This window comes from Paraburkholderia oxyphila NBRC 105797 (assembly GCF_000685075.1).
Lineage (GTDB): Bacteria > Pseudomonadota > Gammaproteobacteria > Burkholderiales > Burkholderiaceae > Paraburkholderia > Paraburkholderia oxyphila.
Genome location: NZ_BAYD01000039.1, coordinates 1 through 57,511, shown reverse-complemented (window position 1 = coordinate 57,511; position 57,511 = coordinate 1). Strand labels below are relative to the sequence as shown.

Annotated in this window: 56 protein-coding genes (1 of these 56 cut by a window edge); 9 read left to right on the top strand and 47 right to left on the bottom strand. The window is 62.3% G+C overall.

The window, feature by feature from the left end; genetic code table 11:
* Positions 1–714, bottom strand: the 5' portion of a protein-coding gene (locus tag BO1_RS23435) for an MFS transporter (protein ID WP_028219638.1). Its footprint begins 612 nt before the window's first position; only the first 714 of its 1,326 coding nucleotides appear in the window; its start codon is at positions 712–714; the stop codon falls past the left edge of the window.
* Between the two features lie 385 nt (positions 715–1,099).
* On the opposite strand from BO1_RS23435, the gene BO1_RS23430 reads away from it, so the two are divergent.
* Entirely contained in the window at positions 1,100–1,600 is a 501-nt protein-coding gene (locus BO1_RS23430; protein ID WP_197732961.1) for a MarR family winged helix-turn-helix transcriptional regulator, read from the top strand.
* 20 nt (positions 1,601–1,620) lie between these two features.
* On the opposite strand, the gene BO1_RS23425 is transcribed toward BO1_RS23430, so the two are convergent.
* The 22 genes from BO1_RS23425 to BO1_RS23320 form a co-directional block, all read right to left on the bottom strand.
* On the bottom strand, positions 1,621–2,712 hold the full coding sequence (locus tag BO1_RS23425) for a porin (protein ID WP_052409566.1): 1,092 nt from the start codon (positions 2,710–2,712) through the stop codon (positions 1,621–1,623).
* 87 nt (positions 2,713–2,799) lie between these two features.
* The gene (locus BO1_RS23420) at positions 2,800–4,395 is read right to left on the bottom strand and encodes an MFS transporter (protein ID WP_028219635.1); all 1,596 of its coding nucleotides are present in this window, start codon (positions 4,393–4,395) and stop codon (positions 2,800–2,802) included.
* 142 nt (positions 4,396–4,537) lie between these two features.
* Entirely contained in the window at positions 4,538–5,161 is a 624-nt protein-coding gene (locus tag BO1_RS23415) for an N-carbamoylsarcosine amidohydrolase (protein ID WP_028219634.1), read from the bottom strand.
* Positions 5,162–5,170: 9 nt separating this feature from the next.
* Entirely contained in the window at positions 5,171–6,205 is a 1,035-nt protein-coding gene (locus BO1_RS23410) for a M29 family metallopeptidase (protein WP_028219633.1), read from the bottom strand.
* 22 nt (positions 6,206–6,227) lie between these two features.
* Positions 6,228–7,082: an alpha/beta fold hydrolase gene (locus tag BO1_RS23405; protein WP_043286078.1), complete on the bottom strand. Its 855-nt coding sequence runs from the start codon at positions 7,080–7,082 to the stop codon at positions 6,228–6,230.
* Positions 7,083–7,117: 35 nt separating this feature from the next.
* A complete protein-coding gene (locus tag BO1_RS23400) occupies positions 7,118–7,870 on the bottom strand; it encodes a maleate cis-trans isomerase family protein (protein WP_028219631.1) in 753 nt (250 codons plus the stop codon).
* Positions 7,871–7,918: 48 nt separating this feature from the next.
* Positions 7,919–8,884, bottom strand: a complete 966-nt coding sequence (locus BO1_RS23395) for an amidohydrolase family protein (RefSeq protein ID WP_028219630.1) — start codon at positions 8,882–8,884, stop codon at positions 7,919–7,921.
* Between the two features lie 76 nt (positions 8,885–8,960).
* Entirely contained in the window at positions 8,961–10,163 is a 1,203-nt protein-coding gene (locus BO1_RS23390; protein ID WP_028219629.1) for a xanthine dehydrogenase family Fe-S subunit, read from the bottom strand.
* 12 nt (positions 10,164–10,175) lie between these two features.
* A complete protein-coding gene (locus BO1_RS23385) occupies positions 10,176–11,015 on the bottom strand; it encodes an FAD binding domain-containing protein (RefSeq protein WP_028219628.1) in 840 nt (279 codons plus the stop codon).
* Entirely contained in the window at positions 11,012–13,420 is a 2,409-nt protein-coding gene (locus BO1_RS23380; RefSeq protein WP_028219627.1) for a xanthine dehydrogenase family protein molybdopterin-binding subunit, read from the bottom strand. Before BO1_RS23380 ends, BO1_RS23385 begins: the two co-directional genes overlap by 4 nt.
* A gap of 30 nt (positions 13,421–13,450) precedes the next feature.
* Positions 13,451–13,960 carry an aromatic-ring-hydroxylating dioxygenase subunit beta gene (locus BO1_RS23375; protein ID WP_043286074.1) on the bottom strand — a complete coding sequence of 170 codons (510 nt, stop codon included), beginning with the start codon at positions 13,958–13,960 and terminating at the stop codon, positions 13,451–13,453.
* The gene (locus BO1_RS23370; RefSeq protein WP_028219625.1) at positions 13,961–15,253 is read right to left on the bottom strand and encodes an aromatic ring-hydroxylating dioxygenase subunit alpha; all 1,293 of its coding nucleotides are present in this window, start codon (positions 15,251–15,253) and stop codon (positions 13,961–13,963) included.
* 16 nt (positions 15,254–15,269) lie between these two features.
* On the bottom strand, positions 15,270–16,493 hold the full coding sequence (locus BO1_RS23365) for an NAD(P)/FAD-dependent oxidoreductase (protein ID WP_028219624.1): 1,224 nt from the start codon (positions 16,491–16,493) through the stop codon (positions 15,270–15,272).
* Between the two features lie 14 nt (positions 16,494–16,507).
* Positions 16,508–16,813: a non-heme iron oxygenase ferredoxin subunit gene (locus BO1_RS23360; RefSeq protein ID WP_028219623.1), complete on the bottom strand. Its 306-nt coding sequence runs from the start codon at positions 16,811–16,813 to the stop codon at positions 16,508–16,510.
* Positions 16,814–17,236: 423 nt separating this feature from the next.
* A complete protein-coding gene (locus tag BO1_RS23355) occupies positions 17,237–18,001 on the bottom strand; it encodes an SDR family NAD(P)-dependent oxidoreductase (RefSeq protein WP_028219622.1) in 765 nt (254 codons plus the stop codon).
* Positions 18,002–18,089: 88 nt separating this feature from the next.
* Positions 18,090–18,254: a hypothetical protein gene (locus BO1_RS60265; RefSeq protein ID WP_165976722.1), complete on the bottom strand. Its 165-nt coding sequence runs from the start codon at positions 18,252–18,254 to the stop codon at positions 18,090–18,092.
* 150 nt (positions 18,255–18,404) lie between these two features.
* Positions 18,405–19,706, bottom strand: a complete 1,302-nt coding sequence (locus BO1_RS23345) for an Nramp family divalent metal transporter (RefSeq protein ID WP_028219621.1) — start codon at positions 19,704–19,706, stop codon at positions 18,405–18,407.
* 225 nt (positions 19,707–19,931) lie between these two features.
* Positions 19,932–20,456: a DUF302 domain-containing protein gene (locus BO1_RS23340; RefSeq protein ID WP_043286115.1), complete on the bottom strand. Its 525-nt coding sequence runs from the start codon at positions 20,454–20,456 to the stop codon at positions 19,932–19,934.
* A 102-nt stretch (positions 20,457–20,558) separates the two neighbouring features.
* On the bottom strand, positions 20,559–21,416 hold the full coding sequence (locus tag BO1_RS23335) for an FAD binding domain-containing protein (protein WP_028219619.1): 858 nt from the start codon (positions 21,414–21,416) through the stop codon (positions 20,559–20,561).
* Positions 21,413–23,785 (bottom strand): xanthine dehydrogenase family protein molybdopterin-binding subunit, encoded by a 2,373-nt coding sequence (locus BO1_RS23330; RefSeq protein WP_028219618.1) that lies wholly within the window; start codon positions 23,783–23,785, stop codon positions 21,413–21,415. Before BO1_RS23330 ends, BO1_RS23335 begins: the two co-directional genes overlap by 4 nt.
* Entirely contained in the window at positions 23,778–24,278 is a 501-nt protein-coding gene (locus BO1_RS52360; protein ID WP_043286071.1) for a (2Fe-2S)-binding protein, read from the bottom strand. The genes BO1_RS23330 and BO1_RS52360 overlap by 8 nt, the downstream gene beginning before the upstream one ends.
* 93 nt (positions 24,279–24,371) lie before the next feature.
* Positions 24,372–24,887: an SRPBCC family protein gene (locus BO1_RS23320; protein ID WP_322788538.1), complete on the bottom strand. Its 516-nt coding sequence runs from the start codon at positions 24,885–24,887 to the stop codon at positions 24,372–24,374.
* Between the two features lie 154 nt (positions 24,888–25,041).
* Here BO1_RS23320 and BO1_RS23315 point away from each other — a divergent pair, with 154 nt between their 5' ends.
* Positions 25,042–25,599 carry a TetR/AcrR family transcriptional regulator gene (locus BO1_RS23315; protein ID WP_245643884.1) on the top strand — a complete coding sequence of 186 codons (558 nt, stop codon included), beginning with the start codon at positions 25,042–25,044 and terminating at the stop codon, positions 25,597–25,599.
* Positions 25,600–25,657: 58 nt separating this feature from the next.
* On the opposite strand, the gene BO1_RS23310 is transcribed toward BO1_RS23315, so the two are convergent.
* Both BO1_RS23310 and BO1_RS52355 read right to left on the bottom strand, forming a co-directional pair.
* Entirely contained in the window at positions 25,658–26,794 is a 1,137-nt protein-coding gene (locus BO1_RS23310) for a thiolase family protein (RefSeq protein ID WP_043286067.1), read from the bottom strand.
* Positions 26,795–26,911: 117 nt separating this feature from the next.
* A complete protein-coding gene (locus BO1_RS52355; RefSeq protein ID WP_043286064.1) occupies positions 26,912–27,436 on the bottom strand; it encodes a GNAT family N-acetyltransferase in 525 nt (174 codons plus the stop codon).
* 421 nt (positions 27,437–27,857) lie between these two features.
* Here BO1_RS52355 and BO1_RS23300 point away from each other — a divergent pair, with 421 nt between their 5' ends.
* The 4 genes from BO1_RS23300 to BO1_RS23285 all read left to right on the top strand — a co-directional run bounded on the left by BO1_RS23300 (position 27,858) and on the right by BO1_RS23285 (position 31,637).
* Positions 27,858–28,751, top strand: a complete 894-nt coding sequence (locus tag BO1_RS23300; RefSeq protein ID WP_028219614.1) for an alpha/beta hydrolase — start codon at positions 27,858–27,860, stop codon at positions 28,749–28,751.
* 28 nt (positions 28,752–28,779) lie between these two features.
* Positions 28,780–29,568: an enoyl-CoA hydratase/isomerase family protein gene (locus BO1_RS23295; RefSeq protein WP_028219613.1), complete on the top strand. Its 789-nt coding sequence runs from the start codon at positions 28,780–28,782 to the stop codon at positions 29,566–29,568.
* A gap of 55 nt (positions 29,569–29,623) precedes the next feature.
* Positions 29,624–30,535: a LysR family transcriptional regulator gene (locus BO1_RS23290; protein WP_028219612.1), complete on the top strand. Its 912-nt coding sequence runs from the start codon at positions 29,624–29,626 to the stop codon at positions 30,533–30,535.
* A 145-nt stretch (positions 30,536–30,680) separates the two neighbouring features.
* Positions 30,681–31,637 carry a helix-turn-helix domain-containing protein gene (locus BO1_RS23285; RefSeq protein ID WP_028219611.1) on the top strand — a complete coding sequence of 319 codons (957 nt, stop codon included), beginning with the start codon at positions 30,681–30,683 and terminating at the stop codon, positions 31,635–31,637.
* Positions 31,638–31,657: 20 nt separating this feature from the next.
* Here the strand turns inward: BO1_RS23285 and BO1_RS23280 are convergent, their stop codons facing one another.
* The 18 genes from BO1_RS23280 to BO1_RS23195 all read right to left on the bottom strand — a co-directional run bounded on the left by BO1_RS23280 (position 31,658) and on the right by BO1_RS23195 (position 49,270).
* A complete protein-coding gene (locus BO1_RS23280; RefSeq protein ID WP_028219610.1) occupies positions 31,658–32,095 on the bottom strand; it encodes a MarR family winged helix-turn-helix transcriptional regulator in 438 nt (145 codons plus the stop codon).
* 177 nt (positions 32,096–32,272) lie between these two features.
* Complete coding sequence (locus BO1_RS23275; protein WP_028219609.1) at positions 32,273–33,457, bottom strand: thiolase family protein; 1,185 nt, start codon at positions 33,455–33,457, stop codon at positions 32,273–32,275.
* A gap of 134 nt (positions 33,458–33,591) precedes the next feature.
* The gene (locus BO1_RS23270) at positions 33,592–35,151 is read right to left on the bottom strand and encodes a DHA2 family efflux MFS transporter permease subunit (protein WP_028219608.1); all 1,560 of its coding nucleotides are present in this window, start codon (positions 35,149–35,151) and stop codon (positions 33,592–33,594) included.
* 72 nt (positions 35,152–35,223) lie between these two features.
* Positions 35,224–36,402: an HlyD family efflux transporter periplasmic adaptor subunit gene (locus BO1_RS23265; protein WP_028219607.1), complete on the bottom strand. Its 1,179-nt coding sequence runs from the start codon at positions 36,400–36,402 to the stop codon at positions 35,224–35,226.
* 69 nt (positions 36,403–36,471) lie between these two features.
* Positions 36,472–37,989 carry an efflux transporter outer membrane subunit gene (locus BO1_RS23260; RefSeq protein ID WP_084688135.1) on the bottom strand — a complete coding sequence of 506 codons (1,518 nt, stop codon included), beginning with the start codon at positions 37,987–37,989 and terminating at the stop codon, positions 36,472–36,474.
* Between the two features lie 380 nt (positions 37,990–38,369).
* Positions 38,370–38,804 carry a MarR family winged helix-turn-helix transcriptional regulator gene (locus BO1_RS23255; RefSeq protein ID WP_028219605.1) on the bottom strand — a complete coding sequence of 145 codons (435 nt, stop codon included), beginning with the start codon at positions 38,802–38,804 and terminating at the stop codon, positions 38,370–38,372.
* Positions 38,805–39,027: 223 nt separating this feature from the next.
* Positions 39,028–39,423 carry a VOC family protein gene (locus BO1_RS23250; protein WP_028219604.1) on the bottom strand — a complete coding sequence of 132 codons (396 nt, stop codon included), beginning with the start codon at positions 39,421–39,423 and terminating at the stop codon, positions 39,028–39,030.
* Between the two features lie 54 nt (positions 39,424–39,477).
* Complete coding sequence (locus BO1_RS23245; RefSeq protein ID WP_043286056.1) at positions 39,478–39,834, bottom strand: nuclear transport factor 2 family protein; 357 nt, start codon at positions 39,832–39,834, stop codon at positions 39,478–39,480.
* Between the two features lie 65 nt (positions 39,835–39,899).
* On the bottom strand, positions 39,900–40,337 hold the full coding sequence (locus BO1_RS23240; protein WP_028219602.1) for a cupin domain-containing protein: 438 nt from the start codon (positions 40,335–40,337) through the stop codon (positions 39,900–39,902).
* 272 nt (positions 40,338–40,609) lie between these two features.
* The gene (locus BO1_RS56485) at positions 40,610–41,227 is read right to left on the bottom strand and encodes a TetR/AcrR family transcriptional regulator (RefSeq protein ID WP_167338377.1); all 618 of its coding nucleotides are present in this window, start codon (positions 41,225–41,227) and stop codon (positions 40,610–40,612) included.
* A 128-nt stretch (positions 41,228–41,355) separates the two neighbouring features.
* Positions 41,356–41,646, bottom strand: coding sequence for a hypothetical protein (locus tag BO1_RS23230; RefSeq protein ID WP_156992367.1), 291 nt, complete (start codon positions 41,644–41,646; stop codon positions 41,356–41,358).
* A gap of 137 nt (positions 41,647–41,783) precedes the next feature.
* On the bottom strand, positions 41,784–42,683 hold the full coding sequence (locus BO1_RS23225) for a LysR family transcriptional regulator (RefSeq protein WP_028219599.1): 900 nt from the start codon (positions 42,681–42,683) through the stop codon (positions 41,784–41,786).
* A gap of 106 nt (positions 42,684–42,789) precedes the next feature.
* Entirely contained in the window at positions 42,790–43,056 is a 267-nt protein-coding gene (locus tag BO1_RS23220; RefSeq protein WP_028219598.1) for a superinfection immunity protein, read from the bottom strand.
* Between the two features lie 130 nt (positions 43,057–43,186).
* On the bottom strand, positions 43,187–44,383 hold the full coding sequence (locus tag BO1_RS23215) for a porin (RefSeq protein ID WP_043286107.1): 1,197 nt from the start codon (positions 44,381–44,383) through the stop codon (positions 43,187–43,189).
* A gap of 85 nt (positions 44,384–44,468) precedes the next feature.
* The gene (locus BO1_RS23210) at positions 44,469–45,707 is read right to left on the bottom strand and encodes an MFS transporter (RefSeq protein ID WP_245643885.1); all 1,239 of its coding nucleotides are present in this window, start codon (positions 45,705–45,707) and stop codon (positions 44,469–44,471) included.
* 206 nt (positions 45,708–45,913) lie between these two features.
* Complete coding sequence (fahA, locus tag BO1_RS23205; RefSeq protein ID WP_028219595.1) at positions 45,914–47,248, bottom strand: fumarylacetoacetase; 1,335 nt, start codon at positions 47,246–47,248, stop codon at positions 45,914–45,916.
* Positions 47,238–48,473, bottom strand: coding sequence for a CaiB/BaiF CoA transferase family protein (locus BO1_RS23200; protein ID WP_028219594.1), 1,236 nt, complete (start codon positions 48,471–48,473; stop codon positions 47,238–47,240). The genes fahA and BO1_RS23200 overlap by 11 nt, the downstream gene beginning before the upstream one ends.
* Positions 48,474–48,475: 2 nt before the next feature.
* A complete protein-coding gene (locus tag BO1_RS23195; RefSeq protein WP_245643883.1) occupies positions 48,476–49,270 on the bottom strand; it encodes an enoyl-CoA hydratase/isomerase family protein in 795 nt (264 codons plus the stop codon).
* 292 nt (positions 49,271–49,562) lie between these two features.
* On the opposite strand from BO1_RS23195, the gene BO1_RS52345 reads away from it, so the two are divergent.
* Positions 49,563–50,249 (top strand): TetR/AcrR family transcriptional regulator, encoded by a 687-nt coding sequence (locus BO1_RS52345; protein WP_043286051.1) that lies wholly within the window; start codon positions 49,563–49,565, stop codon positions 50,247–50,249.
* Here the strand turns inward: BO1_RS52345 and BO1_RS23185 are convergent.
* Both BO1_RS23185 and BO1_RS23180 read right to left on the bottom strand, forming a co-directional pair.
* A complete protein-coding gene (locus BO1_RS23185) occupies positions 50,246–51,163 on the bottom strand; it encodes a LysR family transcriptional regulator (protein WP_028219592.1) in 918 nt (305 codons plus the stop codon). The genes BO1_RS52345 and BO1_RS23185 overlap by 4 nt on opposite strands.
* 97 nt (positions 51,164–51,260) lie before the next feature.
* On the bottom strand, positions 51,261–51,782 hold the full coding sequence (locus tag BO1_RS23180; protein WP_043286048.1) for a DUF302 domain-containing protein: 522 nt from the start codon (positions 51,780–51,782) through the stop codon (positions 51,261–51,263).
* A 394-nt stretch (positions 51,783–52,176) separates the two neighbouring features.
* Here BO1_RS23180 and BO1_RS52340 point away from each other — a divergent pair, with 394 nt between their 5' ends.
* Positions 52,177–52,914 (top strand): response regulator transcription factor, encoded by a 738-nt coding sequence (locus BO1_RS52340; protein WP_052409563.1) that lies wholly within the window; start codon positions 52,177–52,179, stop codon positions 52,912–52,914.
* A 19-nt stretch (positions 52,915–52,933) separates the two neighbouring features.
* Here the strand turns inward: BO1_RS52340 and BO1_RS52335 are convergent, their stop codons facing one another.
* Positions 52,934–55,819 carry an ATP-binding protein gene (locus tag BO1_RS52335; protein ID WP_052409562.1) on the bottom strand — a complete coding sequence of 962 codons (2,886 nt, stop codon included), beginning with the start codon at positions 55,817–55,819 and terminating at the stop codon, positions 52,934–52,936.
* 215 nt (positions 55,820–56,034) lie between these two features.
* Here BO1_RS52335 and BO1_RS23165 point away from each other — a divergent pair, with 215 nt between their 5' ends.
* Positions 56,035–56,937, top strand: coding sequence for a LysR family transcriptional regulator (locus BO1_RS23165; RefSeq protein ID WP_028219590.1), 903 nt, complete (start codon positions 56,035–56,037; stop codon positions 56,935–56,937).
* Positions 56,938–56,974: 37 nt separating this feature from the next.
* Here the strand turns inward: BO1_RS23165 and BO1_RS52330 are convergent, their stop codons facing one another.
* Complete coding sequence (locus BO1_RS52330; protein WP_043286045.1) at positions 56,975–57,391, bottom strand: nuclear transport factor 2 family protein; 417 nt, start codon at positions 57,389–57,391, stop codon at positions 56,975–56,977.
* Positions 57,392–57,511: the final 120 nt, after the last annotated feature.

The window sequence follows — 57,511 nt, the reverse complement described above, 5'->3', positions numbered from 1 at the left end:
CGAGTCGGCTTGACGCTTCACACGAAGGGCCTCGAACACCGGCGTTTCCTGCAAGTAGCGGCGCAGATAAACCGAGATCAACCCGAACAGACCGCCGGCAATGAAAGGAACACGCCATCCCCATGTCGTGAGGCTGTCTGCGTCGAGATTGCCGATGAGAAACTTCGCGCTCAATGCGCCAAGCAGGATGCCCGTGCACAAGCCCGACATCAGCAGGCCGCATGCGAGACCGACCCGGTCACGCCGGACATGTTCCGCACAGAAGATCCATGCCCCCGGCACCTCACCGCCGACCGACAAACCCTGGAGCACGCGGCATAGCAGGAACAGCAAGGGCGCACCGAGGCCGAACGTGGCATAGCTGGGCAAGAGTCCGATTAGCAGCGTGGGAGCGGCCATCAGGAACAGGCTCAGTGCAAACATCTTCTTGCGGCCTATTCTGTCGCCGAAGTGCGCAAAGAAGATCCCGCCGATGGGGCGCACCAGATACCCGGCCGCGAAAATGCAGAACACCTCCAGTTGCGCGAGCCACGGCGGCGTGTGGGGCGGGAAAAATACCGTTGCAAGCAGCTTGGTAAAGAACACGGCAACGATGAAGTCGTAGTACTCGAGCGCGCCGCCCAGCGACGCAAGCGAGAGGGTCTTGATGTCGTTGCGGCTCATTGAGCGCCCTTCCAGGGCAGCCTGATCCGTACGGATAGGGGTAGAACTCATCGCTGATCTCCAAACACAGATTGAATCCGAGGCCGACGCACGCCTCACATAATCAGTACACTGATCATATGGGTGGAACATGAGGACAAAAGTCCCAAGGTTCCCGATCTTGTTGCGAAGTGCCGTTTTCTTGTTAGCGGCGGCTACTCGGACCGTGGGGTGGAAAAGATTTGCTCCGTCATCAATTATTCAGTACGCTGACGGTTTACGTTGTATCCGGAAAAAATGCCGTGCGCAACATCCTTTGTCGAGTGTTCAAGGGAGGGTTTGTCCTGATTCGTTCGTCGTCCCGATACAGGCCGGCCTCCTGTTCGAACCGACGTTTGTGACAGGTGAGCAGGACGCCGTTAAACTTGCATAGTTAGTGCTTTTCAAAAGGTCGAACATGGGCACCGTTGCCGATACGAAAGCTGCCAGCGCCACCATCGAAACCGGGCATTTGTGGCAGCGCCCTGGCTTTCTCATCCGCCGTCTCAATCAGATTCATATCGCGCTGTTCTTCGAGTGCTGCAAGGGCTTCGAAATCACACCGGTTCAATACGGCCTGTTGACCACCCTGAGTGAGCGGCCGGGACTCGACCAGACCTCCCTGTGCGCCGAAGTCGGTGTCGACCGCACAACGATGGCCGATGTGTTGCGCCGGCTCGAGGAACGTGGGCTCGTCAAGCGCGAGCCGAGTCCCGCCGACGGGCGCCAGAAGATCGCCAATATCACCACCAAAGGACGTCGTGTCATGAACGAGATGTACGAGAGCATGCGCGAAGCCCAAGTCCGGTTTCTTGCCCCGCTGGATCCAAAAGAGCGCGCCGAGTTCGTTCGCATGATGATGCTGCTGGTCGAAGGCAATAACCAGTACGGACGTACATCGCTGAAACATTTCGACTGAAAGTCCACTGGCGTGCGCCATCAGAAGCGATGCAGGATTCCCACCCGCGCGAGCAGTTGCTTGTCGTTGCTCGATGCGCTCGATACCGCCATGATCCACGCCTGGGGATCGTGCTCCCCGCTCACCTTCTGGTACACCGCTTCCGTGTACAGCAAGGTAGCTTTCGACAGCGCGTAACGCAGGCCCAGTGCAAACTGGTTGGCCTTGTTGCCGGCGAGCACCGCATTGCCTTTCATCAGTTCGTAGTCGCCACCCACCGATAAAGCCGGCGTCGCCTGATAGTGCGCGCCGATCAGGTACACGTTGATCGTCGCGTTGTTTGCCGTGTTTTTCGTGTTCGTGTACAGCACGTTAATGCCGGACAGACCGAACCGGTACTCCGCACCGGCGCCGAAGTTGCGTATCCCGCCTATACCGTCCGAGAGTTGCGCGTAGCGCTGATACGTGTACGCCGCGCCGACGGAAACCGGGCCATTGGAATAATTGACGCCGAAGCTGTTGCCGTCATTGCGCGCCACCGAGCCCGCGGCGCCACCAAAGCCGTATTGCGCCCCGGCCGACAGTCCGTACCAGGTGGGCGTCGTGTATTTGACCGAGTTCGGCATGGCGGTGCCGGACATGCGATCGAAGTTCGAGCTCCCGGTTGAGTTGCCAGGAATGCCAAGCGCGGAAAACGGCCCCTGTCTGAAACCATAGAGTCCCGCGATGGAGATCGAATTGTCGAAGCGCAGCAACGAGTCGATCATGAAATCGTACTGCTCGCCGAGCGTCAGCTTCCCGTAGCGGTCATTCGCAAGCCCCACATAAGCATTTCGACCAAAAAGTCCGCCGCCATTGGTCGGAAAAATGGCGCCCGTACCGAGATTGAACTGGTCGATCAGTTCGAATATCGCCTTATTGCCGCCACCGAGGTCTTCTGTGCCCCGCAGGCCCCACAGGTTGGGCGTCGCGATGCCGTTGTCCATCGTGTAGGCGTGGCCACCTTTCGCATTGGTCACCATCGTAATGCCCGCGTCCAGCGCCCCCCAGAGTTGCACGGAAGACTGCGCATGCACGGATGCGGCGGCCACGAAAGTCCATGCCGTCGCAGCTGCGGCCCATGACATTTTCATTTCGAATCCCTGTTCGAGAGGTCGCAAGAAGGCCTCCCTGTGCGAACGCACAGGGAGAAACTTCCTGATTGAAGTGAGCGCTTTCAGTTACTTCGATATGTCCCGGTGGCAGGTTTCCGGGACAAAAGCGACACCGACGATCAGCGAGATACCCGCGACGACTACGGGGTACCAAAGGCCGAAGTAGACGTTCCCCTTCGCCACCGCCATCGCCGAAACCACAAACGGCAGCATCCCGCCAAACCATCCGGATCCGACATGGAACGGGAGTGACAGCGACGTATAGCGGATCCTCGCGGGGAACAGTTCGACCATGAACGCGGCCATGGGTCCGTAGATCATCGCCAGATACATGATCAGCACCCACATGAGGAACACGACCATGGGGGCGTTGATCCGCTCGGGATCGGCGTGTTGCACCCAGCCGGCCGCCAGCAGCGCATGCTCCAGGGCTTGCTGGTCGGCCCCATGCACAGTCAAACCGCCGATGGTGGTTGCGGTGGTTTGACCCGCTTGCAGCGGGACCCGCTGGTACGAAACCCCCGATGCAGTCAGCAATGCGCGAATACGGTCGCACTCGGACTTCGGCGCGCCAAACAGCGAAAAGCGGCAATCATCGGCATGGACAACCACGGGCGAGCGTTGCTGGAACGCTTCCAGTTCGGGATTCGCGTAATGGGTCAGCGCGTGAAAGATCGGCTGCGTCGTGAGCATCAGCAACAGACAGGCGCTCATCATGATCCACTTGCGGCCGATACGGTCGGAAAGCCATCCGAAGAGCAGATAGAACGGGAAGACACCGATCAGCGCAATGGAGAGGTAAAGATTGACGGTGTTGGGCGCGACCTTCAACGTATTCTGCAGAAAATACATCGTGTAGAAGTGGCCGGTCCCAAACACGACCCCGACACCCGACGCGGTGCTAAACAGCATGATGAGCACATACTTGAGGTTCTCCCACTTGCCAAAGCTCTCGCTAATCGGAGACTTCGACAACGTGCCCGCGTGTTTCATTGCCTGAAATGTCGGCGATTCGGCCAGCCTGGTGCGAAGATAGACCGAGATCAGAAGCAAGATCAGCGATACCAGGAACGGCACGCGCCAGCCCCACTCCTGAAACGCAGCGCTGTCCATCAACGCCCGACTGGCGCTCACTACGGCGATCGAGGTCAGCAGACCCAGGGTTGCCGTAGTCTGCAAAGAACTGGTGTAAAAGCCGCGGCGGTGCGCAGGTGAGTGTTCGGCCAGGTAAGTCGCCGCGCCGCCCGTTTCCCCTCCCAGCGCGAAGCCTTGCATCAGTCGCAGCACGACGAGCAATAGCGGCGCGAGCATGCCGATTTTCGTGAAAGGCGGCAGCAGCCCGACACCGACGGTCGCCATGCCCATCAGAACGATGGTGGCCATGAAGGTGTATTTGCGGCCAATCCTGTCGCCGAGCCGGCCGAAAAACAACGCACCGAGCGGACGAACAAGAAACCCGGCGCCGAACGTGGCGAGACTGGCCAGAAATGCCGTGGTTTCATTGCCGCTGGGGAAAAACAACGTACTGAACGTGCCAGCTAGCGCGGCGTAGATATAAAAGTCGTACCATTCGAGCAGTGCGCCAAACGAGGACGCGACGATCAGCGTCAACTCGTGCCGGGTGACAGGGCGCGCCGAGGACGCCGACCTGGGGATATCCATTGTCTCTCCATGCAGGCACGATGGCCTTATATTTAATAGTTATACTGATTAATAGCGGCGAGTCCATATCGCCGGAAATCGCCTCACGACATGACACTGGAGCGAACGCGCGACGTTTCACGCGCCCGCTCCTTGTTACCTGCTATCGCGCCGCGAGCATGTCGAGCGCTTCGTCGCACGGCATCACGGCAGCATACTTCTGCGCCATATCGAACAGATTGGCATCGTGCGGCGCGATGGCGCGATCGCCGACACAATCCGACAACACGAAAGGCCGAAAGCCATACTGCATGGCATCCACGACGCTCGAGCGCACGCAACCGCTTGTCACCGCCCCCGCCACCACCAGCGTTTGCACGCCACGCTGCGCGAGCCACGCGGCCAACGAGGTCCCGAAGAACGCCGAAGGCACCGTTTTTCGCACCACGAGTTCCCCTTCGCGAGGCGTCAATTGCGGCACGATCGCGCTGTTGTGTGCGTGCTCCTTCAACGTGAGCAAGCCAGGAACCTTCAGTGTGAATATGTTTTCGTCCGAGTCGTCGTCGGCAAAGACGATGCGCGTATGCGCGATCGGCCAGCCCTGTTCTCGGGCATGCGCGAGGAGCGGCACCGTATTGGCAATCGCCTGCGCAATGTTGCCGCCGCCAAACACGGCCGGATCGGCGAAGCCGTTGACGAAGTCGATGATGAGCAGCCCTGCCTGCCCCTTCGGCTGTAATGGCGTCCCGAAGCTTTGGCGCTGGTAGGTGTCGATATCGCTGGGCATAGGTTGCTCCTATCGGTCGAGTACCACGCCATTGCGCACGACTGCCTCGCCGTCGAGGTAGACGTCGCAGTGCCGCAGAGGAATGTCGATGTGGCAGGTGGTCGTGCGTTTTCCGCCGGCCTCGTTGTTGGGCCCGAGAGAGAACAGAAAATTGCCCTCGAAGGCACGCGCATCCATCCCGATGGTCGCCTCGCGGTCGTAGAGCCCGAGCGTCGACCAGTGGGCACGCGGTTGCAGCCCCCAGCCAATATGCGAGATCGCGTAGGCCTCGGGATCGTTGAAGCTGGCCATGTATTCGGACAGTAACTGCGCGTCGATCGCGCCTTCGATGCGCGTGGCGAAGCCCTGCTCGACGGTCAATGCGATCGGGGCGTTCACGTAACACTTTTGCGGCAGCAGAATATCCCCGCGATCGATCACGATACGCCCGTGTGCGCCGCCCTCGTTCGGGAACGTCAATGCGAAACCGCTTGGCCAGTGGTCCCACCGTCCGGGCTCATCCACATAACCATATTCCGCGATCGGCTCGAATTCACCGAGCGGGCAGCGAAAATCCGTGCCTGCCCCGGAAACGATGCGCATCTCTTTCGCCCGCGCAATGCGCGCTCGCGCGGCCAGTACGCGCTCGCGATCCGCCTCGGTGGGCACGAGCCGCGTCAGCACTTCGGGGGGCTCGACGGCGAGCAGAATCTTCGTTCCGGTCTTCAGGATATCGAGTTGCTCCGGCGAAAACAGCAACGTCATCAGGTCGAGCACGAGGTCGCTTTCCTTGAGCGCCGCAATGGCGGCCCGGTTTCCGGTCAGCGGCGTCGTGCCCAAATAAGCCAGCGAATCGCGGCTCAGGGCCTTCTCGCCATTGACGGGCGGCAGATCGAGCCGGTTCACGACCGCGCCCATCGACTGGGTTGCAATCAGCGCGGTCGCGAGCGTCTGCGGATGTGTGGCCGAGCTGGTCAAAATCGTGACGTTCTGCCGGGGTTCGAGCCGCGATAGCTTGAGGACCTTCGTCCACGCTTCGACCATCTGGAAGTCACTAACAGGCATCTCGCCTCCTTGATTGTGTGAATCAGCAAACAATGGCTGACGAAGACGGAAGCGCCACGCCAAGAAAATCGCCGAATGCGCGATAGAATCCGGGCGCGTTGTCCCACGGAATCATGTGGCCGGCATCCGGCACTCGCGTGTCCTGCAGTTGCGGGGCGAGCGCGCGCATCGCTTCCACGTCCGCGTCGCGAACGACGTCGCCGCGGGCGGCCGTGATCAGCAGCAGAGGAATGGCCAGCTGCGCGAGGTCCGCGTGCACGTCGTCTGTATGGAAGCCTTCGAAGCTGGTACGGACCGCACGCTCATTGCAGGTATGCAGCCACTCGGCGCGCAGTTTCAATTGTTCGTCGGTCCAGGTTGGGCAGTACGCGCGCATGGCCTCGGCGTCCATGCCGCCGCTCGCTTGCCGGATCGAATCGATGTACCAGGGAAGCTGCGCCGGATAGGCGCGCCGCCCGGGCCCGGACACCGGGGGATCGATCATCGCCAGCCGCGCGAGTCCAGCCGGCTTTGCGCGCGCCGCACGCATGCCGATGCGTCCGCCCATTGAATGACCCGCCACGCTATAGCGCTCCAGATTCAGCGCTTGCGCGAAGGCGATGAGGTCTGCCGCCTGTGCATCGAGGCTGTAATCGAGGTCGTTGGAGGACGACGACAGGCCACGCCCGCGCACGTCGAGCACGTAGGTGTCGAACGCCTGGCCGAAGTGCTCGCCGACGAAGCCCCATGTCACAGCGGGGCTGGTGATGCCCGGCACGATGATCACGGGATCGCGCCCGCTTCGCCCGGCCTCTGTCCCGCCGAAGCGCAGATAGTGTTGACGGATCCCGTTCGCATGAACGTTGCCGCCATACAGGAAAGTTGAACGCAGGCTCATAGGGTTCTCCGCTCCGGTATCAATCGATGGCGTGTTCAGTAAGCGCCCGAAAGCAGCGCACCCGCACCCGGCACCACCGCTTCCAGCCCCAGTTGCTTGAGCATCGCGTAGGTCGTGGCGATCGAGGCGGTGATCACCGGCTTGCCCGTCATCGCCTCCACCTTCGCAACAGCAGGCAGTGACGGCATCTGTACACACGCCGAAAGAACGATGGCGTCGGCGTGTTGCGTGTCCATCTGCGCCACGATGCCCGGCAGCAGGCCCGGGTCATGACGCCCCACCTCCAGGTTGTCCGGGATCTCGAGCGCGCGATAGTCCAGCACCTCGTAGCCTTCGTTGCGGATGTAGTCGACCACCAGCTCCGTGAGCGGCTTCATGTACGGCGCGACCACCACGATGCGCCGGGCGCCGATCACCTTGAGTGCATCGACAAGCGCGCCCGCACTGGTGATGACCGGTGCGGCCCCGCCGTTTTCTACGGTGCGCCCGCGCAGACGCTCCTGCGACACGCGGTGATAGCCGTGCCCCATGGCCATGATCGCAACGAGACACGCGTAGCCCAGCACGTCGACGCGCGCATCGCTGAGTTCCATGGCGCAGCGGTCCGACTCGGCATCCATCGCGGCGAGTTCTTCCTTGACCACTTTCTTCATGCGCATCCGGCTCGAATGGAACGTGAACCGCTCGGGACGAATGGACTGGCGCGCCATCAGCATCGCCGGGATTTCCGTTTCCATCGTCGTATTCGAGCTCGGCACGATCTGGCCAATCCGAAAAGTCTTGTACATATCAACCTGCTTCAGTGAGGTTAGAAAGAAGGCTCGTGCACCGGCGCGTCAAAGCCTGAACAGGCGCTCTGCGTTGCGATAGCAGACGAGCTCGCGGACCGCCTCGTCGAGCGGCGCCTGTTCGATGAAATCCGCTGCAATCGCCGTCGATTCGTACGGGTAGTCAACGGAGAACAACACGGCTTGCGGGCCCATCTCACCGATCGCGCCGAGCAGCGCCGGCGCAGAGCACACACCCGACGTCGTGATCACGATATTGGTGCCGATGTAGGCCGACGGCGCGCGCGCCAGCACCACGCCATACGGGTAGGCCGCAAAGCGGCTATCGAAGCGCCAGCGCAGGAACGGCAGCCCTTCGCCCATGTGGCCCAGAATCAGCTTCACGTTCGGGAAGCGGTCGAAAACGCCCCCGAATAACAGACGCAGCGCATGGCTTGCTGTTTCGACGCCCCAGCCCCATGTCGCCCCCGTGAGTTCCGGGTGGCCGTCGAGCACGCGCGGGTTCACGCATGCGTCTGCCGGGTGCAGGTAGAACGGCACGTCGAGTTCCTGCAGCGTCGCCCAGAACGCGTCGTAGGCAGGGTCGTCGTAATACGTGCCGAATGTATGGCCGTTGACGAGCGCGCCCTTGAAGCCGAGTTCACGCACGGCGCGCGTCAACTCTACCGACGCCGCCTCCGGGCTGTGCATCGGCAACGTGGCGAATCCGCCGAAGCGCGCGGGATGGCGCGCAATCTGCCGGGCAAGGAAATCGTTGTTCTCTCTCGCACGCGCAATCGCCACCGCGGGATCGGGTTCGCCCTGAACGCTCGGCCCCGTCTGCGAGAGGATCGTATAGGCGATGCCCGCGCGATCCATTTCATCGAGGCGCTGTTCGTTGAAGTCAGTTAGACGCGCAGCAAGGTCGCGCAAGACCTCGGGCGCAATATGCTGCGTGAAACTCTTCGAGTAGCTCTGGAATCCTGGCGCCGAAAAATGTTCTTCCAGCGCGATCTTGCGAATCCGGTGGGTCATGTCACGTTCCATATAATCAGCGTACTGACGAAATAGGTTTGCGAAATCCGGGAGTAAACCCGGTGTGCGCTATCGGCTAACCCCGCTTGCCAAACAGCCGCGCAATACGGCCCCAGACCACACTCCAGATCAGACTGCCCATGTTGAACTTCTGGGACGCCGGGCTCGCCTGCGGCGCGTCGCTGCCGCCAAGTTGTGCCGTAATGCGTGAGCCAAAGTCGGCGATCATCCGCCGCACAAAGTCCTTGACGAGCCCCGAACGCGAGAACTGCGCGAGGGGTCCCTGTAGCATGTATTCGAGCGTGACGGCCACGCGCGTGCTGGTGCCGCTGGCTTCGGGGCTCAACGCATACGTGACATCGCCATTCGCGCGGGAGCGGCTGATGTTGTCCTGCCCTGCCCCGCGCATGACGGCACGATGCGCGGCATCGTCACGTTCGAGACGCGCCGCGCCCGCGAAATTAGCCGACATCGGGCCGAACTTGATCGCGATTTTCCCCTTCACCGCTTCGTCGTCGTGCTCCGTCAGCTCGGCGCCGGGAAGACAGGCTGTAACGGAGGGCAGATCGCCCATGAAAGCCCACACCTTCTCGAGCGGAAACGGCACGACAAAACTGTCGTCGATCGCGGTCCAGCCTTTTCGCTGCGCGCTTGCCTGGTCACTCGATCCTGTAGTGATTGCCGCTGGAGTCGATGGCGCAGCGGGCACAGCGGGAGCGGCGGTGAAAGTCTCAAAGGTGTGGCTCTGAGGTACTGCCGGAGCGACATGGGCGGCCGGAGCGGCCGCCGCTTCCGGCGCCTGTGCGAGCGGATGGATCTTCAAGTCGGCGAGCACCGCCTTGATCGCCGCCACAATGCCCATGTAACCCGTGCAACGGCACAGATTGCCCGACAATTCGAGGCGGATCCGGGCCTCGTCGGCGTCCGGATAGCGCTGCACGATGTCTCGCGCGGTGATCAGCATGCCAGGCGTGCAGTAGCCGCATTGCAGCGCATGATGCTGTGAAAAAGAACGGCGCAGACGCGCCATGAGCTCGTCGTCGCCGAATCCTTCGATCGTGCGTACCTGCTGACGGTTGCATGCGACGGCAAACGTGATGCACGAGCGTACGGGCTGGTCGTCGACCAGCACGGTGCAGGCGCCGCAGACGCCATGCTCGCAGCCCAGATGCGTACCGGTCAGATGCTGCTCGTCACGCAGAAAATCGCCCAGATGCACGCGCGGCTCGATCTCGCTGCGTACGGGCAGGTCGTTGACAGTCAGTTCGATTACCGACATAAAAACCCTCGTCTACCTGTTAGATACGCCGAACGCCTGCTGCAAGCAGCGTTCAAGCGTCGCGGCATGCATCGCGCGATCGATTGCGTCCGCATTGGGCATCGCGCGGGCCACTGCGTTTTCCAGTGCTTCCGGTGCCGCGGCGTCCGCGCCCTGTTGCGCGATGTGTTGCGCGAGATCGTCCAGCGCAACGGGCGGCCCATCCAGGGCGCCGAGCACGACGCGTGCAAGGCCCGCGCGCGCATCGAACGCGGCCGCGGCGCTCGCATGCGCGAATTCCCCGGTTTTACGGCAGAGCTTGTAATAGCCCCATCGCAGCGACGAACCCAGCTTCGGCAACAGCACGGCAGAAATCATTTCGCCTTCTTCGAGCAGCGTGGTGAACGCGCCCAGCATGAAGTCCGCGGCACGCACGATGCGCGTGCCGCCGCTCCTGACCAGCTCGATCCGTGCATCGAGTGCCGACAAGGCGAGCGGCCAGTCGGCGGCGGGATCGGCATGCGCGAGACTGCCTCCGATCGTGCCGCGATTGCGGATCGCACGATACGCGATCCCTCCGGCCACGAACTGAAGGTAGGGATGGCGCAACAAGGGATGCCGCCCGTCCTCGATCTCCGCGTGCGTAACAGCCGCGCCGACCCGGATCGCATCCCCCGCTTCGGACACCGAACGTAAATCAGGAATGCGCGAAACGTCGATCACCTGGCGAGGACGCGCGAGCCGCAGATTCAGCATCGGGCCCATCGACTGACTCCCGGCAATGGGCTTGGTGCCGGCCGTTGGTCCACCTAGCGCCGCAAGTGCCTCAGGCAGCGTCTGTGCCATCACATAGTCGAATGCGGCGGCCTTCATTGCACCACCTCGTCAGTCAGATCCTGCTTGACGTCGGCTGCATTTGCGTGCTTCGCGGCCGCAATCGCGGCGAGCAGCCGGCGCGGCGTCAAGGGCGTTTCGGAGACGCTGGCGCCAAGCGGATGCAACGCGTCATTGACGGCATTGAAGAGCGCCGCCGGCGGCGCAATCGCCCCGCCTTCCCCCACGCCCTTCGCACCGAACTCGGTATAAGGCGACGGCGTTTCCATATGAATGATCTTGAGCGGCGGTAACTCGGTCGGGCCCGGCAGCATGTAGTCCGCCAGCGTGGAAGTCAGCGGCTGCGCATTATCGTCGTACAGCGTCTCTTCATAAAATGCCGTGCCGATGCCCTGCGCCGTGCCGCCGATGGTTTGCCCTTCGACCACCATCGGGTTGATCATCCGGCCGCAATCCTCGACGATCACATACTCGAGAATATCGACATGGCCCGTTCGCGCATCGACAGCGACAGCCGCCGCGTGCGTTGCATAACTGAAGGCCCCGGTATCAACCTTGGGCTTGAATCCCTGGGTAGCTTCCAGGCCCGCGAGATTGACGCCTGCGGGCAAACGTTCGGGCCGCAGGTACCATGCGGCCGCGATATCGGCGAGCGGCACGCGGCCACTCGCGCCAATCACTTCTCCGGCTTCGAAGCGCACGGCATCGGCTGGCTCGCCCAGCAGATGCGCGCCGATGCTGACAATGCGCGGAATCAGCTCGCGGCAGGTCGCCGCCACCGCGCCGCCTGCCATGACAATGCTGCGCGATGCGTAGGTTCCAGTCGAATAAGGCGTAAGCGCAGTATCGCCATGCACGAGACGGATCTTGTGCAGGGGCACGCCGAGCACTTCATTGGCGATCTGCGCAAGCGTCGTTTCCATGCCCTGTCCGTGGGAATGAATGCCCGCACGCAACTCGAGGCCGCCATCCGCCGTGACGCGGACCGTCGCGAGGTCGTAGCCGGGCACCACGGGCAAGCCCCACGAAGCGAACACGGACGTGCCGTGCGCCGATTGCTCGGTAAAGGTCGCGAAGCCAATGCCGATCAAACGCCCGTCCGGCTCGCCGGCCTGCTGACGCCGGCGCCATTTGTCGACGTCCAGTTGCTCGACCGCCCGCTTCAGGCTTTCCTGGAAGTCGCCGCTGTCGTAGTGCTTCTTGACCACGTTCGTGTACGGCATGTCGGCGCCGCGCACGAGGTTGTCGTGGCGCACTTCCCACGCTTCGCGGCCAACGGCACGCGCGATCGCGTCCATCGTCAGTTCGATGGCAAAGCACACGCCCGTGCGCGCCACGCCGCGATACGGCAGAAAGCCCGGCTTGTTCGTCGCGGCGCATTGGGTACGGCATCGATACCCTCTGAAGTCGTACGGCCCCGGCAGATTGCCGAGCGCCTGCCCCGTTTCCAGCCCAATGGTGAAAGGCCACGCCGAATAGGCGCCACCGTCGATCAGCAGTTGGGCATCGAGCGCGAGCAGGCGGCCGCTTTTATCGGCATAGGCGGTGAGCTCATAGTGATGCTGCCGGGTATTGGCGCCCGCGATCAGATGCTCGCGCCGGTCTTCAATAAAGCGGAAGGGCTTCTTGAACGTCAGCGCCAGCCACGCAATGCACAGCTCCTCCTGCTGCAGCACGCACTTGTAGCCGAACGCGCCGCCCACATCCGGCGAAATCACGCGCACCTGCGCATGATCGATGCCGAGGCACTGCGCAAGCACCGTGCGTATCATGTGCGGCACTTGCGTCGACGTGATCACGACGAGCTGCGACTGCGGATGATCCCAGTACGCCAGCACGGCTTTGCCCTCCATGGGCACCATGCATTGACGCGCGAGATCCACCTTCTGCTTGACGACGACCGGTGCGTCCTTCGCGCGCGCATCGAAGTCGATGTCGGCGATCAGATCGAGGAACAGATTGTCGGTCCAATGCTCATGCACGCGCACATCGGTTCGTTCACGCGCCGTGAAGGCGTTGGCAAACGCAGGCAGTTCATCGAGATCCAGCTCGACCTCTTCCGCAATATCCTCGGCTTGTGCACGCGTTTTCGCAAAGCACATCGCGACAGGCTCGCCAACGAATCGCACCTTCTCCGCAGCGAGCGGCGGATGCGCGGACGGCTTGTACGACGGCAAGCTCGAATCGGCGACGATGTCCGCCGCGCCTTGCATATCCCCGCGCACGATGATTTGATCCGCGTAACGCTGCGGCTTGCCGATGTGCAAGATACGCGCATGCGCAACCGGGCTGCGCAGAAACGCCACCTCCTGCAGGTCGGGGAACGTGTAGTCCGCCACGAAGCGCCCCTTGCCGTGCAAATGGCGCTCGTCCTCGCGACGCCTCACGCGGGCGCCGACGCCACCGCTCTCGACCGGTGCTTCAGGGTGCTCGGTCATGCTCATCGCGTTTCTCCCATTTCCATGCGCCGATGCTCAGACCGGATACGCCAGGTCGTTCGCGATCACCGCCGTGTCATACACCGCCTGACGTTCCTTGAGCAGCAGGACGTTACCACGGCGTGCGAAGCGATCAAAAAGGCGTCCAGCCTGATGCAGCGTGGTGGCGCCTTCTACAAGGGTCTGCAGCAACATATAGTTGCTCTGCGCAACGATCTCTTCGTCGTTGGCATCGAGAATCCGGACGTTCGAGACGAAATGCAGCATTTGCCGCGGCGCGAACATCTGCGTGCGGGCAATCGCTACCGCGCGATCATGGAGCATGTCGCGGCCCTCCGCATACACGAGACCGACCGGCAACCCGCGCGCCGCGTTCTCGTATTCGGTCACGCGGTACAGGCAGCCCTCCGTGAAGAATTCGGGCCAGCGCTCGATGTCGCCCCCATCCAGCGCGGCGCAATATTCGGCATGGAAATCCTCGACGGCTGCGCGTGCGATCAGCGCCTTGTCGTACGCAATGGCCTTTTTTTCGAAACCTGGCAGCATCTAGAACCCCATGACTTCACGATAGTGCTTGTACATCGCCCGAATGGCGGCTTCCGAGATCAGATTGTCTGCGGTGCCGACCTTGTCGCCGTCGAGGCGGATGATGCTGCGGTCGGTCACGGAACGGCGCACGCCTTCCTGCACGAACTTCATCGCCTCGTTGTCCTCAAGGCCGAGAAAGCCCGAGGGGCCCATCAGGTTGCCCTGGCGCAGGCGGTGCCGGGTCATCTCGTCCGAATCGTCTTCATAGCCGAACATGGTCCAGAGCATGACCATGCTGTTCGGGCCATTCGGCACGATATGGCGCACACCCAGGGTGTTCATCTCGCGCTGCACGATCAGGTTCGGCCAGATCGTCTGCATGGTGACCGACCACTCCGAGTCGAACTCCTTCACGAACTCAAGAAAGCGTTCGTCGCGCAGCGTCATGCCCTCGTGGAACGAGCGCATTTCCTTCTTCTTGTCCTCATCCACGCTGGCGTAGAGCGTGTCGCTCTTCGCCGAGGCCATCGTGCCGTGGATGCCGTACTTGCTGTCGGCCACCATCGCGGAGCGGTTGCCCGCCACGAGCAGGCCGAAGACCACCAGAAACGAATGCAGCAGCGTGGCGTGATAGGGGTCCTTCAGGTTCTCGTGATACATCTTCCAGTTGCATGGCAGCTCATTCTTGTAGAAGCCGAGAATGCGCAACGGCTTGCCCGTGAAGACGGCATCGAAGTCCTTCAGGATCTCCGGCGTCAGATACGCCTCGAGCGACTCCATCTCCGACGCGAACGATGCGAATACCACGCCGTTGCGCGCGGCGACAGCAAGCTTGCGCAGTCCATGCTGCTCGTTCCGGAAGTCCTTGGGCATCCCCCCTTGCCGGTTCACACCCCGTTTGAACGGAATGCCCTGCAAGTTGCCCTTCAGGTCATATGACCATTGATGATAGGGACAAACGAACTCTTTGTTATTGCCCCTGCTGTGGCGGCAAAACTCCGCGCCGCGATGCGCGCAGCGGTTTTCGAACACGTTGATCGATCCGTCTTCGGCACGCGACACGACCACCGGAGTCGGCCCGACGTATGAGCGCTTGTAATCGCCCGCGTTCGGCACCTCGGCCTCCAGCGCGACGAAGTTCCAGGTACGCCCGTGAAAGATGCGCTCGACTTCGCGTGCATAGACCGACTCGCTCGTGTAGACCCAGTCGGGGATGGTTTGCAGGCCCTCTTCCGGCCACGCGAGCGAGTCGACGGGCGCGTTTTTGCCTGAAGCCGCGGCGCCACCGATGATGGTTTCACATGAATACACAATTGTCTCCAGAAACTTAATGGGCGAGCTGTTCGAGCTTGCGCAGCTTCACGCTCATATCGGCAAGCTGGTCCGGCTCCACCCGCACGGCCTGTTCCACGAGGCGCCTGAGCGCACGCAACTCGCCCCCCTGGTTCAACGCCAGCACATAAACGATAACGTTCTCGCGCAGTCCGATGAGCAACGTCTTGTCACCGGCACCCGGGCGGGCGATCCAGCGGTCCACGCTTTCGTTCGGCATCCCAAGCATCTGGATGTTCCAGTCATACTGGTCCGTCCAGAACCACGGCGTGGGCCGATACGCGTAGCTCTCGCCCAACATGTTCCGGGCGGCCGCGACCCCCTGCTCCTGCGCGTTCTGCCACGATTCGAGCCGCGTCGCGCGAGCCGCCGCGCCAAGCGGAAAATTGGCGCAATCGCCGGCCGCATACACGTATGGCGCCGAAGTACGGCAATACTCGTCAACGACGATGCCGTTGCTTACGTCGATGCGCGAAGCACGCGCAATCTCGTCGTTCGGCTCCTGCCCGACCGCCACCACGCAAAAGTCGAACGACGATGTCCCGATGGCGCTCGTCACGACGACGGCCGAGTCCGACTCCGCTATACGAACTGAACCCGCGTCAAGGACGATGCGCACGCCATGCGCTTCATGTTTGGCGTGCAGTTGTCCGGAGAACGCAGCCGGCATCGCCTTTGAAAGCAGACGCGCACCGGCCTCGAAGACGACCACCTCCAGGCCGCGCGCACGCGCGCTCGCTGCGAACTCGAGGCCAAGAAAGCCGCCACCGACGACCGCAACAGACTTCGCCCGAGCCATCAGGCTGCGCAAACGCATGGCGTCATCCAGCGTGCGCAGCGATGCGACACGCGGGCCGTGCTGCACGCCAGCGAGACCGCGCGCGCGGCCGCCGGTCGCCAGCAAGCAGCGGTCATAGCGCAGTTCGCGTCCGCTCCCGAGCACGGCCACGCGCCGATGGGTGTCGAGATGCGTCACGTTGGCGACGATGCGCTCCACCGACGCATCGTCGTAAAACGTCGCTTCGTGGAGCCAACCCTTGAAGCAATCGGTATCGTCAGTCGCGAGAAGAACGTCCTTCGATAGTGGGGGGCGCTCGTAGGGCCGCCAGCTTTCATTCCCCACGATGATCACGCGCCCCTCGAAGCCGCCGGCACGCAGCGCTTGTGCAGCACACCCGCCCGCCTGCCCTCCACCCACGACCAGAATCGTATCGTCCATGGCTTCGCCGCTCATCAGAGATCGACCATGATCGCGTCGCCCTCGACATGGACCGGGTACACGCGGATCGGCTGGGTGACAGGCGCACAAACCGCGGCGCCCGTCCTGATATCGAACTTGCCCTGGTGCAGAGGACACTCGATGCAGCCGTCCTCCATATAACCGTCGCTCAGCAAGGCGAACTGGTGCGTGCAAACGTTGTGCGTTGCACGCACTTCGCCATCGAGCAGATACAGGGCGATGTGCTCTTCGCCCAGCCTCACCGGAAGCGGCTCGTCTTCCACGAGCTCCGAAAGGTTCGCCGCAAATACGAGTGCCATTTGAGCTGCTCCGCCAAATTGATCAGTATGCTGACGAAATGGATCGTAAGCACATCCGCTGGTGGCGTCAATCTTTTCAAAATTAAAGGTTTACCCGACCGGTCTACGGACCGGTGGGCAGCAATCGAGGCGGGAGACAGGTTCGCGTGGCCGCGCTGGCTTGATGAGGCGGCAGACGGCACAGTGGGCGCTTGTTCGATCTTTATCTGGCATTCGGGCGGGATCAGCGCCGTGCGTGAGTCTGGTGCGCGAATACATCACGCGTACCAGACTCACGCACGGCAAACTTGCCGATGCTGTATCGCGGATTTATCGCCGAACAGGCCGCAGGGTGCGTGCACGACCTGTCATGGCCTGCCACAAGGCGATTGGGTGATTGATGTGGACCCCGGCGCCGGCGACGCGGATGGCCGCAAGGCGGCCTTAAGCCGTACCGCCACCATCCACGCTGATGCTCTGGCCATTGATATAGTGGCCGGCGCCCGACACGAGCAGAAGCGCCAGGCCGGCCACATCCTCAGGCTCGGCAATGCGTCCCATCGGAATGGTCGAAACCGTCATCTTCTCGCGCTCGGGGTTCTCCCAAAGCATGCGCGAGAAGTCCGTGCGCACCGCGCCCGGATTGATCGAGTTGACGTTGATGTTCGACGGCCCGAGCTCGACGGCCAGATTGCGCACGAGCTGGTCGATCGACGCCTTGGCCATGCCGTACAGGCCGAGCACACCCGTGCCGCGCTTCGCTGCGCGGCTCGACATCAAGACGATCGAGCCGTATTTGCGTTCGACCATCTGCGGAGCGAGCGCCTGGACAAGCGAGAAGCTGCCGCGCACCCCTTCGGCCATGGTCTTGTCGAATTCCTCCGCCGTCTGGCCCAGCATCGGGCCCGCGGGAGGATTGCCCGCCGCATTGAGCACGAGCGCGTCCACGCGCCCGAAGGCGGCAAGCGCATCGGCCGCGAAACGCTGCACGCTCGCGGGGTCCGTGATATCGCACGCGAATGCCGCGACTTCGAAGCCGTCTTCGTCGCGCAACTTCGCGGCGGCCGCATCGGCCGTTTCCTGGGTGCGTCCAGAGATGACGAGCTTCGCTCCCGCTGCGCCGAGTGCTCGCGCAATAGCCAGGCCCATGCCCTTGGTGGATGCCGTTACGACGGCGACTTTTGCTGTGAGGTCAAACAGATTCACCACGTTCGATGCTCCTGTTTCCCGCGTCATCGCGGAAAACGGTTGAATGTCGGCTATTGAAGAATGTCCCGCATCTCGCTAGCAGGACAAGTTAGTGTTGCTCTTTGGCTTCGGCCTGTTTCGCCGCGGCTATCAGCGCAGCGAATCGCTCCAGTGCAGCCACGCTGCTGTGCACCGAGTGATATTCCTGTTGTCCGATGCGTGCGTCGAGCACGATCGTCATGCCGGATTGTCGGGCGACGTTCAGGATGTCCATTTCCTGCTCCTTGCCTCAGTACTCTACGATTCGCGCTGCGCCAGATTCGACGCCTCCTGTTTGACAGAGTACGCGCTAGCGCACGAAGATCAACGAGGCCGGGACGAAATATGCTTTCGCATAACCCGAACAATCGCCGCGGGGCCCCCATCACAGTCCGGGAATCGCCACACCAAAGGTCTGAAGAAGCAACACCCCGTTGAGCGCCAGGATAACCACGGTTCCAAGGATGGCCAGGCCGGCCACCCAACGGCGATTCGCAAACGGTCCCATCACGTCTTGCCGTGAAGTGAGAATGACGAGAGCGATCATCGGCACAGGCAAGGCGAAGCTCAACACCACCTGGCTGTAGACGAGCGCCTCGGTCGCGTTGACACCGCATGCGACGACAACGAACGCCGGCACCATGGTGACGAGCCTGCGAACCCAAACCGGAATGTGCCACCCCGTGAAGCCTTGCATGATCATCTGCCCGGCCATCGTTCCGACTACTGAACTGGACACACCGGATGCCAGCAGCGCGACGAGAAAGATGCCTGCTGCTGCCGCGCCGAGCACCGGCGTCAGGCTGTGATACGCCGTTTCGATTTCGGCCACTTCGGGATGGCCCGCATGAAACGCCCCTGACGCCATGATCACCATCGCCATGTTGACGAGCCCGGCAACGGTGAGCGCGACCATGACCTCGACATTCGAAAAGCGCACGAGCTTGAAGCGTTCCGTATTGCTGCGAGCCCGCGTGCGGCCCTGGGTCAGCCCCGAGTGCAGATAAATCGCGTGCGGCATCACCGTGGCGCCGAGAATGCCGACCGCGACAGACAGCGCATCGGCACCGTGAAGCCTGGGGACGACGGTGCCCTTGAGCGCAGCGGGCCAATCGACATGCACGATCAAGAGCTCGAACACGTAAGACAGCGCGACAGCTACGATGAGGCCGCCAATCACCAGCTCGAGTGGGCGGAACCCCTGCTTCTCTCCAGTGAGAATCGCATAGGTGACGATGCCCGTGACGATCATGCCGACCAGTAACGGGATGTGAAAAAGCAGAGACAGGCCGATCGCGCCGCCGAGGAACTCGGCAAGATCGGTTGCCATCGCCGCGATTTCGCTCACGCCCCACATCCCATAGGCCACCGGCAGCGGGAAATGCTCGCGGCTCAACTGTGCGAGATTGCGATTCGTCACGATGCCGAGCTTCGCGGACAGCGCCTGAAACAACATGGCGATGACATTGGCCGCCAGCACGACCCAGAGCAGCGAGTACCCGTATTTCGCCCCCGCCTGGATGTTGGTCGCGAAGTTGCCCGGGTCCATATAGGCAATCGACGCCACGACGGCGGGTCCGGCGAAGAGCAGCTTCGAGCGCCAGCTGTCGTCGCGCCCGGCCAGCACGCCGGCGATCGCTCGCGAGGTACGCTCGGTCAGTCCCAGTTGTCCTTCAGCGGTGCTCATGTCGTTCTTCCTGTTCAAGTCGGGCCGCCGAACGGCCAGCACGATGGCAGGAATCATGTTGCCGGGAATTGGCCGCCGAGAACAATTGAACGTTCGAATCGTCCCGATATCGTTTTGCCTCGTTGCGCCCCCCCCCCCCGGCAGTCGGGAAAACGCGGCAATCCGGGCGTTCGATCGCCTGCTTACGGACCGTAAGCCACGCCATGAAAAATAGGTTGGGATGGCTCAAGACGCCGCCGCCAGCCTCGCCGCATGCTCGATGACTCTGGCGAGCTTGCCATCGAGCTCGCGTCCCACCGCGGCGACATCCGCATTGCCGAACTGGCCGAACAGCGTAGAGGGCTGGTCGTACTCGACCCGCACCGTGCCAGGCGCCGATTCATGGACCAGCACGGACAGCGGTGCATAAAGACCGGCACGGATATCATGGCGCGTCATCTGCATGGCAACACGCGGGTTGCCGATGTTGTAGCGGATGGCTTGCCTCGGGGCCCCGGCGATATTGAGCACCATCCCGTGATTCTGCGTCGAGAAGATCATCAATCCCTGATCCCCTTCCATCTTCGCGAGACGGGCATCCGCTGCGGCCGGGTCGGTTTGCAGCAGTGCCTTGAGGGAGGAAGGGTCGAAGCGGCCCAGCAAGGCTTCCAGGTGTTGCGTGAACGCCCCAAAATCGACCCTGGCTTCCAGGGTGACGTGGGTGACAGCGATTTGCTGCGCTGAAGTTTGAATCAAAGGATCGGTTTGCATGGTAATCGACGATTGTCCGCTATGTGCGGAGATAGAAAGGAGTCCAAGATAAACAGGGATCGCAATGCGTGTGATGCGGAAGGGCCTCATCATCCGCGGCCCCTACGATAGCCGCGCCGCGTCAGCGAGCGCCCGGCCGAGCATGACTTTGGCCAGTTGCGTGCGATAAGCGCCATCGGCGAAACCGTCTTCGAGCGGCGTCACGTCGGCGAAAGCGGCCTCGACAATGCGGCGGATTTCCTCCGCCGATCCGGTGAACCCGTGGCCCAGCTCTACTTCAGCCGCATGAGCGCGGAACGCTGTTTCCGCTACACCGGTCACGCCGATCATGCCTCCCGTACAGCGATTGCCCGCGTAGCGCAAGGCAACGGCGGCCGCGGCAACGGCGTAGCCCGAAGCGGGATGGCGGAATTTCCGGTAGGCCACGCGATCGGGCCCGGGCAAGGGAACGACAATGCGCGTCAGCAACTCGTCCTGTTGCACCGCCGACGCCATGAGCCCGACAAAGAATTCGTCAGCGGGCACCACGCGCACCCCAGCGCTGCCAGTGACTTCCATGCGCGCATCCAGCGCCAGCATGACGGCGGGCCAGTCCGCCGACGGGTCGGCGTGGACCAGTGAGCCACCGAGGGTTCCGCGATTGCGCACAGTCGGATCCGCAATGACGCCCGCGGCCAGCGCGATCAACGGCAGGCGCTCCGCCAGCCCGGCATGACTGCCAAGCTCGGCATGCGTGGTCGCCGCACCGATCGCAATGTGATCGGGATGGATCTCGATGCCTCGCAATTCCGGCAGCGTGCCGATGTCGACGAGCCGCGAGACGCCGGTGAGGCGCAGCTTCATGAGCGGGATCAGCGAATGGCCCCCGGCCAGCAAGCGGGCGTCGGGGTCGCTGGCGAGCGCGGCAAGCGCATGCGCCACGCTGGTGGCTCTAACGTAGTCAACCGCATAGGGGATCATGCAGGGCTCCTGGTGGCGGCCTGGACGGCGCGCCAGATTTTCGGCGGCGTAAGCGGCATGTCGAGATGGGTGATGCCGAATGGCCTCAGCGCATCGCAAACGGCGGAGACGATCGCAGGCGGCGCGCCGACGCAACCCGCTTCGCCAATCCCCTTCGCGCCAAGCGGATTCGTCGGCGATGGCGATACGTGGAAAGCCGTGCGCATGCGCGGCACCTGCTCGATGCGCGGGAACCCGTAATCGAGCAGGGATCCCGAAAGCAGCTGCCCGCTTGCGTCATATCGCGCTTCCTCATAGAGCGCCTGGCCGATGCCCTGGGCGATGCCGCCGTGCATCTGCCCATGGCACAGCATGGGGTTGATCAGCACGCCAACGTCGTCAACCGCGACATAGTCAAGAATGCTAACGACCCCGGTTTCCGGATCGACTTCCACGACCACCGCGTGACATCCGTTGGGTGCGCCCATCGCGACGGGTTCGTAGAACACGCGCTCTTCCAGGCCGGCCTCCATGTCGCGCGGGAGCTTGCTGGCCACATAGGCCATCCTGGCGACCTCGGCAAAGGACACCCTCGCGCCCGCTTTCGTGGAAAACATGCCGCCCGCGTACTGCACGCCTTCTTCTTGGGTCTCCAGCATGATCGCGGCAATCTTGCGCGCCTTGGCAAGGATCTTGCCCGCCGCAATCCAGGCTGCGGAGCCCCCCACCGGCATGGAACGCGAATTGAACGTGCCATGGCCGGCCAGCACGCGGTCGGTGTCGCCCTGCACGACGTCGATGTCCTCCATCGGCAGTTGCAGCGCGTCGCCCACGATCTGGGCATAGCTCGTGGCGTGACCGTGGCCTTGTGGCATCGATCCGCTGAACAAGGTCACCTTGCCATCGGAATGCACACGAACGTGGGCGCTCTCCCAGCCGCCGCGATCGAAGCCCACCCGGCGCAACAGTTGGGAATTGCCCATGCCAACGAGTTCGAGATAGCAGATCACGCCAATGCCGATATACCGGCCTTCGTGCCTCAGCGCGGCCTGCCGTTTGCGCCAGCCGTCGTAATCGATCATCTCCGTGGCGCGCGACAGGCAGGCCTCATAGTCGCCACTGTCCCACTTGCCGCGCGCCGTGTCGTGCGGCTGATAGGGAAACTGGTGCGCCTGGACCAGATTCAGGCGGCGCAGCGCGACGGGGTCGAGGTCGAGCGCATTGGCCACCGCATCCATCGCGCGCTCGATGATATAGGCGGCCTCCGGCCGGCCCGCGCCGCGATAGGCATCGACGGGCGTGGTATTGGTCGTCACGAGGTCGACCTGCACATCCACACTCGCAATCTGATAGTTGCCGGTGACGTAGCTCGCCGTGTTGATGGTGGGAATGCCGGTCCCCATGTTGGAGAGGTAGGCGCCCAGGTTCGCACACGAGCGGACCTTGATCCCCAGTACCTTGCCTTCCTTCGTGACGGCGGCATCCACATATTCCACGTGATCACGACCGTGCGTGGTGGCCACGTGGTTCTCGCTGCGCGTTTCCGTCCAGCTCACCGGGCGGCCGAAGCGCTTCGAGGCAAAGGCGACGAGCACCTCCTCGACGTAGAAGTGCATCTTGCACCCGAAGCCGCCGCCGATATCGGGCGCAACGATGCGGACCCGGTGTTCGGGCCAGCCCAGCGTCTCGGCGAGCCAGCGCCGGGACATATGCGGCACCTGGCTCGGCAAGATGAAGGTGAGCCGCTCGTCCAGCGCATCGTAGCTGGCGCAGAGCGCGCGCGGCTCCAGCGGACTCGGAATCAGCCGCTGGTTGACGATGCGGATGGACACGACTTGGTCGGCCGCCTTCGCGGCCTCTTCGTAGTTGCCGCCCTTCAGCTTGAATACGCCGATCAGGTTGCCGGGCACATTGCCGTGCAGCTGCGGAGCCCCCTCCTGAAGCGCCGCCTCCGCATCCACGACCACGGGCAGTTCGTCGTACTCGACGTTCACGAGCTCGGCGGCGTCGGCGGCCAGTTCGCGCGTCTCGGCCACCACCATGACCACGGCCTCTCCCGCATAGCGCACGTATTCGGCAGGCAGCACGGGGTGCGGCGGCACGATGGAATTGCCCACGACCCAGTTGGGGCGGATATCGCCGACCTTGCCGGCAATATCGGCATGGGTCAGCACCCCCACCACACCGGGCAACGCCAGCGCGGCGGCCGTGTCGATATGCCGGACGCGCGCATGGGCAAAGGGCGAGCGGACGAACGCGGCAAACGTCATCCCGGGGAATTGATGATCGTCCGTAAACCGGCCCTTGCCGCTCATCAGGCGCTCGTCTTCCCGCCGCTTCACGGGCTTGCCGATATACCGCGTGCCGACTTCGCTATTGCCTTCACTCATGGCTCACCTCCTCTAGCGGTCGAGCGGCGTGCTCCTTCAAGCGGTCGGCGGCAAGCAGGACGGCATCCACGATGTTCTGGTATCCCGTGCAGCGGCACAGATTGCCATGCAGCGCCTCGCGCACCGCATGCTCCGAAGGTTCGGGCGTCGTGACCAGCAGCGCGCGCGCCGCCATCAGCATGCCGGGCGTACAGAACCCGCACTGCAGCCCATGGCATTCATTGAACGCGCGCTTGAGCACGGTGGTGATGCGATCCTGCTCCATGCCTTCGATGGTCCGCACGCTGCAGCCCTCGGTCTGCACTGCGAGCACAGTGCACGACTTGGCGGTCTTCTGGTCGATCAGCACCGTGCAGGCGCCGCACTGCGAGGTGTCACAGCCGATATGCACGCCCGTCAGCCGCAATGAATCTCGCAGCACATGGGCGAGCAGCCGCCTCGGTTCTGCCTCAATGGTGCACAACTCACCATTGACGGAATTCTGTATCTGCATGGGTCTCACCCTGTCTCGTTGTCCGCGCGTCTCGCTGGACGGCCGGAAGCTTTCCGGCACCGCGCGAACTCATTAAATGATGATCATCATACTTTACGGCGAAGCGATATCCTCGCACTCGCTCACCCGTTTTTCGAACCGCGAAAAGAAGTCCGCGAGAAACTTGTTGGCCACGGAGCCGACAAGTCGCGAGCCGATTTGTGCGAGCTTGCCGCCGAGCTGCACCGTGGCGGCATAGTGCAGCGTGGTCCCGCCATCGATGTCTTCCAGATGAACGTCGGCCGTCAGTTTGCCGAAGCCCGCGATTCCGCCGCTGCCGTTGCCTTCGATTCGGTAGCCAGTGTCCTCGCGCAGATCCGAGAAACGCGCAGTGCCTTTGAAACGGGCCTTGATCGGCCCGAAGGCCGCTGCGATGACGGCGTCGTAGCTGCCGTCATCGGCCAGCTCATACTGTTCGCAGCCGGGCAGGCATTGCCGCAAGGTCTGCGGGTCATTGAGCCGCTGCCACACGACGGCGCGGGACGCATTGATGTGCTGTGATCCTTTGAATTCCAAAACATCCTCCTTCAATCCGGCGATGTAATCACCGATAACATGCTTGGGAGCCATGTCGGCATGGTCAAGAGCCGACCGTGTGAATCCCGGCTGGTGTTTACCCGACACCTCGAGTTGACCGAGCTTCGATCAAGGGCAATCCGATGCAATGACGGTTATCATCTAATATATCGGCTACAGGTTTCAATGTTTGCATGACCGGAGTTCAATGATGCGCTACCCCCCCGAGCACAAGGAAGAAACCCGCGGCAAGATCGTCAAGGCGGCGGCCAAGGCGTTCCGCAAGCACGGCGTTGACGGCATTGGCGTCGCACAGTTGATGAAAGGTGCCAAGCTCACGCATGGCGGCTTCTACGCCCATTTCGACTCCAAGGATGCACTTGTGGTCGCGGCAATCGACGCGGCCTTCGAGCAGATGAGAACCCGGCTCGAAACCGCGGTGTCGGACGCGCCGCCCGATCAGCATCGGCGCGCCGTGCTCGACGCCTACCTGTCGCAAGCGCATCGCGATCACCCGGAAGCCGGTTGCGTCATCCCCGCGCTCGGCGCCGATGTCTCGCGCCTGGACGCCGCCGCAAAGCGCGCTTTCGCATCGGGCATCAACGCGCTGATCGAACTGATCGGCGGAGAGGAGCAAGACAGCGAGGCGCGCGCGGCGACCATCACGACCCTGGCGGCCATGGTCGGTGGCATGGTCCTGGCGCGCGCGGTTCGCCCCGATGCGCTCTCCCAGGAGATACTCGATGCGGTGCGAAACATGACCTAGCCGCGCGGGGCGTTGCTGCATCGTGCCCCGCTCCGCATAAAGCCCGGACAGCTGGCGTCTAGACCGCTTCGAGGATCGTCGCAATACCCTGCCCGCCGCCAATGCACTGCGTAGCCAGAGCGAACTGACCGCCGTCTCGTGCGAGCAGCGCGGCGGCCTTGCCGACAAGGCGCGCCCCGGTCGCCCCTAGCGGGTGCCCGATGGCGAGCGCCCCGCCGTCCACGTTGGTGCGCTCAGGATCGAGCCCCAGCTCGCGGACACTGGCAATGGCCTGGCTGGCAAATGCCTCGTTGATTTCCACGACGTCGAGATCTTTTGCAGCGATCCCGGCGCGCGCAAGTGCCTTGCGAGTCGCGGGAATCGGCCCGATGCCCATCAATTCCGGCTGGCAGGACGCAACCGCCGCGCTGCGATACTTCGCGAGCGGACGCAGTCCATTGCGGCGCGCGAATTCTGCACTGCAGAGCAAAATTGCCGATGCCCCATCGGTCAACGGCGAGGACGTGCCCGCAGTCACACTGCCGTCTTCAATGAAGGCCGGCTTGAGCGAGCGCAGGGCTTCCAGATTCGTACCGGGGCGGATGCAGCCGTCCTGCGAGACCAGGCCTTGCGGGGTCTGAATGGGGACGATCTCGGCGTCCAGCCTGCCCTCCTCACGTGCGGCGGCAGCCTTCGCGTGCGAGACTACGGCGAGCGCCTCCTGGGCTGCGCGATCGACGCCGAACGCCTTCGCGACATTTTCCGCGGTGATCCCCATTGAGACATAGGCTTGCGGAAACGTCTCCTGCAGGCGGGGATTGGGCGAGCGGTTGAAGCCGCCTTGCGGCACCCGCGTCATCGACTCGACGCCTGCGCAAATGAACGCCTCCCCAAGCCCCAGCGCGATTTGACCCGCGGCGTAGTGGACGGAAGACATCGAAGAGCCGCAGAAGCGGTTGATGGTCACGCCTGGAACGGTGTCCCCGAATCCGGCCAAAAAGCCGATGATGCGTGCGATGTTCAGGCCCTGCTCGGCTTCCGGATACGAACATCCCACGACGATGTCCTCGATCATGGCCGGTTCGAGGCCCGTGCGCGACAGCAATGCCGAAACCACCTGGGCGGCCAGGTCGTCAGGCCGGACGTCGATCAAGGCCCCCTTTCGGGCAAAGTGGAACGGCGAGCGTGCATAGGCAGCGACTACGATATCTGACAAGGTTATCTCCTGATATTTGCTGGACGTACCGCGTTTGCGGCCCGCTGAACAGAGTACACCTCTTTATATGATGATCATAATTCATTGAGGCGAACGTTGCTGTCCTCTCAAACCGCTTCAGTCAGGAAGGTGCATATCCACGGAAATTCTCGTGTACGCAGCCGCGCCCGGCTCGAAGGCGATCTTGAATCCAAGACGCCGCGCAAGGGTCACCATTGCGTGGTTCTCGCTGAGGGTGGTGCCAAACAGGCGCTTCACACCGGACGCTCTGGCGAGGTCGAGCAGGCTGGTCAGCAACGCCCCACCCAGGCCCGCTTTCTGCCATTCGTCCGCAATGACAATGGCGAACTCGGCCTCTTCGTCTCCGGGCTCCATCGCGTATCGGGCCACGCCAATCTGCCTCAGGTGGCCTTCCACAGACGCCGTCGCCACCACGGCGCCCTGATATCGGCGGTCGAGATTGGCCCAGCGTTGCAGTTCGGCGGGAGACGGACATCTCGTGGACATCATTCTCATGTACCCCGTATGCCTGGACAGGCCGGCGACGAAATCGCGTGCAAGGTCGACGTCGTCCGCCTGGATTGGACGCAGAGTGACAGGCTGACCCTTCTTGTCGATCCAGACACGCTCGCCAGCGTCCATCAGGACAGGAGCATCCGTCCAATCACTCGCTCCTGGCAGAACTTCTATCGCACCCATCATTGCCTCACACCGATTTTTTGCCCCTGGACGAAGCCGTGTCGTACCTCTTCCTGTGCCGACCAGGCTCCCGGACACTCATTTCCAGCATCACCGCATGAGCGCCTTGCACGCATTCTAGGAGCCAGTGGCTCGTCTCAACAGCATTGCAGAGCGAACTTGTTATTGCGCGGAGAAGAACAATCCGCAGCGAATCGTGGACGTCATCGTTTCACGTGTCGGCGCATTATTGCTAAATGTCGAATGTTGCATTCATCCGGGCCACCTTCCCTTGCGCAGCGACTTTTTCTACAGTAGCCGCAAGCCACGCCCGATCTCAAAGCGGCGGGATCCGGCGCATGCATCCTTGCAAGAGGAAATTGAATTGGTAAAACGTACAGATGTGGAATTCGAAGTCGACGGCAACGTCAAGCTGCGTGGCTGGCTCTACGTGCCGCCAGGCGCTGGGCGGCGTCCCGCTATCACGATGGCGCACGGCTATGCCGGCGTGAAAGAACACGGCCTCGAGCCTTTTGCCCAAGCCTTCGCCGAGGCGGGATTCGTGGTCCTGCTGCACGACCATCGCGGCTTCGGCGCAAGTGAAGGCACGCCGCGCCACGACATCGATCCCTGGCGCCAGATCGCCGACTGGCGACGCGCAATCAGCTATCTGGAAACCCTGGAGGTCGTGGACCCGAAACGCATCGGCTTGTGGGGCACCAGCTATGCCGGCGGCCACGCCATCGTGCTCGGCGCGACGGAGCTGCGGCTGCGCTGCGTCGTCTCACAGGTTCCGACGATCAGCGGCTACGAGCAGGGCCTGCGCCGGATTGCTCCCGAAAATGTAGCCGCGATCGAAGAAGCCTTTGCCGACGACGACCGCGCGCAATTGCGCGGCGAGCCTCCCCGCCGCCAGGCGATCGTCAGCGCCGACCCCGGCATTGCGGCGTCGTATCGCGCGAAGGATGCGATCGACTTCTACCTGCAGCCGCTGCCCGAGGGCGTCTGGCAGAACGACGTCACGGTCCGCTCCACGCGTGCGGCTCGCATGTATGAGCCGGGGCACTGGATCGCGCGCGTTTCGCCGACTCCGCTGCTGATGGTCGTGGCCACGCGAGACACCATCACGCTGACCGACCTCGAGCTTGCCGCGTACGAACGCGCGCTGCAGCCCAAGCGCCTCGTGACCCTCGAAGGCGGCCATTTCGATCCGTATCTTTCCCTGTTCAAGCAGTCCAGCGAAGCCGCCGTCGAGTGGTTCAAGCTCCACCTGGGCTAATGCCCATTTCTTCGGACCAAGGTTTTCCATGGCTCATTTGACTGTCCATTTCGACGATCGCATTGCAACCATCGTCCTGAATCGCCCGCCTCAGAATCGCATCGACGACCAGATGATCGATGAGCTCGCCGCCGCGGTGACCGCGATCGAGCGCAGCGACGCACGCGTTGTCGTCGTGCGAAGCGAGGGCAAGGACTTCTCGTTCGGCGGCGACATCATGACGGGGCCCGATGCGGACGTTCGCGAACTTCGCGCCCGCTTCGAGTATTACCTCTCGGTCTTCAATCGCTTCGAGCGGCTCGCGTTGCCGGTGATCGCGGCGGTGCAAGGCTTGTGCTTCGGTGGCGGCTTCGAGCTGGCGCTGCGCGCCGACATGATCTTTGCCGCGGAGTCGGCCACGTTTGGGCATCCTGAGCAAAGCCTCGGGATCGTTACGATCCTCGGGGGCATCTACCGCGTGGCCGAGCGCGCCGGGCGTTCACGCGCGGCCGAATGGGCGATGACGTCCGAGAAGGTTCCGGCCGCCACGATGGCCCACTTCGGCATCGTCAATCGCGTGGTCGCCGACGACAGCCTTCTGCAGGAAACGCTGGCTTTCGCGGAGAAAGTGGCCCGCGGCCCCACGCGCGCCTATGCGGCCCACAAGGCGCTGCTGCGCGCCTGGGCTGTGGGTGGCGTCTCCGCGGCCGACGAAGCGATGTTCGACATTGCCATGCCGCTGTTCGAAACCGACGATGTCCAGCGCGGCCTGCGCTCCGCCGTGGAAGCCCTCAACGCGGGCCGGCCGCGACCGGTATTGGAGTTCAAGGGTCGCTAGCGGGATGAACACGGTTTGCGGTCTAATGATGCCTCCCGTCACGCGGAGACACATCATGGACCGCATCGCCGCTATGAACGCATTCGTCCGCGTGGTCGAGGCCGGGACATTCACGAAAGCGGCCGACACGCTGGATTTGCCCAACTCGACAGTGACGCGGCTGATCCAGCAACTGGAAGACGATCTGAAGGTCCGCTTGCTGCACCGCACGACCCGCGTGATTACCGTTACGCCCGAAGGCGCGACCTATTACGAGCGCGTCGTGCGCCTGCTCGCCGATCTCGCCGACATCGAGTCGTCGACCAAGGAGTCGCGCGCCAGGCCCTCGGGCAAGATCCGGGTCGTTACACCCGCAGCCATTGGCGCGCTCGTGGTCGTACCGGCCCTTGCCGACTTCTACCGCCTCTATCCCGATGTCGACATCGAGCTCGACATCGGCAACCGGCATATCGACCTCGTCGCGGAAGGCATCGACTGTGCCATCCGCGCAGGGGAAGTGGACGCGCAGTACCTTGCTGCACGCCAGATAGGCGAGTTCGGCTTCACGACGTGCGCGTCGCCGGACTATCTTCGGCTTCACGGCACGCCCGATTCCCCCGACGATTTACGCGCGCAACCGACTGTCGGGATGGGCTCGGCTCGCGATGGCCGGTCCCTGCCCTTTCAATTCTCCAAGGGCGGGCAAGAACACGAATTGGCGCTGAACCACAAACTGGTGGTCAACGACACCAACGCCTATCTGGCTGCGGGGCTGGCCAGCCTGGGGATCATTCAGGCACCCATCTATTGCGTGCGGGAAGCCATCGTGAGCGGCCAGCTGGTGCCCGTGCTCGAGGACTGGGACCAAAGCCTGATCCCCGTGCATGTGCTCTATGCGCCCAATCGGTATCTGAGCGCGAAGGTCCGCGCCTTCATCGACTGGGTCATCGAATTGTTCGAGCGGCACGAATACTTGCGCCGCCGCTGATCCTTCTTTCGCTGTGATGCAATGCAGCGAATCTCGGCTGATGACGGATGCACCTCTGCCCCGAGTGGCGCATTGGGTGTAGTGTTGATGATTGCGCGGGTGCCTCCCGTTGAAGAGGCGCCGTGCCTGGAAACAGGAGACGAACTTGCCGAACGCTTCCACCGAATGGTCGATCGAACAGGTCCCCACAAGCGATCGAACCGACGCCTGGCAAGATGTGCTGAGCCGCAGCTACCAGGAATGGCAAGTGCCGCAACGCTTGCCGGCAACGTTCTACGCGCGCGTGAGGCAACACGACTTTGCAGGCGCCGGCATTGTTGAAACGATATGCGATCCTTGCATGGGGCAAAGGACCCGTCGCCAGCTGAGCCACGACGACGCCTTGTATGTCGGCGTCCAGTTGACCACTAGCGGCCGTGAGCGCTTCAAGATGGGGGACGCCGGCGTCGAGGTCACCTCAGGCGACCTGGTGGTCTGGACGACCGATCAGGTGGTGCAGTTCGAAGTGCTGGAACGGCTCCACAAGGTGACGCTGATGATCCCGTGGTCGTTGATGCGCGAACGCCTGCCGGAGCGCAGGCAACCGCCTTCAGGTGGCAAGATCGAAAGCCGCAGCGGCGTAGGTTCGCTGCTCGCCGTTCATCTGCTCGCCCTGTCCAACCAGATCGAGACGCTCGATCAAAGCGTACAGGGTTCCGTGAGCCGGTCCACGCTCGAGCTGCTTGGCATTGCCCTCTCCGGGCTGCAACCCTCGCGCGCTTTCGATGCGAGCGCAGCGATGCTGCGACGCGTTCAGGACTTTATCCTCCAGCATCTTCATGAGGAGGATCTGAATCCGACGCGCATCGCCGAAGCGAACCATATCTCGCTGCGATATCTGCACATGCTGTTCCAGCGCAGCGATATGACCGTCTCCGGCTATATCCTCAACAGCCGCCTGCACGCGTGCAAACAGGCGCTCACCGATCCCGCCTTCCAGCGGCTGCAGATCTCCGAGGTGGCATTCCGCTGGGGCTTCAATTCAGTCAGCCATTTTTGCCGGACGTTCAAGGAGCGTTACGGCGTCTCGCCCAGCGACGCGCGCCGTGCTGCGATGCTATAGCCCACTGCGGCCCACTGCGTCTAACCATTCTCGGCGGAAAGCTCGCGTCCGACGAGAATCAGCGATTGGGTCAGTTCCAGAATGCGCTTTGCTTCGCGCTTGCCGACCTTTTCCTCGAACCTCGTCTGCACAGCACGCCAAAGCGGAATCGCGCGCTCGAGCGTCTTGCGTCCGGTTGCCGTCACGCTGACGATACGCTCGCGCCGGTCCTCTCCCACCACGACCTGAATGAGTTTATCGCGCTCGAGCGGCTTCAAATTGCGTGCGAGTGTGGTTCGATCCATGGCGATCTGGTCCGCGAGTTCGCCCATCGATACTTCTTGTGCCGACGCGACCTTGGCGAGGATCGAAAACTGCGTGACACGTAGCCCGCTCGGCCGCAGGGCTTCGTCATAGGCGAGCGATACGGCCCGCGTCGCGCCCCGGAGTGACGCACAGTTGCAATGCTTGAGTTCCACCTGGACTTCCTCACTTTAGAGCCGGACACCCATCCAGCCGAGCACGACGATAGCAGATTGTTTATCGCCAGGCAGCCAGTCTGCAAACGGAAACAGGGCGCCATCGCGGCGCCCTGTGTAAATCGCACTCAACTAGCGTGCGGCGAACCGGGAGGCCGCAGCACGCACTCGCGTGCTCTACAGCGCTTCCAGCGCCACCGCAATGCCCTGCCCGCCGCCGATGCACAACGTCACGATGCCACGCTTGATGCCGTCACGCCGCATGGAATGAGCGAGGCGAGTCGTCAATACGGCACCGGTCGCGCCGATCGCGTGCCCATGCGCGATCGCACCGCCTTCGACATTGACCAGCTCTTCGTCGATGCCGAGTTGTTGCAGGACCGCGAGCGGCACGGCCGCAAACGCTTCGTTGATCTCGAAGCGCTGCACGTCGCTGAGCGACCAGCCGGCCCGCGCAAGCGCCATCTGCACCGCGGGCACGGGGCCCAGTCCAAACATGCCCGGTTCGACGGCCGCCACGCCATAGGACACGATCTTCGCGATCGGCTCGATGCCATGGGCCTCGGCGTACTGCCGCCCGGCCACCACCATCGCCGCTGCACCGCTATTCAATCCCGGGGCATTGCCGGCAGTGATGGTGCCATCGGGACGAAACGCCGGGCGCAGCTTCGCAAGCGCCTCGAAGGTCGTATCGGGACGCGGCTGCTCGTCACGCTCGAACTTGACAGCCTGCTTACGCCCTTCGATCTCCACCGCCACCAGTTCGGCGTCGAATGCGCCTCGCGCTTGAGCCGCTGCAAAACGCTTTTGCGAGCGCTCCGCCCAGCGGTCCTGCCGCTCGCGGCTAATCTCGAGCTTCGCAACGAGGTCTTCCGTGTGCCACCCGGAATGCTGACCGGAGAACGCATCGACGAGACCGTCCGCGAGCATGCTGTCGACGATCTCGACGTTGCCCATGCGATGACCCCAGCGGCCGCTGCCGAGCAGATACGGCGCGCGGTCCATGTTCTCCATGCCGCCGGCCACGGCAACGTCGCCGAATCCGAGCCAGATTTCCTGTGCGGCATTCGCAATCGCCTGCGCACCCGATCCGCACACGCGATTCACGCTGAGCGCCGGCACCGCCACCGGCACGCCACCGCCAACGGCCGCCTGACGCGCCGGGTTCATCCGGTTGCCGGCCTGAATGACGTTGCCCATCACAACGGACGCCAGTTCCGCCGGATCGATCCCGCTCCGACGCACCGTTTCGCGCACCGCGACTGCGCCCAGCGTGGTCGCCGGCACGTCTTTCAACGCTCCGCCGAACGCCCCGATTGGGGTTCGAACGGGATTGCAAATCACTACTTGTCGAGCACTCATCGTCAACACTCCTTTCGAGGATTAAGCGTATATGCACGCTTTTTTGGATCGTACCACACCGTCATTCAAAACGTAGTCGCTTCGCCTCGCCCCCTTCCGGACGCGAGGCGCAGCGTTTCAGTCCGTGCTTGCGTTCAATGTGCTGCAGCGGCGGCGTCGCTTCCGGCGGCCGACTTGCCCGGCCTCTTCGTAATCCAGATCAGCGGGATGATGACAATCATCACCAGTGCGGAGCCATAGAAAACGTCGTTCAACCCCATCATTGCCGCCTGCTTCTGAACCACCTGATCGAACAGTGCGTACGAGGCCCCTTGACCGAGATGCAGCAGCGAATGATAGGCGTCCAGTTGCTGGTTGAACATCGGGTTGGTCGCGCTCGATTGCTGCGTCAGGATCTCGTGATGAAGAATCGTCCGGTTGTTCCAGATGACGTTCGCGATCGAGGTTCCGATTCCGCCAAAGAACATCCGTGCGAAGGTCGAGAGACCGGCCGCCGCGGGTATCTTCGCAGGCGGCTGCCCCGACAGGATGATGACCGTCAGCGGTGCGAAGAAAAGCGCCATCGGGATGCCTTGCAGCAGCGTCGGCAGGATGATGTAGCCTTCGCTCAGGTCCGTGTAGAAGAACGAGCGCATGTAGTACACGATGGCGAAGCCAACGAACGCACAGGTGCCGATGATGCGGGCGTCCGAGCGCGGTAGGATCTTGCCCATGATCGGCGCGCCTATTACCGCGAAGATGCCCAGTGGCGCCGTGGCCAGCCCTGCGTCCACGGCCCGGTAGCCCAGGTACTCCTGCATCCATTGCGGAAGCAACACGAGCGTCCCGAAGAAAATCCCGTACACCACAGCGATTGAAACGGTTCCACCGAGGAAATTGCGCTGCTTGAACAGCGTCAGGTCCACCACCGGATTCTTGTCCGTGAGCTCCCAGATGATGAAGAGCGCAAGCCCCACTGCTGCCGTGATCGCAAGAACGATAATCGTGTTCGACGAAAACCAGTCCAGATCCTTGCCCTTGTCCAGCATGACCTGAAGCGACGCCACCCAGACAATCAGCAGCAGCAAGCCGACCATATCAACCGGCAGCTTCTTGCGCGGCGTATCGCGGTGGCGGAAGATCGCCCAGACACCGCCCGCCGAAAGCAGCCCCACAGGAATATTGATGTAGAAGATCCACGACCAGCTGTAGCTGTCGGTCACCCAGCCGCCCAGCGCGGGCCCCACGATCGGGCCTGTGACGACGATCATCGAGAATAGCGAAAGCGCCAGCGCCGACTTGCTCTTTGGCCAGGAGCTGAGCAGCAGGGCCTGCGACATGGGAATCAGCGGCCCGGCCACCGCACCCTGAAACACACGCGCCATCAGCAGGATGGGAAGCGTTGGCGCGACACCGCACAGCCACGAGGCAAAGACGAACAACAGAATCGAGCCCACGAACAGGCGCACCTGCCCGAGGCGTTGCGTCAACCAGCCGGTCAACGGGATCGATACCGAGTTCGCCGCGGCGAACACCGTGATCACCCAGGTGCCCTCGTCGCCGGAAACGCCGAGGTTGCCTGAGATGGTTGGAATGGCGACGTTGGCGATCGACGAGTCGAGCACGGTCATGAAACCGGCGAGGCCCACGCACAGCGAGCCGAGCGCCAGAGTTGCCCCCGTGAGGGGCGGATGTTCCGGATGACTGGTAGTCATGGCAATCCATAAATGAGTGGCAGTCCTTACTGCCTGGTTAACCGTCAGGCCAAATGGTTCGTCATGACCGCGTCAGTCGTTCGCCTTGATGATGCTGGCAATCGCCGCATTGGCTTCGTCGCCATCGTGGACGAATACGCTGGTCTGGTAGGTCGACGTGGAGTCCGCACCGAGTTGCGCGCCGCTTGCGTCTTTGGTGTTGACGTCGACGTTCATCGAAAGGCCGACACGCAGCGGGTGCTTCTGCAGCTCGTCGACCGGGATTTCGATCCGCACCGGCAGACGCTGAACCACCTTGATCCAGTTGCCCGTGGCGTTCTGGGCAGGCAGCAGCGCGAGCGCCGAGCCCGTGCCCGGCGTGAACCCGACCACCTTGCCGTGATAGACGATCGACGAGCCATAGACGTCCGCCGTCAGCTCCACCGGCTGCCCCACCCGGATATGCCGGAGCTGCCATTCCTTGAAGTTCGCGTCCACCCACACCTGATTGAGCGGCACCACCGACATGAGCGGCGTGCCGGGCGATACGCGCTGCCCGACTTGCACCGTGCGCTGCGCAACGTAGCCGGTCACGGGCGCCGGCAAGGTGGTGCGCGAGTAGGCCAGCCAGGCGTCCCGCACCTTTGCCGCGCTGGCGAGGACGTCCGGATGCTGATCGACCGTCGTGTTGGCCGTGAGGGCACGGTTCGCGCCGAGCTTGTGCGTGGCGGCATCGAGCGCGGCCTTCGCGTTGTTGACGGCGTCGCGTGCGTGGGCGATATCCTCTTCCGAAACCGCGCCCGTGACGCCGGTTGCGAGCCGGCGGCGCAGATCGTCCTGTGCCCTGTTCAGGTCGGACTGGCGTTCCGCAATCTCCGCGCGGTCCTGGTCGTCGTCGGCATACAGTCCATGCACGCGGCGCACCGTCTGTCCGAGGTCGGCTTCGGCCTGCTGCAGCGTAATCCGCGTGTCGGCGGGGTCCAGCTGCACGACCGGCTCGCCCGTTTTGACGACTTGTGTGTTGTCGGCATTCACCGCCACCACGGTACCAGTCACCTGGGGTGTGATTTGAACCACGTTGCCGTTCACATAGGCGTCGTCTGTGTCAACGTGATAGCGTGCAACGAGCTCGTAGTAGGCGCCATAGGCGACCCCGGCAACGGCCAGCGCCGCTACCAGCGTGGCAAGCAGGAATTTGCGCTTGCCGCCCTTCTTCTTTTCTTCGTTGTTCTCGTCGTTTTCGATTTTCACAGCGGGTTGAGTCTGGTTCATGGATGCTCTCCGACAAAGCTTGGCCTGCGTCACCGATCGATGACGCACAACGGTTTAAAGAGGGAAATTTCAGCGGTTGGGATGCAGCGCAGACAGCGTCGTATCCGGCGTGCCCGATTGGGTTGCCAGATCGGTTTTCGTGGCGTCGAATCCGCCACCCAGTGCCTTGATCAGCGCAATCTGCTGGTTGCGCCGATCCATTTGCAGGTTCGCCACGGCCTGATCGGCGGCGAGCCGGTTATCGTCTGCATTCAGCACCTGGAGCTGCTCGTTCAAACCCGACCGGTAGCGCACGGCCGCGAGTTGATACGCCTTCGTCTGTGCATCGAGGGCGGCTTGCGCATCCACGAGCTGCTTGTCGGTCGAACGAATCAGCGTGACCTGCGTGGCAACTTCAGACAGTGCGTTGACCAGCGTCTTGTTGTAGTTCGCAACGTCGTAGTCGAAGTCGGCATAGCGGCCCTTCAACTGCGAGCGCAGCGCGCCGGCATCGAAAATCGGCAGATGAATGGCCGGACCCGCCTGGATCTGCCGGCTGCCGGCCGTCAGGAAGCGGCCCCAGCCGAACGCGTCCAGGCTCAGCGAGGCCGAGAGGTTGATATCGGGGAAGAATTCGGCCTTCGCTTCCTTCACGCCATGGGCCGCGGAATCGACTTGCCAATACGCGGCAACGAGGTCCGGGCGGCGCGAGATCAGATCCGCCGGCAGATTGTCGGGCAACGAAACCGCTGCGCCGGCACCGAGCGTCGGAACAGCGATAGCGAGTCCGCGATCGGGGCCCGCGCCAAGCAGCGCGGCAAGCTGATAGCGCACCGTCGTAATCTGTCCATCGAGACTCGTCACGCTCGAACGGATGGTCGCCGTGTCGCCATTGGCCGTTTCCCGTTCCACGTTCGTGTCCAGACCGGCATGAACGCGCCCGTTGGTAATCTGCTCGATATCTTGCCGGTTCTTTAGTTCGTTCACGGCGATGTCGCGCAGTACATACAGACGCGCGAGCTCGTTGTAGGTCGTGGCGACCGAGGTGGCAAGCGTAATGCGCACCTCCTCCATTTCGGCCTCGGACACGTTCGCGTCGGAGATGGCCCCCTTCAGCTTCTGGTGATTTTTTCCCCAGAAGTCGAGATCCCAGGAAGCGCCCGTCAACAAGGTGTTCTCGCTTTCCCAGCTGCCGCCGATCGGCGACGGATAAATGGTGTTCTCCGAGTAGAGATTGCGCTGCCACGAGTAGCTGGCGCTGGCATTCGGATAGAGCGTCGACTTCGCACTGCCTGCATACGAGGCCGCCTTGTCGACGCGAGCGCGCGCTTCATCGATGTCCGGATTGTCCTTCAGCGCTTCGTCAATCAACTTCGGCAGTTGCGGATCGCCGAACTGCTCGGACCAGTCGAGCGAAGGCCATTGCCCGCCTTCAGTCGGCAAGCTCTGCTGAGTTTCATATTTGGCCGGCGGCTCGATCTGATGATCGCTCTTGATGCCCGCGTAGTTCACGCAGCCCGCCAACGTCAACGCCGCGGCAGCAGCTAGCGGAGACAGCCAGGTACCCAAATTTCTGGACGAGCGATAAACCTTCGTCTTGATTGCCATTTTTTCAGCATCCATATCTGTCGCATGCTTTCGCATGTGGTTAGGTGTATGTACACAGAATAGTGTGGGGTCCGTACGCCATCAACGATCTTCGGGACACAAGATTGTTGCCAACCGCGGATCCATTTCCCTGCTGGAGTCGCCATCGCGCGCAACAGAGCGACAGCAGCCAATCTGATTGGCACTGTCCTGCGGCGAAGACCATGGGTTTGACCTGCCGGCAGGGTTTCCGGGACGCTCAATGCTTGCCGGAACCGGCACGAGGAGTGGATTACCTGGGGGCGTACGACGGGCTTGACGTGCCTGCCTGTTCCCTGGCTGGCGGGCGCGAGTTGATTGCTTTTCGCCGTGTTGGCCGCACGCCGGCGCTTGGGCACCTGCTAGCGCGCGGTGTGGTCGCCTGTGAGTCTGAAGAGCTCCAGCCGCAGCCGGGCAGCCTCCTGCTCGCCGAAACTCGTCTCGAAGCTGGCCTGCGCGGTGCGCCAATGCCCTACGGCCTCGGCCAGCTTCACTTCGCCGGCCGCGGTGATATGCAGCCTGAAGCGGCGCTTGTTCCCCGGCTCGGCGGACTCGCTAACGAGGCCGCTGCGCTGCAACGGCCTTAGCGTGCGGATGAGGGTTGTTCTGTCCATGACCATCGCATCGGCCATTTCCTGCATGGTCAGTGCGGGCGTCCGATCCAAAGTGCTCAAAATACTGAACTGGGTCGGCGTAATGCCCACTTCGGAGAGGTGACGCTCATACAGCTTCGAGATGTGCCGGGCAGCTTGCCGGACAGCGAAGCAATCGTCGGCATAGGGGGAGAGAGTATCCATGGCGACAGAATATCGATGTCGAATCCCGCGAACCATCCTGTCGATGGCATCAATTTATCGCTTCCGCGACAACGATATTCTTGCGAAAGTGCGCGAGCCGCCATTCAGGAACTAGCTGAATTTTTTGCTGCAACGGCTCACACGCCCTGACGCACCGTGACGCGGTGCAACAAGGCGAAGGAACGCGGCGATCTGGGGCGATGCGGTATGGAGAACAGCGGGATCAGACGTAGTGGCCCGACTTCTCGAGCACTTCGATCTTGTAGCCATCGGGGTCCTGAACAAAGAAGTAACGTGCGAGCAGTTGGTCGCCGTCCTTGAACTCCTTTACGGGCGTTGGCTCGAATCCGAGCACCGCGAAGCGGGCCCGCTCCGCTTCGAGTTCGGCGACCGCAACCGCCACATGCCCGTAACCGTCGCCGTGGGTATAAGCCTGCTCGCGGCCCTTGTTCCACGTAAGCTCGATTTCGAAATCGTTTTCGGCGTTGCGCAGATAGACCAGGGCGAAGTCCGGGAAATCGAGCCGGTGGCTTTCGGTCAGCCCGAAAGCCTCGCGGTAGAACTCGAGCGACCGGTCGAGTTCCCGGACCCGAATCATGGTATGAATCAGCTTTGCCAATTTATTCAATCCTTGCAGAATTGCGCGACGCGCCATTCGACGCGCCGGCAAGCATCAAGCGGACAGCGAAGTGAAGGTCTGGATGGAAATCTTTCCGTTCCTGATGACAAGCGTGTCGGTTGCCAGCGTGACCCAGGGCTTCGCTTCCCAGGCAAAGTAAGCCACTTCGCGAGCAATGCATTGGCTCACGATCTTGAATGCCGGCCAGAACGCGGGATCGGCACCGTCGAGGAATCCTTTGAAGAAGCCACGGATCTCGTCGAGCCCGCGATAAACCTTCTGCGGCGTGACCAGTACCGAGGTCTCGTCATAGTCGCTCAGGATGGCATCGAGGCCCTGCGCGAACGCCCCAAGATGATGTTCAAAGACTCGCTTCGTTGATTCCTCGATTGGTGCGGTAGTTTCCGTCATGGAAATCGACTCCTCAAATGATGGGGCTCGCACGCACCCGACGCGCGTGCGAGCTCCGGTGACCCTCAGCCGGCGTAGGCCCGCTGCGCCTCGTCCCACGTGACAACGACGATCGGCGTGCCGTCCTCGCGGATAAACGACAGAGGACCGAGAAAGGTCATGTAGAACTCGCTGTCCACGGGGAAGAACGTTTTGTCGTGGCGGGCGTTGGCCGACTCGTAACCGTAAGCCGGGGCGACGACGGTGTCCCCGCCGTGCTCTTTCCCGCCACGCACGTCCATCCTTCCTTTCGTCAACAGATACTCGCCCGGCCCCACGTGGAAATGGGCGTTGAAGGACGATCCAGCGGGGCAGTCGAAGATAGCCGTCCACGCGCCCATTTCGGGTGACGCATGCAGCATCTTCCAGCGAATGCCGCCTTGCGAAAGCGCATCGGGAAATGGCTTCCACGGAATTTCGTTAATCTGCACCGCCTCTTCGCGGATCTTCTCTTTGATTTCCATCTTCGTCTCCTGGGTAGTCGAGTCGGCGTCCATAAGGGGTGAGCGTCTTGCGCCGATGAGACAAAGATAGGCCAGCCGCACGCGCGGCAGTTGCTCTGGAGCGCAAGCCCGCTTGCCTCGCAGCGCACGGGTGCCGATGCAGGGCTCTACCTTGAAGCCGATGGATCGAAGGGCGATAGCAACGGGCCGCGAGTCTTCTGCATCGTCGAGGAGATTCCGCGCGGGACGCCTCGCCTGACCGGGCACTCAAACGGGTGGCGCACCGCGCATCATCAAGCGGTGCAAGAGTGTGTGCGCGAGAGTGGTCTGTTGCCGCCTATGCCATCGACGTAGCCAAGTATGATGTGAAGCGACAAGTCCCGAACGCGCTGATCAACACGCTGCACATCCAGCTCGACGCGTGGGGTAAGCGCGACGCCGCGGCAAACCAGCATCAACGTATCCACCAGCGCTTCACAATTCAGCACACCCGCTGAGTGAGCAAGCCCGAGCAACAACGCTCGAAATGCTCGTTCGTGCTCCCGCAGATTGATGCTTAGCGGATGGTCCTCCGCCATGGATTGCGATGCCAGGATCTTGATCGAAGAGGCCGATAGTCGTTCGACCACGAGGTCGGCCATGACATCCACGATACGATCACGTTGATCCACGCAGGCATACTGATCGATGCATGAGGCCATGGCATTCCATCGATTGCGTTCACGCTGGCACAACTCCGCGACGCAGGCCTCGAGCAGTGCCTCTCGCGAGCCGAACGCTCGATAGATTGCCATCTTGTGAAGTCCAGCGTGTCTGGCGAGGCGGGTAAGGCTCACCGATTCGAACCCCTCCTCGCCCGCCAACGCTACTGCCGACTCCAGAATGGCCTTGCGTGCCGCAATGGCAGACACTCGCGGCCTCATGCCATCACGATTCCGGTTTGAATCAGCACTGTCACTGTCAGCACGCGTTTCACCCCGATTCAGCATGACGAGATTGATTGGATCGAACGCCTGTGGCCTGCCAACGCCAGGTGGTACTAGCGCACAACGTAAATCGGCGGCGAATAGGAGCTGTATGTCACTTCGGCGCGCCGGGTTTCATTCGCCTGGCCGCTGGCGCCCGATCGGTCATTGCCGGCGGCAACCGGCTGAACTTCACGAGACAAGGCATCGACCTCTTGACTCGCGAAGCCGGCGGCCGTCTGAACCTGGACCGTGTGCTGCGACTGTGCCTGGAGGCTATCCGCCGTAGTAACGGACTGTGCGTTCGCGACGACAGGCATCGTAAAAACGCCTGCCACGAAAATCATGCTTGCTGCTAGTTTCACCGTAATCCCCTTCGAATATCGCCTGAAAATTCGCCACAATTTCGGTGTGCGCGGCGTCAATTCAGACTAAGGCAGGACGGGTGAAACATAAATGACGGGAACCGAACAGATTGTTGCCAGAATTCGTTTCTGTTGCGCTACGGCTGAGAGTCGAAGAAAGCCGTAGCGTGGTCTATAAACGCCCGAACTTTTGCAGGCATCAGGGTCCTCGTCACATAGGCCAGCCGCAGCTCAATGGCGCTTTCGGCCAACTCGAAATCTTCCAGCAGCCGCACGAGGCGCCCGGACGCCAGCTCATCACGCAACAACGCTTCGGGCAGCACCCCCAAGCCAAACCCTTTGCGGACCATCTCGCGGTTGAACATCGGATTGTTGGAGGCAATATCGAACTTCAAGGGAATCGAGACCTCTTCCTCCCCAACCTTGAACGCCAGCGCTGGCTTCCTGATCGATGGGGAAAACGCTACAAAAACGTGCTCGGCAAGGTCCGCGGGCTCACTCGGCCGCCGATGCTTCTCGAGATACTCCGGCGAGCCAACGATGATCTGCGGGACGCGTTCCAGCAGCTTCGTCACCGTCGTGCCACTGGTGAGCATGTACGGCACGACGATCCCCAGGTCGTATCCATCGGCAACCAGATCGACGGGGCGCTCGATGAGCGTGACTTCAAGGACGACCTTGGGGTTTTGCACCTTGAAGCTGGCCAGAAGCGGCACCAGAAGATTGACTGTGGCGGTGGTATGCGCGACCAGACGCAACACGCCCGTGGCCTCTTTGGCCTCGTTGAACGTCTCCGCCTCGAGCGCATCGAGATCGTCGAGGATCCGGACACACCGCTCGTAAAATCGCTCGGCGGTTTCCGTCATCGAGATTTGACGGGTGGTCCGGTGAAACAGCCGGCCCCCCAGGCGCTGTTCCAGCGCGGCAATGGCCCGAGAAACGACCGGCGTCGTCACGCCCAGCGTGTCGGCGGCCCGGGTGAAGCTGCGCGCCTCAACGACGGTACGAAACACCCGCAACGATTCAACGTAGTCCATGACCATCCGCCTCGTTTGAAAGTGTTTCGTAATGAAATGCACTGCCACGCCACCTGCAATATACACATAACGGCGTAGCGATCGAACGCCAATTCCCTCCGTTTGCTCAACACCGCGGCCCACGGGCGCGCCGCGCGTCGCCAATGGGGCGATGCCACCGGATCGCGTTTTGCGCACTGCGCAAATCGGCTTCTTGCGAACTGGTCGCCCAACTCAGTACGCCCAGCCAGCCCGTCACTGTCCAACCCAGCAGCAGATTGAACAGGAATATCCTCGCCGCTTGCTCCTTCATCCTTCGCTGGGCGATCATCGACGGCGTAAAGTAAGCGACAGCAACGAAAGCCAATAGAACGTACGCAATGACTGAACGCATCGGATACCTCGACCTGAATCATTTGATGACCGATTCTATGTCGGCCTCCTCGCGGAATGAACCTCAGGCCGGGCACCAGAGTGTTGTGCAATTTGGCAACTTCAATAGCACCCCATTTCGCAGGCAAACGCTAGAAACGGTGCCTCACTCCCACAGTCGCCGCGACTTGATAGCGGGAGTTCGTTCCCGTCGCGCCGCCAATATTGTTGATGGCGGCCACCAGCGCGCCGTTCAGCGCCTTTTGATACACCACAGCCCCGTATAGATCGGTGAGCTTGCTCATCGAATAGATCAGGCCACTGTTGAACTGGAGCCAGTGCGGATGCGGACCATCGCTGACGCCGGCCATCGACGATGCGCCGCCCACGTTGCCAACGCTATAGATGACGGCCACCCCGGCCTGCAAGGCAGGCGTAAACCGATACCGGCCGTTGACTTCGTAATTGCCGATCGAGAAGTTGGTGTGATCGCTATAGCGCAGCTTTACAAAGGTATACGCGCCGCCCACCGTGAATTTATTCACCTCGTAGGCAATACCGGCGCCTGTGATGTCCTGGGAAGTCACGGGCCGTGTGTAGAAGATCGACGTCGTGTTCGAGTAGTCCCCCACGACGGCACCCGAGGTATTGTTGCCGCCGGTGGCGCCGGCCGAAGGGCTACTGAGGTGGAAATGCGCGACGCCCACCGAAAGCGAATTGCGCGCGTAGCTTCCGCCGACACTCCATGCCCGATTGTTCTGGAACCCCTCTCCCTCTGCGCCGGCTGCCTGGTTGCTGAACGCGTAGAGTCCGCCAAGCGTGAATCCGGCGAAATTCGCGCTCTCGAACTTGACCGTATTGTTCAGCCGGAACGTGGTATAGAGATTGTCGACGTCGCCGACGTGGGCGCCGTACTGCGTACCCCATTGCCGCGACGACACAAACGGGCCAACGAAATCCACGAGCGGCTCATACTGGCGCCCCAGCGAAAACGAGCCAACAGCGTTGTTCTGCAGCCCTACGTAGGCCTGCCTTCCAAACAGACGTGAACCTTGCAACATGGTGCCGTTTGCCACGCTGAAGCCGTTTTCCAGCACGAAGATGGCCGAGTTTCCTCCTCCAAGATCTTCATTGCCGCGCAATCCCCAACGTGAGGGCAAGCCAACTCCGCTAGTTTCCTGAAACTTGCTGGACCCTGCGCCACCCGCCTGGGTCGCGACGTTGTTGACATAGCCAAGCCCGGCATCCACGATGCCGTAGAGCGTCACGCTGCTCTGCGCCAGTGCGAAGGCAGGTGTCGCCGCGGCGATTGCCATGGACAGCACCCGTATCCGGTTCTTTCCCTTCATCTTCATAGGTCTCATTTTCATACGGATAACTGATTATTTTTATCAGAGGTAGTCTTCGTTGATTGTTCCAGCGCGATCTTCGGTGCTAGACCTTAGTCGCCTGAATGGTTGACTGCATTCGCCGCGCGATCAGAGGAATCCCGGCAACCAGCAAAACCGCCGAAATAGCCTGAACCGCACCCGCCGTGATAAATCCGCTTGCGTAACTTCCCGAGAGGTCCCGCACGTAGCCGGTCAACCACGGCGTGAGGAAACCCGCGAGGTTCGAAATCGAGCTGATGAGCGGGATAGCCAGCGCCGTTTCGCCCGCTTTCAGGAACCGCGTGGGGATTTGCCAGAATAACGACACGCCTGCACCGGTTCCCGCAATGGCGAGCACGAGCGTGCAGAACGTCGTCGTCCGGTTGCTGTGCCACGCAAAGACCAGCACCATCAAGCTGATCACGCTAACCAGCGACGCCATCGCGCAAAACCAGCGGTTATCACGATATCGGCTCGCGAAGGTCGAAAAAGCGATGTTCCCGGCCGCACCGAGCAGGCAGATTGCTGCAATTGCATTTCCGATTTCGCGGTATCCGCCAAAGCCCGCTTCATGCAGGATGGTCGGCATGAAGAATCCCAGAGCGGAATTTGCGGTCAAAATGCAGAAGTAGATTCCCGCCAGCATCCAGAGCATCGGATTGGCAAAGAGCGCCGACGAATGGCCGGAGGCAGGAGCAAACTTCTGCCGGTCTTCCGCGATACTCTGCAAGATCATCTCGCGTTCGCGAGCGGAGAGCCAACGGGCGTTAGCGGGTCCATCGGGTAGCAAAAATGCAGCGACGCAGCCGAGCAACACGGTGGGCACGGCCTGAAGCACGAACATCCACCGCCAGCCGGCGAGGCCCAACACCCCGCTCATGTGTTCGAGCACGAAGCCGCCGCTCAAGCCAACCGCAATGGTCGAGCAGATCGCCGCGGAATGAAAGATGCTGAAATTGCGCGTCCGGCGCTTCGTCGGAAACCACTCGTTGAAGTAGAGAATGACGCCGGGATAGAATCCCGCCTCGAACGCACCGAGTAAAAAGCGAAGCGCGTAGAACACCGTGGGCGAGCTCACGAACATCATCGCGACGCTCGTCATGCCCCAGCCAATTGCGATTGCCGAGATTACGGTCCGCGCGCCCCACCGTTGCTGGAGCGCGGTGCTTGGCACCCCCATCACGACGTAGCCGAGGAAGAACAGGCCGGCGCCGAGCCCGTACGCCGTTTCGGTAAAGTGCAGATCGGACAGCATCTGAAGCTTCGCAAAGGCAACATTGGCGCGGTCCACCCACGCCAGCATCCACAAGCAAAAGAGCAGCGGAATGATGCGCCACTCCGACGACAAAAATGCCTTGCTCAGCTCACGGTCCGATTGACTGACCGGTTTTGCTGCGTCTGTTTCGCACAACACGCTCATGGGTTCGTCTCCAGGCACAAATGTCCCGATCTTTTTTCAGGATGACTTGAAAATGGGTCCGTCCGGGTGTTGCCCAGACGGACACTCTTTCAGTCCAGAATTGCGGGAAGGACTTCGCTGCGGTTTTCGCCGAAGCCGATGCTCGCGAAACCGGGACGCTCGCACCAGCCGCTCATGACAACGGCGTCTCCGTCTTCGAGGAATGCGCGCGTCTCGCCGGTGTCGAGCTTGACGGGTGACTGACCGGCCCGAGACAGCTCAATCAATGCACCGGCCTCGGAAGCCGTCGGCCCGGAGATGGTTCCGCTCCCCAGCAGGTCGCCTGAGCGGAGATTGCACCCACCGATCGTGTGGTGCGCAACCATCTGCGCGATGCTCCAATACTGGTGGCGGAAACTCGTGCGAGAAAGACGGCTGGCGCGCCTCCCGCTGCGCCGTGCGTCCGCCGTTTCGAGCGCCACTTCCAGCTGGATGTCGAACGCCGAGTGATCGGGCAACGCCTGCGAGGCGAGGTAGTCGAGCGGCTGCGGGTCTCCCTCGGGTCGAGCCAGCGCCGCGCGAAACGGCGCGAGCGCGTCCATGGTGACGATCCACGGAGAAATCGTGGTGGCGAAGTTCTTGGCGAGAAACGGTCCAAGCGGCACCGACTCCCACGCTTGAATATCGCGCGCCGACCAGTCATTGAGCAGACAGAGCCCAAACACGTGTTCATCCGCCGACTCGACGGGAATGCGCGTCCCCTGCTCGTTACCCACGCCAATGAAAATGCCCAATTCCATTTCGTAGTCGAGCCGGGCAGACGGGCCGAGTTCAGGCTCGCGCTTTCCAGCCGCGAGGCGCTGCCCAACCGGCCGCCGCACAGGCTGCCCCGACAATCCGATGCTCGACACTCTGCCGTGGTAGGCGATCGGCATCCACTGGAAATTCGGCGACAGCGAGCCATCAGGACGCATCAATTTGACGATGTTGCGCGCGTGATCGACAGACGTATAGAAGTCCGTGTAGTCGCCAATCTGTGCCGGCAGCGCGTACTCGACCTCATTGCGCGGCACCAGACAGCCCGTGAGCCCATCAATCGAAACGCCAGTACGTGCGGCCGAATCGCCCGCCTTGAACCCTGCGAAGAGCGCATGGCGCAAGGCGCGCCATGCGTCCGGCCCCAACGCGAAGAACGCGTTCAGCGTAGGCTGGGCGCACGCGCTGGCAGCTTGCGCTGCCATGCCGGAAAGACCACCGAGCGCCGCCACTGCCTCGAGGTCGATGACGTAGTCGCCCAAAGCGACGCCCCCGCGAAATGCCTCCGCCGCGCCCGCGCGACGAAACACGGCGAATGGCAGATTCTGCAGAGGGAACGCACTTTGAAGCGCATTGGCCGATTCGACCCAACTCCTCGCGCCGACGTCGTGCGTGTGATCAAGGCGCATCGAAGTCCCCGCGCAGGCTGTTGCGGCTCAACAGAATCCGGCGCTCGCGGAGCGCCTGGATCAGCGCAGGGTCGACGTTCCGCTCGGTCAGCAATTCGATGTTGTGCTCGCCCTGAAAGGCGGGAATTCCGGGCGCCGGCAAGGTTGCGCCACTGAACCGCCACGGCGAACCCGGCATACGCATCGTTCCGCCGTTGCGGTCGTCGACCTCCACGATGGCCCCCCAATCCGCGGCCCATTCTGATTCCGCCAGTTCATTGGTAGTGCGAACGACGCCGATTGCGAGCCCCTGTTCACTGACCTGCGCCTGCAGTTCTTCCAGGTCGGTGAAAGTCAGAATCCACGCCCGCACTTCCGCCAGCAGCGCGGCGAGGTTCTGCCGACGCAGATGGGCCGACGCGAACCGGGGATCGAGCAGCAGATCGGTGCGGCGCATCATCGAACAGAAGCGCAGGAACATGGGCGTATAGATCGGGCTGGCCGCGATCGTGACGTGGCGGCCATCGGGCATGCGGAAGATATGCGATTCCGTGGCGCTCAACGCGGGGGGCTCACCGTTGGTGTCCACGCCGGAGAGCTGCGCGCCTGCACGCTCGTTGACCGCGAGCATCGTGGCGGCCATCGAGACATCCACGTGCTGGCCTTCGCCGGTCCGGTTCCGATGTTGCAGGGCGGCGAGAACGGCGATGGCGCCATGCAGGCCCGTATAGACGTCGGCATGGCTGCACGCGTCGTTCTTCATCTCGTCAGGACCGAACTCATAGTGCTCGCGCAGAATGTCGGTCAGCCCCGTTTCCGCCTGCACGGTAGGCGCAAAAGCCGGGCGGTTGCGCCACGGCCCGGTCTGGCCATAACCGCTCATCGACACGTACACGACCCCAGGATTGAATTCGCGCACCTGCTCATAGCCGAGCCCAAAGCGGGCCAGCGTGCCCGGCCGGAAGTTCTCGACAATGATGTCGGCTTCGCGGCACAAATCCGTGACGATGGCTCGCGCCTCGGGCCAGTTCAGGTCCAGGCTGAGATTGCGCTTGCCCGCATTCTGCTGCGCGTAGTAGACCGACATCGTCCCGATGTGGGGGACACCGCCACGGCCCGAGTCGCCGCCCGGCGGCTCGATCTTGATCACCTCGGCGCCAAGATCGCGTAGCGTCTTCGTGCACAGCGGTCCCGCCAGCACGCGCGTGAAGTCGATCACCTTCATTCCCTCGAGAGGAGCACCCATGATCAGTTCCCCTCGAAAATGGCCGAGCCCGGGCCCGACTTTGCAAACGCTTCAAGGCCGCGCTTTTGATCGGCACTGGCCCACATCATGTTGCTGATCTCGGTCTGGCGCGCATCGGCACCCGCAATCCCGTGGCGCGCCGAAAGATTGGCCAGCGTCTTGATCCCCTTCAGGGCGACCGTTGGGCCGGCTGCCAACTGGCGCGCCCAGGACATCGACACGGCCGCCAGCTCCGCTTCGGCTGTCACGAGGTTGATGACGCCCCAACGCTCCAGGGCCACGGGGTCGTGACGCCGGCCGAACATGGCGATCTCCTTCGCACGGGCCGGGCCCGCACGCTGGACGACACGCTGCACGCCTCCGAGCAACGGCAGCAGACCGAGGCTCGCCTCGGCCGCGGCAAAGAACGCAGTATCGGCCGCCACGATCATGTCGCAGGTCAGCGCCAATTCGAATCCGCCACCCAGCGCGCCGCCGTGCACCGCGGCAACCGAGGGCAACGGAACGTTCTCGAGCGCGTCGAGCAGCTCCTCGAGGGCAGCATGATCGCGGCGGCGGGCACCGCCCGTGAATCCGGCAACGTCGGCGCCAGCGCAGAAGTGGCGCATGCCGCTGCGCAACAGGATGGAGCGGCAACCTTCAGCGACGGCCTTGCCGTAGGCCGCGAGAAGGTCATTCAAGAAGTTATTCTCGATCAGGTTATGGGGCGGCTTCGACATCGTGACGACGCCAACTGCGCCGTCCTTTTCAAACTCGACAGTGCTCATCTCTCGTCCTGCATCGTGGCCCGACGCCATGTCGGGCGGGGTGGTTGAAACGCTCGGAAAAATACATAGGATGCCGAAATGGCATAAGAAACTTCAGTGCTGAAGCCGGGTTTCCTGCAATCGTCCCGGCATTCAGACAGAGGTTCTGTATGGCTCGATGATAACAGTGTTAACTTAGATGCAAACCAGGGTAATCCCAGGCCATCGAAGCGCGTGCCACTCAACCGATCCCCATTTCCCCGGGCGCCGGGGCGAGATCATTGCGTGCCAGAAAGACGCCCGCCTATAATGACTCGCCCCCTTTACCGACCCTTCTTGCACTGTGAGTTCGAAACCGTCCCCTGCGGCCGCCACGCCCTACCACCACGGCGATCTGCGCAACGCCCTGATCGCGGAGGGCCGCCGCGCGCTCGAAGAAGTTGGCGCTCGTGAACTGAGTCTCAGATACCTGGCGCGCGCCGTCGGGGTCTCCGAGGCAGCGCCATCACGGCATTTCGCGGGCAAGGAGGGGTTGCTCGCGGCCATCGCGGCCGACGGATGGAGTGATCTCGCGAGAATCCGCAGCGGCATCTTGATGTCCGATGACCCGACCATGACCAAGGCCTATCGGATGATGAGGGTGTACGTCGAATTTGCTCAAACGCACAAAGGGTTGTTCGACTTGATGGTTGGGCCCCGGATCGTCGCTCGCGATTCGTATCCCGAACTTACCGAAGAAGCATCGAAATCATTCGGGCTGTTCGCAAAGGTCGTCGAGCAGGCGGCGCTCGAAAGCGGCTGGAAAAAAAGCGCGCTGACGTTGGTCACGCACGCGGCCTGGAGCGTCGAGCATGGGCTCGCGACCCTGATCCTTTCCGACCGGGTGCCGCGATCGGATCTTCCCGTTCGACTCGATCAGATGATCCACTTCTCGATCTCCGTGTTCCTGAGCGCCATTGACGCGGGCCCGGCCCATCTCGAGAAAGTGATGAATGGCTTGCCGGCAGCGAAGCGGCACGCTGAAGCTTAGGCTGCCTGATCCTGGGCCAGTTCGTCGAAGAACTCGCTCGCGTAATCGATGAATGCCCGCACCTTCGCCGGCATCAGCGTGCGTGTGTTATAGGCCAGCCTGATCTCCACTTCTCCCTCCTTGATCTTGAACTGGTCCAATAGCCGAACGAGCTTGCCCGAGCGGATTTCCTCCTGAACCAGCGGGACCGGCAAGGCGCCGATCCCCAGGCCGCGAAGGACCATCTCCCGGTTAAAAATCGAACTGTTCGATGCGACGTCATAGCTGATCGGCACCGCAACACCTTCTTGCCCTGCGCCGCGGAACGTCAGCGCAGGCTTGCGCAAGGAAGGCGGCATCACCACGAACTTGTGCCCGGTGAGGTCAGCGGGCGTCTGCGGGCGCGGGTGGTTCGCCAGATACGCTTCTGTCGCAAAGATGCCAAGCGGCACCCGCTCCAGCAGCCGGGTCACGGCCTGTTCCGAGCTCAGCATGAACGGCAACACGATGCCCAGGTCGAACCCGTCGGCGACAAGATCGACTGGACGCTCCGTCATGGTGATATCGAGGGTGACTTCGGGATACTTGCGCTTGAACCTCGCGATGAGCGGGACGAGGCGGTTGTTCGTGGCCGTGGTGTGCGCGACCACCCGCAGCACGCCGGAGGGCACTTGAGTCTCGCCGGTCATCTGCGTTTCAAGGTTCGAAAGGTCATCCAGAATTCGGCAGCAGCGCTCATAAATGCGCTCAGCCGGCTCCGTAAGCGACACCTGCCTTGTAGTGCGATTGAACAGGCGGGTCGCAAGACGCTGCTCCAGCATGGCGATGGCCCGGGAAATGACAGGCGGCGTCGTGTCCAGCACGTCAGCCGCGCGCCTGAAGCCCTTTGCCTCGACGACGGCACGAAAAATACGCAAGCTTTCGATATAGTCCATTGGCCCGCCAGCATGTCATCTTCGGGGTTAATCGATTGATTCGCATTCCGAAACTATAGACTCGAATCGAAGCGAAATTTACATGCTCGAGGCTCGATCAATGGGGCGCGGTAATGCGCTCGATCAGCAATTCGAACTTCCGGTCGAGCGCTTGTGCAGCTTGCTTGAGCTCGGGATTGTCGCCCAGCACGATGAGTGACGAGGGGCGGACATAGGTGACGAACGTTCCCTCGCCGTCACTCGCCTCGGTCAGCAGCACTTCAACAGGGGCAAACAGACCGGCGGAGATGTCGTGGCGCAGCATGGTAATCGCAATCAGCGGATTCCCGAGGATCCATCGCACGGTCCGGCGCTTGATGCCGAATTTTGCAATCCAGCCCCCGTGATCGATCTCACTGAACAGCATGAAGCCGCTTTCGCCGACAAAGCGCCGCTCGACTTCCTTCACATAAGTGCCTTCCGAAATGTCTTCTCCGGCGAGCTTCACCAGTTCGGGAATGGACGACTTCCCGCAGAGCTTGTTGAGGCGCTCCACTACGTCGTCAAAGGACGCAGGCGTCCTCACCTCGACACGCACGCCGGCAAATTGCGTTTCAACCACTGCGACTTCGCTGCTCATCAAAAAGGCTCCAATACTGTCGTTTTCCCCCGGAGGGGGCTCATTCGCATCCGGGTTGCACTCTGAATAGTGGCCAGCCCTCGATACGAGTATATCCGCGCTTCTTGCACCGAAAGTTGACTGCAGCGACAACAGATTGTTGAGCGAAAGCTTCGGAGACGGCCGCCGAACGCGGTGCCCATCGGAGCGACGCGGCTTGCGGGTTTTCCGTTTCCGACCGTCCGGTTAGTCCTGGAAGGGCGAAAACGGCGAAGTGTCGATGTTCGTTTACCTCTGTTGCGGCGGCATTGCACCCAACTTGCAAGTGCCAACAACGCATAACTCGACTCCGCAGCGCTGCCCGGCAAAGATATAGGCACAGCAAGAACATCTGCCAACGCCCAAGGAGAGTGAAATGAGTGAGCGCGAAACCGGGCAGCGAGTCGCCGTGCTCGTCTGCGTCGCGGAACCCCTTCTGGCAGTCGGCGTGCGCACGAGCCTCGTGGCTGAGCCGGACATCCAGCTCATCGACTCCGAGCACGCCTGCGGCGGACGCAACGTCGACGTGCTGGTCGCGGATACGGACACTGCGGCGGCGCTCGCGCTCGATCGGCAGCGCCAGCGTCTCGGCCCGCGGCTCGAGTTCGCCGCCATCCTGGCGATCTCGGCCCAGGCGCGCGAGCACGCCGTCCGCTGCGCCCTGGAACAAGGCATTCGGGGCCTCGTGCTGACCCGCTCCCCGGTCCACGATCTCCTTGCAGGCGTGCGGGCCCTGGCGAGCGGCGGCCGCTACCTGTGCCCGCAAATCCGCTGGCAGATGGCACAGGTCTCCCAGCGCGAGGTGCTGACGAGCCGCGAAGACGAAGTGCTGCGGCTCTTGACGATGGGACTATGCAACAAATCGATCGCGCGCGACCTCGAGATCGCGGTCGGAACCGTGAAAGCCCACGTCAAGTCGATCATGGGCAAGCTCGACGCCAGTTGCCGTACCGAAGCGGCGCGGATCGCCACTGAACGGGGCCTCATGGACCTGCCGGCCGCATCATCGCGGCGAGTCAAATCCCCGGGCGCGACGAACCGGCAACGCCGTGCCTTGCTGTCCCAGCCCTTCCTCGTCCCCCAGGGCGACGAGTCGGCATGTGCGGTCATGTGAGCGCCGCGGACTCGCGCGCTCAGTCCCTCGAGCCGCCGGACAATTCCGTGCCGTCCTGCATCTTCGCAGCATCGGTCGGAGCGGCTTGCCCAAGCACACTGCGGGCAACCGAGAGGTCGAGGGAAGTCTCGTCGCCAGCGTCTTCGACGAGTGGGCGCAGCAAACGTTGTGCATCCTGCGCACGCCCGGTGCCGATCCACTGCTGAGCCAGTACGACGGCCGCCCTGACCTGTCCCGACCTTACCCCTTGTGAGCGGGAGAGTTCGATTGCGGCCAGATAGCTGCTTTCGGCCAGCTCCAGTTGACCCGCGGCAGCCTGGCAATATCCGCGAGCGAACAGCAGTTCCGGCATGCGAAGGAAATCGCCGCAAGTGCGAATGAGCTCCTCGACCTCGTCGCACATCGCGAGCGCAGCCGCATGCAGCGACATGTCCGAGAGTCCGATCGCCAGCATCGCCAACGAGACGCTCGTAATCATTTCGTACTGGTAGCGGTGAAGCACGTCCACGGCAGAGCGGATGAGTTCGACGCCATCGGCTGGCCGGCCTCGCGTAATCGACAACTGCCCGCGCAATACGCATGCAACACTGAGATACGGCGTGAGCGAATGGCGCTTCGCGACGTGCTCGAGCGCCTCGACCACGCTTTGCATCCGCTCGACATCCCTCGCCCAGACGTACACCGACCCGGCCCAGATGAGCGCGATGCATTGGGTGACCGCGTGGCCCGAATCGCGCGCATCGGCGATGGTCCGGTCGGCAACGGCAAGCGCTTCCGCATAGCGCCCAGTGAGCCACAGACTGCGGGCGCGGCCGCACATGGCGCGATTATGAAAGTCGAATCCGAGCCTGGAGGTCGTGCTGGACGAGGCGCCGAAGCTTCGGGCAAAACACCGTTCCCAATGCTGCATGGCCTCCTCGACCTCGCCCACGAGGTGCAGCGCCACGCCCATCAGGGAATCGACAATGGCGTGCGACTCCGCGTCTTTCAACTCGGACAACAGCGACTGCGTCTTGCGAGCGGTCGCGAGCGCATCGCTGTACCGGCCGTCGCGGTGCAGCAGGACGGCGTAGCCATTGAGCAGATGCAGCGTGCTGCGGAAATCCCCGAGCTGCCCAGCCACCTCGATGCCGCGGCGATAGGCGGCCTCCGCATCGCTGCCGCCTCGCGAGAACATCAGCGACTGGCCTAGCGCGCCCTGTATCCGCATTTCATGGCGCGACCCGACAAGCTCCGCGGGCAACTGCGCCAGCGCGGCCTCTGCCCAGCGAGAGCATTCGGTGACGTTCGACAATTGCAATAGCAAAGGACAGAGCGAAGCCACCAGCCGGAATGCCTCGGCATCCTTCCCGCCGTTGGCGAACAGCCACTCGACGGCCGTGCGCAGGTTGGGCAGTTCGAGCTTCACGGCCTCGAGCGCGTCCTTGTCGAGGACATCGGCCGCATAGTGCTGTACCCAGTCCGCGAAATAGCGGGAAAAGCGCTGCATGGCAGCGGCCCGCTCCCCGGACTCGGACAGCTTCTTCGCGCAGTAGGCCCGGGTCGTATCCGACATGCCATAGCGCAGCGTCGCTTGCCCGGCATCGACGGTGACGAGCGACTTCGACACGAGACACGCAATCAGCTCGATGGCGACGGATGGGTCGTGGTCGTTGCAACAGGCAGCGATGGCCGCGTCAAGGGTAAAGCTTCCGGCGAAAACGGAAAGCCTGCCTATCAGACGTTGCTCGTCGTCGGACAGCAGATTGAAGCTCCAGTCGAGCGTGGCGCGCAGTGTCTGGTGGCGTGGCACGACCGTGCGCCTGCCGTGCCACATCAGTCTCACGCTGGCATCGAAGTGCGAGGTAATGGCCTTGAGGCCCAGCGCCTCGATACGGCCCGCCGCCAGCTCGATGGCCAGCGCGATGCCGTCCAGCTCGCGGCAGAGCTGGGACGCCAGCGGCGCGTCGCTATCGCTCAGTTCAAAGCCCGCGCAGCTCGCCGTTGCGCGATCCACAAACAGCCTGACTGCCGGGTAAGCGAGCGCGGCGGCGGCGGTCGTTCCCTCGCCTTTGGGCGGAAACGCCAACGGCTGCAGACGATAAACGCACTCCCCTTGCGCGCGCAGCGGCTCGCGGCTGGTGCAGAGAATATGGAGCCTCGAACACTGCTGAACCAGCAGCTCGGCAAGCTCCGCGACCGCCGCGATGACGTGCTCGCAGCAATCGAGCACGATCAGCGCGTGGCGCTCGCCCAGATGGGCCGCCAGCGCGGCCGGATCATCGAGCCTGTTCTGCAGCCCAACCGCGCTTGCCACCGACGAGCGCACGAGCCCCGCGTCCGCGATTGCCGAAAGGTCGATGAAATGCACGTCGCCATTGAATTGCCGGATGGCCGAATGTGTCGAAGCGATGGCAACTGTCGTCTTGCCGATGCCGCCCGGCCCGACGATGGAGACGAGCCGCTGCTGCAGCATGTTCGCGAGGACCTGCTGGACGTCCTCGTCGCGCCCGACTACCGAAGAGGCCGGCGCCGGCAGCGCCCTTGCCGTGCGCAGCGGGGACGCCTGGAGCGGCGCTTCGAGCTCATGGCGCTCGACTACGGCGACGAACGTGTAGCCCTTGTTGGCGGTGTTGACGATATAGCGCCCGCCGGCGTCGCCTTCCCCAAGCGCCTTGCGCACGGCGACGATATGAAAGCGCAGGCTGCCCTCTTCGACCACCACATCGGGCCAGACACGCGCGATCAAATCCTTTTTGCTGACGATTTCCCCGGCCGAATCGACCAGCGCGACGAGCAGGTCGAGCGCTCGCCCGCCGAGCCGCACGGGCAAGCCATCGCGTTCGAGCAGGCGCTCCGATGGAGACAGCGTGAACGGCCCAAACGAGGCTCGCCACGTGGTGCTGTGCGTTGTTGTTCGATGCATTGCAGCCATCCCTTTAGCGCGAGCCGCCATTCCCTGAGGCCGCCCTCGTTTGGAATCCCACCGTGCCGCGTGTTGCCGGCCTGCCGAGTGGAAATGATAGTGCGCCTTTTTCGAATCGGCTTCCACCCCGTCGGCGCGTGCCGACAATTTAGCCAGCTTGCGGCCATATTCCCAGCAAATGTTTATGATGTGGATTATTTGCTTTATGGATAACCATGAAGCTCGATCTGAATTTATTGCGAGTGCTTGTCGCTATCCACGAGTCGGGCAGCGTGACGAAGGCGGCGCAGCAGCTTGGGATGAGCCAGCCCGCGGTCAGCGCCGCGCTGGGCAGGCTGCGCGAGTCGCTGGCCGACCCCTTGTTCATTCGACAGGCCGACGGCATGTTGCCGACGCCGCGCGCGGACACGCTCGCCGGCAAGGCGAGGCAAGTCCTCGACGCCATTGATCACGATATCCTGAGGCCACCTGAATTCGATCCGCAAGCGGACGATGTCGAGTTCGTGTTTTGCCTCAGCGCTATTGGCGAGATCGTCTTTCTGCCCACCTTGATGAGGCACATCCGCGAGCAAGCGCCGCGCGCGCTTGTGAAAAGCGTCAGCCTTGCACCCGAACAGCTCGAGGAGGCGCTAGGGTGCGGAGAAGTGGACCTGGCGCTGGGTTATTTTCCCGATCTCAAGAAGGCCGAATTTTTTCAGCGGCGGCTCTTTTCGCATGACTTCGTCTGCATGGTGCGATCGGGCCATCGCATCAAGGGTCCACGCATGACCTTGAATCAGTTTGCCACTACTGAACAGGTTTTCGTCAAAGATGGCAGCCGCACTCAGGAGAGGGTCGAGGCCACACTGGCTCAGAAAGAGGTTAAGCGAAACGTCGTTCTGCAAACATCACATTACCTCAGCATTCCAATCGTCATTGCGGAATCGGACCTCGTGGTGGTCTTGCCGAGGACCGTCGCCGATGTCTTTTCCGACTTGATGGACGTGCGCGTTGTTGAGCCGCCCGTTGAGATTCCGCGCTATGACCTGAAGGTTTACTGGCATCGCCGGTTTGTGCAGGATCCCAAGGTGAAGTGGCTGCGTGAGCGGGTTATCGGGATCTTCGCGGAACGGGCCTGATTGCAGGCCGGTGGTTGTGGGTGCTCATTGTGAGTGCTCACTCAGTGCCGATCCTGATTTCCGGCTCCGCTTCGTCCGGACGGTTCAGCAAGATGAGCAGACGCGCGATCTTGTCGTCGAAGAACGTAAAGATAAAGCTCAGTATCAGCGGTGATGGCAATCCCATCTTCTCAAAATCGCCGCCTACTTCCGCCCTGAGCATGAGATCGCCAAAGTGTAAGCGCGCATCGGTAACGTTCATATAGAACCGCTCGGCGACGATCTCGTCGCGTATCCAACGCGCAATCGCTTCCTTTCCCCAAAAGTCGCGCAACTGGTCGTTCAGGTACGCATCTTCGATGAAGAGGTTAGCTAACCGGTCAGCGTCGCTGGCGTTGACGGCGTCAACGAAGGAGCTGGCAATGGTGCCGGCGATCGCTCGCCAGGTGCTCGTACTCGGGTTCATGAGGGGCATGATTCACCTCTGCTGCTGCTTGCTTTTCATCCGCTAGGCTAGCAAAACCGGGGCGCCCGGTTGTTAGCTCTTGTTAGTACTACTGTGTCATAAAATCAGTTGCGTGCTCTATTGTCGTAC

Bases quoted from the DNA above. Each gene is read 5' to 3' on its own strand.
- BO1_RS23210 (WP_245643885.1), bottom strand. From the start codon at position 45,707: ATGCTGGCGTGGGTGGACCGCGCCAATGTTGCCTTTGCGAAGCTTCAG.
- BO1_RS23180 (WP_043286048.1), bottom strand. From the start codon at position 51,782: ATGAGCAGCGAAGTCGCAGTGGTTGAAACGCAATTTGCCGGCGTGCGT.
- BO1_RS23245 (WP_043286056.1), bottom strand. From the start codon at position 39,834: ATGACGGAAACTACCGCACCAATCGAGGAATCAACGAAGCGAGTCTTT.
- BO1_RS23185 (WP_028219592.1), bottom strand. From the start codon at position 51,163: ATGGACTATATCGAAAGCTTGCGTATTTTTCGTGCCGTCGTCGAGGCA.
- BO1_RS23415 (WP_028219634.1), bottom strand. From the start codon at position 5,161: ATGCCCAGCGATATCGACACCTACCAGCGCCAAAGCTTCGGGACGCCA.
- BO1_RS23215 (WP_043286107.1), bottom strand. From the start codon at position 44,383: ATGAAGGGAAAGAACCGGATACGGGTGCTGTCCATGGCAATCGCCGCG.
- BO1_RS23430 (WP_197732961.1), top strand. From the start codon at position 1,100: ATGGGCACCGTTGCCGATACGAAAGCTGCCAGCGCCACCATCGAAACC.
- BO1_RS23405 (WP_043286078.1), bottom strand. From the start codon at position 7,082: ATGAGCCTGCGTTCAACTTTCCTGTATGGCGGCAACGTTCATGCGAAC.
- BO1_RS23380 (WP_028219627.1), bottom strand. From the start codon at position 13,420: ATGAGCATGACCGAGCACCCTGAAGCACCGGTCGAGAGCGGTGGCGTC.
- BO1_RS23400 (WP_028219631.1), bottom strand. From the start codon at position 7,870: ATGTACAAGACTTTTCGGATTGGCCAGATCGTGCCGAGCTCGAATACG.
- BO1_RS23275 (WP_028219609.1), bottom strand. From the start codon at position 33,457: ATGAGTGCTCGACAAGTAGTGATTTGCAATCCCGTTCGAACCCCAATC.
- BO1_RS23290 (WP_028219612.1), top strand. From the start codon at position 29,624: ATGGACCGCATCGCCGCTATGAACGCATTCGTCCGCGTGGTCGAGGCC.
- BO1_RS23340 (WP_043286115.1), bottom strand. From the start codon at position 20,456: ATGCAAACCGATCCTTTGATTCAAACTTCAGCGCAGCAAATCGCTGTC.
- BO1_RS52355 (WP_043286064.1), bottom strand. From the start codon at position 27,436: ATGGACGCTGGCGAGCGTGTCTGGATCGACAAGAAGGGTCAGCCTGTC.
- BO1_RS23295 (WP_028219613.1), top strand. From the start codon at position 28,780: ATGGCTCATTTGACTGTCCATTTCGACGATCGCATTGCAACCATCGTC.
- BO1_RS23345 (WP_028219621.1), bottom strand. From the start codon at position 19,706: ATGAGCACCGCTGAAGGACAACTGGGACTGACCGAGCGTACCTCGCGA.
- BO1_RS23200 (WP_028219594.1), bottom strand. From the start codon at position 48,473: ATGGGTGCTCCTCTCGAGGGAATGAAGGTGATCGACTTCACGCGCGTG.
- BO1_RS23410 (WP_028219633.1), bottom strand. From the start codon at position 6,205: ATGCCTGTTAGTGACTTCCAGATGGTCGAAGCGTGGACGAAGGTCCTC.
- BO1_RS23425 (WP_052409566.1), bottom strand. From the start codon at position 2,712: ATGAAAATGTCATGGGCCGCAGCTGCGACGGCATGGACTTTCGTGGCC.
- BO1_RS23320 (WP_322788538.1), bottom strand. From the start codon at position 24,887: ATGGCTCCCAAGCATGTTATCGGTGATTACATCGCCGGATTGAAGGAG.
- BO1_RS23260 (WP_084688135.1), bottom strand. From the start codon at position 37,989: ATGGCAATCAAGACGAAGGTTTATCGCTCGTCCAGAAATTTGGGTACC.
- BO1_RS60265 (WP_165976722.1), bottom strand. From the start codon at position 18,254: ATGGACATCCTGAACGTCGCCCGACAATCCGGCATGACGATCGTGCTC.
- fahA (WP_028219595.1), bottom strand. From the start codon at position 47,248: ATGCGCCTTGATCACACGCACGACGTCGGCGCGAGGAGTTGGGTCGAA.
- BO1_RS52330 (WP_043286045.1), bottom strand. From the start codon at position 57,391: ATGCCCCTCATGAACCCGAGTACGAGCACCTGGCGAGCGATCGCCGGC.
- BO1_RS23335 (WP_028219619.1), bottom strand. From the start codon at position 21,416: ATGATCCCCTATGCGGTTGACTACGTTAGAGCCACCAGCGTGGCGCAT.
- BO1_RS23375 (WP_043286074.1), bottom strand. From the start codon at position 13,960: ATGCTGCCAGGTTTCGAAAAAAAGGCCATTGCGTACGACAAGGCGCTG.
- BO1_RS23225 (WP_028219599.1), bottom strand. From the start codon at position 42,683: ATGGACTACGTTGAATCGTTGCGGGTGTTTCGTACCGTCGTTGAGGCG.
- BO1_RS23365 (WP_028219624.1), bottom strand. From the start codon at position 16,493: ATGGACGATACGATTCTGGTCGTGGGTGGAGGGCAGGCGGGCGGGTGT.
- BO1_RS23220 (WP_028219598.1), bottom strand. From the start codon at position 43,056: ATGCGTTCAGTCATTGCGTACGTTCTATTGGCTTTCGTTGCTGTCGCT.
- BO1_RS23195 (WP_245643883.1), bottom strand. From the start codon at position 49,270: ATGGCGTCGGGCCACGATGCAGGACGAGAGATGAGCACTGTCGAGTTT.
- BO1_RS23390 (WP_028219629.1), bottom strand. From the start codon at position 10,163: ATGTCGGTAATCGAACTGACTGTCAACGACCTGCCCGTACGCAGCGAG.
- BO1_RS52340 (WP_052409563.1), top strand. From the start codon at position 52,177: ATGAGTGAGCGCGAAACCGGGCAGCGAGTCGCCGTGCTCGTCTGCGTC.
- BO1_RS23270 (WP_028219608.1), bottom strand. From the start codon at position 35,151: ATGACTACCAGTCATCCGGAACATCCGCCCCTCACGGGGGCAACTCTG.
- BO1_RS23330 (WP_028219618.1), bottom strand. From the start codon at position 23,785: ATGAGTGAAGGCAATAGCGAAGTCGGCACGCGGTATATCGGCAAGCCC.
- BO1_RS52335 (WP_052409562.1), bottom strand. From the start codon at position 55,819: ATGCATCGAACAACAACGCACAGCACCACGTGGCGAGCCTCGTTTGGG.
- BO1_RS23265 (WP_028219607.1), bottom strand. From the start codon at position 36,402: ATGAACCAGACTCAACCCGCTGTGAAAATCGAAAACGACGAGAACAAC.
- BO1_RS23240 (WP_028219602.1), bottom strand. From the start codon at position 40,337: ATGGAAATCAAAGAGAAGATCCGCGAAGAGGCGGTGCAGATTAACGAA.
- BO1_RS23360 (WP_028219623.1), bottom strand. From the start codon at position 16,813: ATGGCACTCGTATTTGCGGCGAACCTTTCGGAGCTCGTGGAAGACGAG.
- BO1_RS52360 (WP_043286071.1), bottom strand. From the start codon at position 24,278: ATGCAGATACAGAATTCCGTCAATGGTGAGTTGTGCACCATTGAGGCA.
- BO1_RS23165 (WP_028219590.1), top strand. From the start codon at position 56,035: ATGAAGCTCGATCTGAATTTATTGCGAGTGCTTGTCGCTATCCACGAG.
- BO1_RS23385 (WP_028219628.1), bottom strand. From the start codon at position 11,015: ATGAAGGCCGCCGCATTCGACTATGTGATGGCACAGACGCTGCCTGAG.
- BO1_RS23315 (WP_245643884.1), top strand. From the start codon at position 25,042: ATGATGCGCTACCCCCCCGAGCACAAGGAAGAAACCCGCGGCAAGATC.
- BO1_RS23255 (WP_028219605.1), bottom strand. From the start codon at position 38,804: ATGGATACTCTCTCCCCCTATGCCGACGATTGCTTCGCTGTCCGGCAA.
- BO1_RS23420 (WP_028219635.1), bottom strand. From the start codon at position 4,395: ATGGATATCCCCAGGTCGGCGTCCTCGGCGCGCCCTGTCACCCGGCAC.
- BO1_RS23395 (WP_028219630.1), bottom strand. From the start codon at position 8,884: ATGACCCACCGGATTCGCAAGATCGCGCTGGAAGAACATTTTTCGGCG.